Here is a 54,798-nt window from a genome sequence, read left to right as displayed (position 1 = left end):
GTTTGCCCCGAACGCAATCATGGCGGCAGACCGTAGTGGGAGACTGGCATGAGCGATAATATACGGCTCGCGCTAATGCGGCAGGCGCTCGCGCTTTATGACGCGACCGACGACGGAGCGACCGTTGCCGCCTGTCATCTGCAGGCCGCGGTCGATGCGGAGCAGGGTCTGCGGCCTATGCAACCGGGCGAGGACATCGATCCTGAAATACCGGAGCAATTACGTAACTGGTTATCGTGAAGGGGAGGGGGAGCGAATTTCTGAGCGCGTGAGGCGCTCGGGAGATCGCTCATGCCCTACGATGTCGCCTTCCGCCACCAGCAGGCGCTCGACCCGAGCGCGCTGGTCACGATTGGAGCAAGCCTTCACGCCATCACCCGCGCGATCGACGACTGCCGCAACGCCGGCATCGCCTTCGAGACCGATCCCGCGGTCATCCTGCTCGCCCGCCATCTCGCAAGCGTCACCGCGCGGCAGTCCGAAGACGCGCTCCTCAAGCGGCGCTGCATGGACCGTATCGCCGAGCTGCGACAGCACCCGGCGCTGCTGACGCTCGCGGTGCGCGGCGTCGCGCACGATGCGGCCGCCAAGGATCGCTTCCACAGCGACGGACGCAAGGCGCTGCGCCGGCTCGCCGAAACGCTGGGGCTCGACCCCGCGCACTACGACCTTCGCTCGAACCGCAGCCACGCCTCCCGGTCCGGCGAGATCACCCTCCACGGCGAGGAGCTGTGGATGCAGCTATCGCTCCACGGCACCATGGCCGACCGCGAGGTCATCTACCGCCGCGTCAGCGGTCGTCACGATCACCTCGGGGAGCGCGACTGCTACGCCTCGATCCGCGACCTGCTCGCGCCCGAGCGGTTCGCCGTGCGGCTGCGCAAGGAATTGCGGCTCACACCGCCGGTCGCCGAGCCGGTCAGCCTGTTCGGCTGATCGATCACCCGTCCACACACGCGAAAGGACCGCCATCATGGGCTGGCTAAGCATGCCGCTGTCGTCGATGTTCCCGCACACAGGCCCCAAAGCCTATCTCGACGCGCAATTCACCTACGACAACCGCGATGCCGACGGGAAGGGCAAGGCGCTGCGCGTCATCGCCTCTTCCTGCCTGCGCAACAAGGTCTGGTACGCGGCCGTGGTGCCGTCGACCGACGGCACCGACGAACCCGCCTTCGCGGCCGTCTGCCTGGTCAGCTGGAATCCGCGGGCCAAGGACGGATTCGTGTTCGCCTACAAGGATATGACCGAACACGCCGGGCCTTGCGAGGCCGAATGCCCCGAGCGCATCCTCTCGCTGCTCGGCGATACCGACGATCCCGGTGCGCTCGACTGGCGCCGACGCTGCCTCGAGCGGCTCGCGACCCCGGTACGCCCGCTCGAACACGGCATGCACATCCGCTTGCCGAGCAAGGTCACCTTCGTTGACGGCTATGAGGGAGACGAGTTCATCGTCCACAAGCGCGGCCGCAAGATCTCGCTCGCGATCCCCGGCAACAGCTACCCGAAATATCGGATCGGTAACCTTCGCAAATGGGCGTGGACACTCGTGCCGCCCAAGCCCGAAACTCGCGTCCACAAGACGGTGTTCGGTTGATCGCCGACATCCCCCACGTCAGGATCATCGCCATGTCCGCCCCGTATCCGCCCGTCACACCCAGCCCGAAGCGGTCGCAGCTCTGCAGCCGAGCCCATGCCCAGCGCGTCGCCATGCGGATGTTCGATGCCGGCGCACGCCAGGTCTCGATCGTGCGCACCGGCGATCCGCTGCAACCCTTCCGCGTCCTCCCGGTCATCGTCGACGGGCCGAACGTCGAAGTCGAATTGCGCTACGCATGAGGGGCGCCCTGCTCCTCGGCATCGCCGCGCTCGCCGCCTGCGGGGCAGGGGAACCCCAAGGCCGCGACGGGGCGACGATCACCGGCGAGGGGCGGGCGATCGACGGCGACACGGTCTCGGTCGATTTCCGCCTGTCGGGGGCCGACGCCTTCGAGCGCAAGCAGATGTGCTCGAAGGACGGTGCCTGCTATCCGTGCGGCCAGTTCGCGCAGGATTCCGCCTCGCGTATCCTCAAGAGCAGTGTCGCCACGATCCGCATGACCGGCGCGAGCAGCTACGGCCGTCCGATCGCCATCGTCACGGTCGACGGCTACGACCTGGGCGAGCAACTGATCCTGCAGGGTCTGGCGGTGCCGGCGACGCAATATCTGCGCGGCGATCCGCAGCGCGCCGCGCGCTATGTCGCTGCGGCCGAACAGGCGCGATCAGCGGGCCGCGGCGCCTATGCGGGAGAATTCATCGATCCGGCGCGCTGGCGGCGCGGGGAACGGCTCGCGTGCGAGGCGCGTTACTGATATCCCCCCCTGGAAGAGGCGGTCCGGCATGCTCCCTTGCCGAACCGCCTTTTCTTTTTGTCGTCAGCCCTTGAGCTTCGGACCGGGGCCACGATCGTCGGAATCGTAATCGGGTCCCGGGTCATGCGACCAGGACGCGCCGATCGCGAACGCGGGGTCGAAGCGGCCCAACGGACCATCCGGCTCGGCCGCGACATACGGATTGACCAGCGGCTTCACCGGCAGCTTGTTGCGATAGATGTGCCCGGCGATGCGACCGCGCGCCTCCAGCAGCTTCTCCAGCCAGACGAGATCGTCGAGCATGGTCACGACGCCCTTGCCGGCGACGCAATAATAGAGGCACCGCTGGAAATCGTCGCACGCGGTGCTGAGGATCGTGGTCAGCTTGACCTTGCCCTCGTTCTCGCCCTCGTGGATCCATTCGAGCGATTCCCGCAACTCGCGCGCCGAGAGATACGCATCCTCCGGATTGCTGCCGATGCACGCCCCCGCGAGCATGCGCCGGGTAACGCGAATATCCAGATCGACCGACAATTCGGTGAGCACCGCATCGAGGTCGAACTCTCCGATAAATTCCGAACGCTTCATGGCCAGCTCCTTTGTTCATTGAACGTAACGTGAACAAAGGCGACAAGGCAAGCATTATGGAGTAGCTTCACCACCATGTGGCTCGTCCCACGCGATACCCGGGGTCTTACCCTGCGCTCGCCCGTACCCGACGTGGTGCGCGAGGCGCTGGTGCGCTGGTACACAGGCGAAGGCGAGGACAGCGATCACCGCGCCTCGGTCATCATGGTGGTCAAGGCACGCGATCATCACCAGTGGATAGCCTGCGACTGCCTGGGGGAGGGGACGGACCCGCCGCTACTCTCGCCGGCCTATCTCTCCGAAGCCGAAACCTATTACCTGCGCCGGCTCACCAGCATCCGCCAGCGTCGCCCCGAACATGACGTCGACTGCCCGTTCTTCCGGGAGCAGGCGCCGCCCCGCATCCGCGAGAAGGCGACCACCACCCCGCGCACGATCAACGAGCCCGACGGGCTGTTCTCGGCGCACCGGCTCGCCCCCGAGAAGCTGGCGCAGCTCCCTGATGACAGCGAACCCGACGATCGCACCCGCGGCGTCGCGATCCCGCGCCTCGCGCGCCTGCTGTGGCAGTTGATGGAAATGGCGCAGGTCAACGTCGTCGAACCACTCGAGGTCGGCGAGCCGCGCACGACATCGATGGCGAGCGAGTTCGCGGCGATGCGCGCCGCGGCCGAGCGGGTCCAGATCGCACCGGGCATCCCGCTCGCGCGCCATCTCTACACCCATATCGACCCCTATGAACGCGGCGTCGTGTTCGCGAAACTGCGCGAGGCGGCGAAGAAATGGCCGAGCGAGCACGCCCCGCAGGCCTTCCTCCTCCTGTATGCGATCGACGTCTCCGGCTCGACCATCACGCTTGCCGAAGGGCGCGAGCTGATCGTCAAGAACCGCATCCGCCACATCGGCGTCCACCAGCGCCACATCGGACCGCCGTATCTGGTCCTGGCCGTCGTCGGCGAGCACAACCCGCGCGAGGGCTATGCGTGCCTGCGCGCCTATGCGCAGCCGATCGCGCGCCCCGCCAATTTCGTCGCGATCCACAATCTCGCCGAACGCAAGACGATCGTCGGCCTGCTCGATCTCCAGTACCGGCTTCGCCGGCGCGGCATCGGCGTCGGGTTCAAGCGGCTCCTGTTCGATATCGCGACGTCGATCGGCGAGATGCGTCCAGACCTCCTTCTCGACCTGCGTGATTTCACCACCGGCGAGGTGATCGAGGCGGCGCTCGAGGTCGTCACCGGCGACGACGCCGATGCGCTCGGGCTGAAGCTGCGCCAGGTCGAGAAACTTCGCGAGATCGCCCCCGTCGTGACGATCCATGCCGAGGATCTCGAAGGCGACAGTCTCGAAACCGCCGTGCTTGACCAGCTGCACATCGGATGACGTCGTTGGCAGGAATTTAATCCAGGGCCACCATTCTCGCATCATGGCATCGACCACCCAAGCCAGAAACCAGCGGCGGATCCTGCGCTGGGCGCAGTCGTCGCTGTGCGCCGGATGCGGGATGCCCCTGCCGAGCCCGCGGCGCCTCGCCCGCCATCATCCCGATTACCCGACGTTCGACCATGTCACGCTGCGCAGCGCGGGTGGACGGCGATCGCTGTCGAACGGCCTGCTGAAGCATCTGCGCTGCAATCAGGCGCGCGGCGCGAGGCCGTCCACGGGGTGCGATGCGATCTGGATGACCGTGGTCGCGGCACGGCTAGCCGAGCGCCCGCGCAGCCTCAAGTCGATCTTCAAAGGTGGCGCTCGAAATCCCGGATTCCCGGCGCGCAAGGAAAAGGCCGCCCCGGTTGCCCGAAGCGGCCCGATCGTGTCATCGAAGGTCGGGGGGGTCAGATATCGTCGCCGAGCGCGCCCTTGACCGATCCCTTGACGTCCTGACCGGCGCCCTTGACCTTCTGCGCCTTGCCCTCGGCTTCGAGACTGGCGTTATCGGTCGCCTTGCCGATGCTTTCCTTGACGTTGCCGGCCAGCTTGTTGCCTGCCGCCTTCAGCTTGTCGGTTGCTTCACCCATGATCGATCTCCTGTCGTGAAATATCAGGACTGAGAACACTTTGCGCGTGAGCGCGATCCGTGCGGCCAGTCACGGCTGCACCATGAACGACCCTGCCTGCCGCCATCATCCCGGTCTGCCGAGGGGGAGGAGAGAGAGAGGGAATCTGTCGAATCCATTGAGGGAGACGACAGATGACCCGGTTCCAGCCCAGCCCACGCCCTGAGACGACACCCTGGGACGCACCCGACCGCGCTGACCAGGTCCTGCCCGGCATCTGGCGCGTATCGACACCCAGTCATGGCGGATATGTCCTGTCGGACGAACGCCAGGCCGCGATGCCCGAGGCGCTGCGCCGCGACGATCCTTACTATGAGGAAGACGTCGATTACGCGCTGGTGCTCTACGCCTTCGGCAGCGAGTTTCGCCGCCTGCCCATTCCGGGCATCGCCCTGCAGGTCGAGAACGCGCGCCGTTCGGTGCGCTGCTGGCATCCCGACCGCTGGACCGCGCTGACCGGCGAGGAAGTGTCGATCCACGACAGCCACGTCGTCCGCCGCCGCGCCGCCTATCAGGTGATCATCGGCCAGTACGAGAGCGTCTCGGCGTCGGGTTCCTGGGCGGACTGGGTGCCCGAGGGCAAGGTCGGCTGCGTCTTCCGCCGTGTCGTCAGCGTCGATGCGCTCGGCTTCGCGCGCCACGAGGGCGCGCCGATCCACGGTCTCGTCGACAAGGACCGTTACGAACGCCGCCAGATGCCCGAGACGTTCGAGAGCCTCGACGCGGTCCGCGTCGAAAGCACCGCCCCGATCTCCAAACAGGTCGACGCGAGCGCGCTCGCGCACCTCCTCCCCAGCGCCTGAAAGGACCGCCACGATGAGCGTCTATCTCTATCTGTTCCACGGCCGCGCCACGCCCGACGAGGACGTCGAAGACTGGGGCTGCGAAGGCCCCGCGATCGGACCGCTCGACTATGTCCACACCACCTATGGCAGCGAGGTGAAGATCCGCGGCGCGAAGGCGGTCCTGGAAAAGTTCTTCCCGAATTCGGAAATTCATTTCCACGACGGCTACGGCGAACACGCCATTCAGCTCGCCGGCGACTGCTTGCCCTACGACGGCAAATTCTACGGTGACTGGTCGATCTGCACCGGGGATCGCTTGTGCTCGCCTGCCGCCTCCCGGGTCAAGCCGGTGTGCGACGACTGCGGCAGCGACAACGTCACCAAGGACGCCGTCGCGGCCTGGGATGAGCCCGAACAGGCCTGGGTGCTGCTCAGCACCTACGATTCCACCACCTGCCAGGACTGCGAGCGCGAAAGCGACGACATGCTCGAATGGCGGACGCTCGATGGTGCGCCCGCTCCCGATCCCGACGCTCCCGCCATCCCAGCCAACGATCCGGCGCCCCCTGATGCCGACGCCGCCTGACCCGGAGGACCACGCCATGACCTGTGTCACCCCGATTCGCGCGCCCGAGGCCGCGGACAATCGCGTACCGCTCGGCCATCATTCGACCGGCACGCTCAGCCTCGACCTCGATCGCCTGCTTGCCGGACGCCTGCTCATCCAGGGCAGCTCCGGGGCGGGCAAGAGCAGGACCTTGCGCCGGATCATCGAGGAGGCGTTCGACTATACGACGCTTGCGATCGTCGACCCCGAGGGGGAATTCGAGAACCTCGCCCGCCATATCGGCGCGACCACGATCCGCGCGGTCGAACTCACCGCCGACGGGCTGACGGCCGCGGCGACGCGCAGCCGGCGACATCGGCTGTCGATGCACATCGACCTCACCGACCTCGATCCCGACCAGCGGATCATCAAGGCAGCCGCGTTCTTTGCCGGCCTGGTCGGCGCACCGCGCGAGGACTGGGCGCATACCATGCTGGTGTGCATCGACGAGGGCCATCTGCTCGCACCGCATGTCGCCGGTTCCGCGCTCGATGCCGATGCCCGCCGGCTCGGCGTCGCCACCCTGACCGACCTGTGCGCGCGCGGCCGCAAGCGCGGTCTCGCCCCCGTCATCGCCACCCAGCGCCTCGCGAAGCTCTCCACCTCGGTCGTGTCCGAGCTGCAGAACGTGCTGGTCGGGCTCAACGTCTTCGACCGCGACATCGCGCGCGCGGCCGACCTGCTCGGCTTTCCCGCGCGTGACGCCGACCTGCTGCGCAACCTCGCCCCCGGCGATTTCTTCGCGATGGGTCCGGCGCTGTCGGCAACCCCGGTGCTGGCGCATATCGATCCCACCATCACCGAACATCTCGGCAAGACCCCGGAACTGCGTGCCGCCGCGTCCGTCGATGCCGACGAGGCGGCGAAGCTGCTCGATCTCGCGGGCCTGGCCGAGGTCGCGGACCACGGCCCCGCCATCGCCCTCAAGGGCACGCGCGCGCTCGACGCGTTCCTGCTCGATCCCGCTGCGACCGACGCGGCCGCGATCATGGACGCGCTGAAGCGCATCTCCCCCAACGCCAGCACCGCGCGCGACCTCGCACGGCACCTGTCGCTCGACGCCGAGCGCACCGACCGCGCGCTCAACCTCCTGTCGGCGATCGCCGCGGTCGACACCATGCCCAAGGGCGACGACCGCATCGCCCGCCTGCATGCACGGCTGCGCGCGCGGCTGAGCGACGTCGCCGTGGTGTCGCTGTGACCGACCTCGCGCCCGATATCGTCGAGCTGGTCGCGTGTCCGAAGCTGCCCGAGCCGTGCGGGCGCCTGCGCGAGATGCCGTTCCGGCACGATGCCTGGACCCCCGACGAGATCGCCACGGTCGAACGCATGTTCTGCGACGACGCTGCGATCGACGACATCGTCGCCGCGCTCGGTCGCGGCCGCGCCGGCGTGCGCGACAAGATCGCCAAACTGGGCCTGCGCCGCAATTCGTCGCGTCCGTGGTCGACCGACGAAGACGCATGGCTCACCCGCGAATATGGCCTTCGCCCCACGGCCGATCTCGCTGGAGATCTCGGCCGCGCCTGCACCAGCGTCTATGCCCGCGCGGGCGTGCTCGGGCTGACCGAAGGAAATCCTCCAAAATGGAGCGACTGGGAGGATGCCCAGCTGCGCGCCGGCTACGCGCAGGCGATCCCGATCGCACAGATCGCCACGCTGATCGGACGCCCGCTGTCCGGCACCGCGACCCGTGCCAACGCGCTCGGTTTGCGCCATCCCAACAAGCCCGCTGACTGGACCGAGGCCGAGGCGACGCGGGCGCTGACGCTGGCCGGGGAGGGGCTTCGTTATATCGCGATCATCGACATTCTCGCCACAGAGGGCTTTCCGCGCAGGACCAAGGCTGGCTTCGGGCCGCACCTGCGCAAGCTCGGCTATGGCCGGGGATGGGGCCGCAACTGGACCCCTGACGAAGACACACTGCTCATCCGCGCCTATGCCGACGGGGCAAGCCTGACCCCGCTCACGACCAGGCTCGGCCGCACGAAATGCTCTATCCGCTGGCGCGCCGACTATCTCGGGTTGCGCGGCACACATGCCAACCGCGACGGGTTCCGGGGCGGGCCGGTGTGGAGCGACAATGATCTGGAAAGGCTGCGCGACCTTTACGGCACGATGCCGATGGACGCCCTGGCGACGAAGATGGGTCGCACCAAGGCTTCGCTGTTCACGCGCGCGAACATCCTCGGCCTTGTCCACGGCTATCACCGGAAATGGACCGAAGAGGAGATCCGGGCGCTGCGCATCGCGCACGACTTCGGCGTCGCGCTGCCTGATGTTGCGGCAGCGATCGGCCGCAAATATCCAGCGGTCCACAAATATGCCGAAAAGCACGAGCTTCGCTTCTCGCGTCGCCCGCGCCGCGCAGCCCCCTGGACGCTCGCCGAAATTATCGCGCTCGATCCTTCGGGAACGGGCGTCACCGACCATGTTGCCATCCCCGGCACAATCGATGAGGAAAAGCCATGACGCCGCTTCGCCTCGCCCGCGATATCGCAACCGGCGCGCCGATCGACCGCGACACCCGGCGTGCCCGCCTCCTCGCGGCGCGGCGCTATGCGATCAACTCGGTCCCGCGTCGCGGTATCCTCAGCGGTCACTGGGACGCGGGCACCGTGGTCGGCGCGTTCCGCGACGGCAAGGCAGGCTGACCAGGGCTCGGCCCGATGCGCCGATGAAGGAGAGAGGGAGCGGGGAGGGAAGGCGTGACGGACGCCTGAGCCCTTTTCCAGGAGCGCACTCCCATGATTCCCGCCACCATCGCGACCGCGGTCGCCCCCGAGACGATCGCCAAGGTCACGCGCCTGTTCAACAATACCGCGTTCGACGTCATCTGCGAACTCCTCCAGAACGCGCGCCGCGCCGGTGCGACCGGCGTCGCGCTCGCGCTGAACGGCGCCGGCGCCGAGCACTTCCTGCACATCACCGATGACGGCCACGGCATCGCCGATCCGGTGAGCATCGTCACGCTCGGCCGCTCGGGCTGGTCCGACGAGACGCGCCGCGCCGAAGATCCCGCCGGCATGGGCGTGTTCAGCCTCGCAGGCCGCGACGTCATCATCCGCTCCTTCTCGAAACCCGACCGCCAGGGCTGGATGGCGCATATCCCGGCCTCGGCGTGGGAGACGAGCCGCCCGATCGCGATCGAACCCGATCCGATCATGCGCGGCACCGCGATCACCGTGCGCGTGCCCGACGAGTGGCTGAAGACGCTCGAGCGCGACGTGGCCCGCGCCGCCAAACATTATCCGGTTCCCGTGACCTGGAACGGCGCGGTCCTTCCGCAGGAGGACTGGCTGAAGGACGCGGTCCATGTCGAGGAATGGTACGGCGTGCGCATCGGCGTGTTCCAGAAACACCCCTCGCATTATTCCTCGCGCGACGGACGCCTCAACTTCCACGGGCTGACCATCCCGTGCGACCTGCCGTATGTTCAGGAAGTCGACCGGGGCGGCCACTGGATCGCGCGGGTCGACATCTTCGACGCGCCGCAAATCCAGCTCGTCCTCCCGGCGCGCAAGGAAGTGGTCGAGAACACCGGCATCGCCGCCCTGCGCGATGCGGTCCGGCTCGCGATCTACCGCGCGATCGAGGCCGCGGGGACGCACCGGCTGTCGGCGCATGACTGGCGCGAGGCGCGCTCGCTCGGTATCGCACTACCCGAAGCCGAGCCCTATCTGTTCGCATGGACCGCCTATGCGGCCGACAGCTCGCGCAACTACGAGAGCGGCGCACGCGTGACCGACACCGGCATGGTGCTGATGCCCGACTTCGATGCGCTGATCGGCCAACCCGCGCAGGCGGCGATCGCGAAGCATAATCCGTTCGGTGGTCCGCTGGTCGAGGCCCAGGACGCGTTCAAGGGCTATGGCTGGTACGATATCCTCGCCCGTGTCGAGGATATGCGGTTCCGCGTCACCCAGGGCGACCGCACCTTCATCGTCTCCGACAGCCGCGAAGCCCCCGCCGAGGCGGAAAACGGTTGGGTCGAGGCTATCACGCTCGAGGCGACGATGAGCCACGCCGGCGCATTCATCGAGGTATCGACCGACGCGGATGTCGCCTTCGCACCCGACCAATGGTCGTGCAACTCGGTCGACGAGACGTCCGTCTTCGTCCGCCGGGGCAGCGAAATCACCGCGCTCGGCGTCGCCGACATCCTCGAAAGCGCGATCTTCTATGCCAGCGACGACAGCGATGCCGACAGCTACGATACGCAGCTCGAGCGCTTCCAGGCCGATGCCGCCGAACGAATCATCGGCCTGCTCGAAGGCGACGATGCCGCGCTTGAGAACCGCATTCGCGACAAGCTGGCGGGGCATTATTTCCTCGTCCCCGAGGACCGGACGGTCACCGTCGTCATCAATCGCGACCGGCTCGACGTGACGATCACGCCCCGCGCGGTTCCCGCCGCGCCCAAGGCCGCGGCGGAGGACGCGTGACATGGCGCGCTACAACCACGCCTACACGCTCGCCTTCAGCCTCGTCTCGAACGACGACAAGGGCCACGACGTCGATGCGCGCCAGCTGAAGGCGGCGCTGCTCGCACGGATCGAGAATCTCGACGAGGAGGGTAGCTGGATCGAGTCTGCCGGTGCGCCCTATGACACCTATCTAGAACCGGAGGAGGCGCCATGACCGGCGCGCCAGTTCCGGTCGTGCCGCTGGCGCCGCCGCCACCAGTGGTGCTGGCCTACGGCATCGGCGTCGACAGCACCGCGCTGCTCTGTGGAGAATCGATAAGCGCATATGACGTTGACGGTTGCGGGCGGCGTCCGGCGACCGTCGAGAACCATTAATCTCATTCGCAGAATCGGTTCTCGATTCGCCGGCGGCTTCCGAGAATCGATAAATGATTCCACCCCCAGATTACTCGATGCTGTAGCCGAGCGCGCGATATCCGGCCTGGCGCTTGGCGGCCATGCGCGAGAGCATCGGGACCGCATCGTCGATATAGTCATAGACGAGCACGTCAGTTTTCCCCGCGTGCCGGCGATGCAGGCGCCCTACATACTGGGCGAGCGTCCCTTTCCAGGAGATCGGCATGGTCAGGAACAGCGTGTCGAGACGGTCGTCATCGAACCCTTCGCCGATGTAGCGGCCCGTTGCGAGAATAAGCCGCTCCTCGCTGTCAGGCACACGCAGTGCGGCGTCCGCTACCTTGCGTTCCGCCGCGCTCATTCCACCCCGCAACACCACGAGGTTCCGCACGAACCGGGATAACCGGCCCTGCAGATATTCGAGATGGTCCTTGCGCTCTGTCAGGATTACCGGCGACCGCTTCGCCTCCAAGGCACGCAGCACGTCATCGAAGATAAGATCGTTTCGGGCCACGTCCTGCGCCAGCGCGGCATAAACCGCCGGCATCGGCGGTCTGTCCATGATCGCGAGCGGCTGCGGCAGCCGGAATGCCGTGCGTCGTTGCCGTGTGCGATGGGCGATCCCGCGGCGGGCAGCCTGGGTTCGCGCATCCACCCGATAGCGGATCGGGCCGCACTGCATGAAGATGATCGGCTGATGCCCATCCTTGCGCGCAACCGTTGCGGACAGGCCGAGCACGAACCTGGCCTTGGCGCGCCGAGCCACAAGCTCGAAGCTCGCCGCGGACAGGTGATGGCACTCATCGACGATGAGGTGACCATAATCGCCAACCAGATCCGAGACCTCGCCGTGCCTTACGAGGCTCTGTATCAGCGCCACGTCGATCACGCCTGTAGGCTTCCGCTTGCCGCCGCCGATCGTCCCGATCAGCTTCGGATCGATATTGAGGAACGTTCGCAGCCGTTCGACCCATTGGCTGAGCAGTTCCTTGCGATGGACGAGCACGAGTGTATTGACCTGCCGCTTTGCGATGAGGTGTGCGGCTACCACCGTCTTGCCGAACGCCGTTGTCGCGGCCAGCACCCCATCATCATGCGGATCGAGCGCGTCGACCGCCTTTTGCTGGGGTTCTTCGAGATCACCCTGGAACGACAGACCGTCCGGGAGCGGAGTCCCTGCCATTCGCTGGTCGTCGATCCTGACAGTGCTTCCATGAGCAGCGATAAGCGCGACCAGTTCGTCGAGGCATCCTCGCGGCAGCCCGATATGTTTCTGGTGAAGCTCCGCGCAGGAGATGATCCTCGGCTTGCCGAACGTCGGCAGGCGCATCGCCTGCGCCCGATAGAACTCGGGATTCTGGAACGCCGCGAGCCTGACGATCTGCGCGGTTAGCGCCGCCGGCAACCCAGTCCGGTCGATGTAGACCTGATCGCCCAGCACGATATCGAGTGTCCCAGACAGCGGTTCGGCCACAGGCAACAAGGGCGGCCGCCGGGACGGTGTCATCCGCCAGGGCTCGGCGGCATGCTCGTCCTCCACCGGCATCCGCACACCCAGCACCCGCCCGCGCATTTCCGCGTCGGCCACCATGCGCGCGGCGTCGTGCGCATCCAGCTGCGACAGCGAAGACAGGAACGCCCATTGATCGGGATAGGGGCGCAACTGCTCATCCACGAACAGGCTGTTTCCCCGCCGACGGGCGTGCCCCTGCAGCGGCAGCGCGATCAGATTGCCGAACCCGCCGAGCGGCATGGTGTCCTGGCTCGGGAAGAAGCGATCATAGGAGCCGAACCCGATCTCCGGACGTCGCTCCATCGTGTCAGTCAACAGCGATGCGCCAAGAGCGCGGGCGGTTCGTGCCGGCACGGCGTCGGCGAAGAAGATCCAGACATGCCCGCCATTGCCGGAACGGGATCGCTCAAGTGCCGCAGGCACCCCTCGCAGGCGGCAGGTTTCCATCATGGCCAGCGCGTCCTCGGCCCAGCTTGCCTTGTCAAAGTCGGCTGCGAGGAACCGGCAACTCTCATCGGAAAGCAGCGGGTAAACGCCTGCCACGAAGTCGCCGGCATCCGATCGCGAGGATGCGCCGCCGCGCAGATGCTTGTCGATCACCTCGTTCGTCACGGGCAGGAAAGCCTGGTGCGCGCACTCGCCGCATTTGACCTGTGGCTTGTCGCAGAGTCCGCGTTTCCATTCGTTGCCGCAGGCGGGTGCATAGCCACCGCGCCCGGTCTTGCGATTGTCCCAGCGCAGTGGGAAGACATCCTCGCGACCGGCGAACAGCCTGCGGAACAACGCGACCTTCTTATCTGTCGGCGATGTCGCGGTCACCGGAGCGTCGGAGAACAGGGAGATCGCATCAGCTTTTCGGTGCTCGGTCGATTGTTGCGTCGCGACGGCGTCCAGCGCTGCGATCACCGCTGCCCGCTCGTCATCCAGCGCCTTGAGCCGGGCCCGCAGCCGCGCCGCTTCATCCGTGCCGGCAGATCCGTTCACATTGCTGCAGTCGTTTCGGGCAACCGATCACGGTAGACTCCGCGGATCACTTTTTCGGCGCTCTCGCGGTGATAGAAGGGCTGCAGCTTTCGGCTTCCAGCGATCGCCGGCACCAGACCGGCGCTCCGCAGATGTTGATGAACCCTCACGGCATGCGTAGCTTTGCCGGGGATGCGCGCCAACTCGGCAGCGCTGACGAAGCGCGCGCCGAACGCTTCGACCTCTGCTCGCCGTAAGGCGGGCATGATCCTGAGGGGTGTCTGTTTCCTGTCGATTGTCAGCCATCCCATTTGCTTGAGCTTTGCGACCGTCGGGATGGTCACGCCGAGGTGCCGCGCAGCTTGCGCCATGAGCATGAACATCGGATCGTCCTCATATTCGAGGCCGGTGATCACTGCGTCGGTATCGACCAGTATCTGCGCAAAGCCCCGTTCGCCGCGCAAGCGGCCCGTAGCCCTGATCTGGCCACGCAGCAGCCCGCCGATAATCGCCTCCGAAGAGCGATAACAGATGCGCACGGCCCGCAGGATCGTCTCGCTGCCTGGCGGCGGCGCTGTGACGAACGGCGCATCGCCGTGCAAAGCCATAAGGAAGCGGTCGAGATCTGCCAGACGATACTGCGCCGGGATCGACGCTCCACCAAGCGGGAAGGCGCGGGGAAGATAATGTCGCGCTATGAGCGCCTTGAACAGCCCGAGACCGACGCCGAGATAACGCCGTGCGTCCTCGGGAGAACAGGACTCGCGGAAGAAGGCCGTCAACGGCTCCTCGAGGGATTTCGGCACGACCATACCCCGGGCGTTGCTCGGCAGCGAGTCGATCAACCTCAATGCCGCAGCTACGGTCGCGACCCGTTCAGCGGATACGCCGCAGAGCTTCGCCAGACCGCCTAGCGTGGTGAGATCGCCTTCTGTTGCGGGTTGGCGGAACAACATCGTGCCTGCTGTTATCGGCACATTCTTCACCACATGATTCCTGACGACCTCCCGGATCGGGTCGAGAGTCGGATTGGTGGACAGGCCGAGCCAGTATTGCAGACGCCCATAGACACCCACAGGCGTCAGACGCTTGAGCGGACATGCCGCCAGCATCCCGTCCAGCATCTTTTCGAACTGGTTGGGGAAGTCCTCGCAGACCGCAAAGCCCGCCGCCATGGTGCGGGCACGTTCCGCCGGCTCCTGCCGGCGCCAGCTGATGATCGATCTGCCCCAGCGTGCGACCGAGCCCACCCATTGCATGATCTCGGCGGCGTCCGCGAACGCCAGGCTGTCGAGGAACGCGTGGGAGATACGGGGTCCATCACCAAGCCTGCCGACAAGATAGGCATCGCCGATCTTGCCGTCCGACGTGATCGCTTCAGTATATTCCTGCGTCAGATCGTGCCCACATGTGCAACGCGCTGGTGAGAGGTCCGAACGGCGGAACACGTGCCGACAGGCAGGACATATCGCCAGCAGCGCCCGACCGTGATGAGGACAACTCGATACCTTCGCCAGGTCCCACCAGGAGCGCCGCCACGGCCGACAGGCGACCGGCCCGTGACCCCGCTCGATATCCGATCGCATGCAGTCCGGGCAGATACGGGCGAAGTGACAACTATAGCTGATATTGCCGCTGCGGCTCACAAGCTCACCTGCAAGGACGCTCCCACCCTCGGTCTGCAGTATCGAGTTACGGAGCAATGTTTCGAGCGGGACGCCGCTGAGCCGCGCGATATCGTGAAAGCGTCGCCCACGCTCCATATCCCGAACGAAGTCGGTCCGGTCGACCAGCGGCACTTGACGCGCAAATTCCAGCTGGGTTTCACAGCCATGCCGCAGGGCAAGCCGGTTGAACAGTGCCCAGCCTGGCTCGAACGTTGCCGGCCGCACCCGCAACGCAAGTCGAGTTGCCGATGCTGTCATAATCCCTCGCGCACGAAGGGCCGCAGGGGTTGCGCGCCCCTTCCGCGCAGCTTTGTGACGCGGCTCATGTTCTTGGGCGACGGAGGTACGGCGTCGCGCAGCCAGATCTCGCGCAGGCGTTCGGCCGAACACAGGAAGGGGTTGTCGTGGTGAGCCGGGCCGCCGCTCGGAACTGACGGTACATCCTCAAGGATCGCATCGAAGTCCAGCATATCCCTGACGTCGGGCTCATAAATCGGATGCCAGCCCGCATGAACCTCTCCCAACAGGTTCAGATCGATCGACCGCTGGCTGATCGCCAGTGCCACGCTCAGCGCCTGGCTCAGATATTTGGAGACGATCCCGATCTCGCCGCCCGTCGCGACGTAGATGCGTTTTGCCATCTCGTGCTTCGCGAGGCCGGACGCATCCGGCAACCCCATCATCTTCTCCATGACGCCGAGCACGCCAGAGAACATCGTGCGGCCGCTCCGCGTCGCCCAGTCATAGGGCTTGAGGATGATCGTCGGTTGCAACCGGCGGCGCAGTTGCATCGTCTTCTCGCCCGCCACGGAGATGTCGAGCAACCGGGGAAGACCCGCGATCACGATCTGGACTTTTACCCGGTTGAGCAACGACTTGATGAACTCGGTCACTTCCGCCGTCATGTCGGGATTATTCTCGTTCACCATGTGATGCCCTTCGTCGATGAAGATCATCTCGGTGCCCGTCTCCTCGGCATAGAAGGCGATCTTCTCGATCACCTCGCTGGCGTTCCAATGGTCCCGCGCACGATAGCCGTAGGCGCCGAGGATCGCCCCCACCAGCGCCCGTCGCGTCGTCCGTTCCGGTGCTTCAACATAAACGATGCGGCGGATATCGGCATCCTCCGTCGCGCTATCGGGATAGTCGGCCATATAGTCCTCGAGCGCCGTCGTCTTGCCGGACCCAGCAGAGCCGATGATGAGCAGGGCCCGGGCCTTGAAGCGTCGGCCGTCCTCGCGCGGGCGGTATCGGCCATGTAACTCGCGGATCGCCGCCTTCGCGCCCATGTGCCGCGTATGCGGGATCACCGTGGTCTCGAACGCAAGCACGGCGTCGGGCACCGCTGGCCGTGCCGGTAACGTCGCGGCGCGACGACGATGTGTCATCGCCTCGGGTCCGACCATTGTGCAACCAGAGCCTCGATGTCCGCGTCGAGATCGATGACGGGAGGCGACGGCACCGGTGCCTGTTTCGCCGCACGTGGTGCGGTTTCTACCGCCGGTGCCGGCGTTTCTATTTCAGGCGGTCGCTCTTGGCCTTCGATCGGCGTGAAGTAGCGACCGTCGGTCTCATACCGCGCCGCCCGCGTCTTGCTGCGGACTTTACTCGCCTCACTTTGCAGATCTCCCGCCGTCTGTTCGGCAAGGCTGCGCGCCGCTTCGAGATCGGCGACCGTCACCGGCGCATTCTTCGGCAGGCTTCGCTTTGCGATCGAGCGATGGATCTTGTGCTGATATTTGGAGACGCCCCGCGATATGCACTGGTCGACACACGGGATCATCAGCCATTCGCCACGCTCGTCGTCGAGCAGCCAGACCTCACCCAGATCATAGGGATCGTAGCGTAACTCCCAGTCCTTCTCCAACCCGCCGCGGCGCGCCAGCAGGGGTTCGAGCTTCTCCCGATCAGCATAGAGTAGCCCCTCATATTGGATGCCGATGTTGGAGATGCGCCGGAAGAAGGTCTCTCCGGTCAGCCGTACAATATGGTCGAAGTCGGGAACCGGGCGCACTGGGTAAAGTGCGCTGAGTTCTCGCCAGCGCTCATAGGGCGTGCATTTCAACGTATCGTGGACGCTGTGATGATAGTCGTCGACGATCCACTTGAGGATACGACTGCGCACATCCTCGAGCGACAGCCTTGCCCGCGCCACCGGATCATAGAGATCCATGGTCCGCGACGATGTCGTGCCTTCCTCATGGCTGAACACCTGCACGCCGATGGTCTGGAACACGCGCTCGACCGCGCCCTTCAACCATGGCATTTTCACCGGCAGATTGACGATGCCGATGTCGAGCATCCTGGCGGCCGTCTGCAGCGATTGCGACCGGAACTCCTTGCCGTAGATCAGCCATTCGGGCACGCCGTGGCACGGCCAGTCATGCTCGATATCGGCGAACCCGGAGAGATCCTTCTTCCACAAGGAATGGGCAAGCGCTCTCTGGAGTGAGGCATAGGACGGCGCCTCGAAGCTCAGATGGACCCCTATGATCATGCGGGTGGCGCGATCGAGAAGCGCGGTGAGCCAGGGCCGCCCCAAGGCGCGGCCGCTCTCCGGATGCACCACCACCAGATCGATCAGACAATGATCCACCTCCACTTCTTCGAGCGGCCGTTCTGGCGGGCGCCGCCGCTCGAAGATGCCGAACTTCAGCCAGGCGGCACGCCGGCCGAAGCGACGCTCATATTCCTGTCGCTCGGTATAATTGTCGCGGATAAACACCCGGAAGGTGCGGTCGCTGACCGCAGGAACATCCTGTTCGCGGCACAGATCGACATAGCGGCGATAGGCATAGTTCTTCCGCCGCCGCGGCATGCCCAGATACCAGACTTCGACGGCTTGCCGCATGAGCTTGTAGGTATCGGGATAATCGCCGTTCGCGCGCGCATAGCGGGGTTGGCGTGCCCCGCGCCGATGATAGTGCGGGATCAGGAGCCGGATATCGCGACCGTGCCGACTCCATATGCCATACCACGCCCGTACTGTATAAGGATTGGGCCGGGCCACTGCCTTGGTGCGGCGCGGTTCGCCGTTCCCTTTTCGCCGCTCCGCGACCATCCGGGCCGCAAGCGCGGTATCCTCGCGTTCCCATTGTTCATGATGCGCGTCGAACACGGCCTCAGCAGCAGCGGCATAGGCGCCCATAAGTGTTGGGTGCTCGCCGCGAATCGCGTCGACCATGCGTACATAGGTGTCCCTGCGCTCGGCCTCGCGGCGGATTTCTTCGGGCCAGAACTCCCAGGTTTTCTCCAGCGTCTCGGCGATGGCCTTGGGCAGGCCGTCCGCATTGCAAGGATGATGCGTCAGCCGCCGGGCACCATAGACGATGTCGATTTCATCGTCGCTCCATGTTCGCGCATCGCTGCCGCTCTGCGGTCGCATCAGATAGCCACGGCGCTTGCGCTCAATCACCAACCAGAGCGCCACCTGACCTTGATCGTCTCGGATCGAGAGCGTGTCGCCTTGCTGGAAGCGCATCGGCGTTGCGTTCATTTCGCATTCCTCCCCCGCATGAGGACGGTATCGTCATCGAGCGGTCGCTCGAGATCCATCGCAAACTCGCCGACTGCCACGAGGCCGAGCACGATGTTGACATGCACGGGGCGGCCGCCGAGCGCCTCGGCGGCTGCGCCCAGGTTCGACGGAAAGGGGAGGCGGGTGATTGTGGTGTGGATCGCGTGGAGGTTTTCTGCCGCTAGCACCGCCACCGTTGCGCGCAGGCGTCGCGCATTCGACAAGCGTGGCTGTCGCCGGATATCGGTATCGAGCCACATCTCGTGCCGGGCCCCACGCGCGGCGCACTCGGCTTCGATTGCTGGCAACCGTCCGCCCAATGTCGGGTCAGCCGCCAATCGCGTGGCCAGTTTCACCTGCCGGTAGATGACCTCGCCGCCCACCGTCTCCAGCCGGATATCGGGGGTGTAACGCCGCTGTCGGCCCGCATCCGTCCAAACGAAGGTTTCCGGTTGCACCCCGAACTGCGCAACATCGGGATCGAAGTCGAGAAGTAACAGCGCATCGCGCTCGAGCAGGCTCTCATAAGGCAGCGCATCGCCAGCCTTGATCGACTGATACCAACCCGTGCACGATCTTCGGCCTGGCCGGTCTGCCGGGTTTCGGGCGAACCGCACCGTTGCGTCAGAACGCAAACGGGCTGATTTGTCGGTCACGCCGACATTCGCTATTCTCCTTATGGGAACGACTCGAATTGCCGGATCAGTATAACTGCTTCCGCAAAGGGCGTTAATCGGTTCCGCTCAGAGCTGCTGATCGAGAAGCACGCGCGCGGCGAAGCGCCTGACCTCGTGCTGACCGCCGATACCTCGGTCGAGAAACCGGCGACCTACGAATATCTCGACGTGATCCGGCCCTGGATGCGCGACCGCGGTATCCGTTTCGAGCTGGTCAGCTATGTCCCGAAGCGATTCAAGCACTGGCCGCCCTATTACGGCATCCTCGAGATGTGCCTGACCAATGCCACGCTGCCGAGCAAGTCGCTCGGCGGGTCGAGTTGCAGCCTCAAATACAAGAAGGCGCCGCAGGACAAATTCCTGTCGACCTGGCAACCAGCGGTCGACGCTTGGGCGCGCGGGCAGCGCGTCGTTCGCCTGATCGGCTATGACGCCGGACCGCGCGACACCGCGCGCGCCAACCATGCGCTGTCGATCGACGATCCGCTGTACGACTGCGAGTACCCCTTGCGCGAATGGCGATGGGACCGGCCCGACTGCGTCGCCCGCATCCAGGCCGAGGGTCTGCCGGTGCCACCCAAATCGGCGTGCTGGCTGTGCATCGCCAACCATCCGAGCGAAATCCGCGGCCTCCCGCAATGGTGCCTGCGACTCATCGTGCTGGTCGAGGCACGCGCCGCCCCGCGACTGCACACGGTCGAGGGCCTGTGGCGCAGATCGACCCGCGCGCGCCCGGGATCGATGACCGCCTTCATCCGCGACGAGCACCTCCTGCCGGCTGACGAGATCGACCGGATCATCCGCGATGCGCCGCTCGACCTCATCCGGTTCCAGGATGTCGCGGCCGTCATCCCGCTCGGCGAGCGCCCGACGATGGGCGACTGGCTCGACCGCTTCCATGCGGCCTTTCCCGAACGAGGCCGGGGACGAAGCGACGCGCTCGCCGCCTGAAGTCCCCGCCACCATCGCTATCGACCAAACGGAGGATCATCACATGATTTCGACCGCCACCGAAACGCGCCTCGAAGCCGTGGCCAGGCTCAACGACCGTTGCCGCCAGGGGTTCGACCGCACCGCGAAGATCGTCATGACGCGCGCGTGCCTCGGCGCGCTGTCGAACGGCACGCTCGCCTCGGAAGCCGTCGCCCAGGCGCATGTCCTGCAGGCGCTGCGCCGCTACACTTTCCCCGCCGACTGTCCCGAGCGCGATCGCGGCCAGTTCGAGCTGTCAGGCGAGACGATACACTTCCGTATCGATTATTATGACGTGGCGCTGGAATGGGGATCGGAAGACCCCGCCGACGCCAGCATCACGCGCCGTGTTCTCACGCTCATGCTGCGCGAGGATCTGTGATGCGTATTGTCGGAATGGCCGACAGCTATCAGCTAGCTGGCCGCTAGACGATGACGATCGAGATCATCCTCGGCCTGCCGCATCTCGCAAACGGGCCTATCCTTCAGCGCGCGGTCGCGCTGCAAGCACCGGTGCTGATCTCGGCCAATTGTCTGTCGCGCTGGCGCAAGGCCGATGGCTGGCGCGAGTGGTCGGGATGGCGCACCGGAACGCTCGCCAACGCGCGACCGCTCGCCAGCGTCGACCTCGATTCCGCCGGTTACACCATGATGGTCCGCTATGGCGGGCTTCCCTGGAGCATCGCCGATTACATGGCGCTCGCCGCGTCATGGCCGTTCCGACGCATCTCGTCGGTCGATTACTGCTGCGAAGAGGGCGTTGCCCACGACCGCGAGGAAGTGCTCGACCGCATCGCGCGCACCACCGCCACCAACCGAGAATGCTTTGCCCGCGCCGACGACTTGGCCATCCGCGACCGGCTGATGCCCGTGCTGCAGGGCCGCGTGCCCGACGACTACGTCCGTTCACTCGACGCGATCGGCGGTCTGATCCTGCCCGGCACCGTCGTCGGCATCGGCAGCATGTGCCGGCGACCGATCCACGGTCCCGAAGGGCTGATCGCCGTCGTCGAGCGGCTGACCCGCATCCTGCCGATCGGCGTCAAGGCGCACCTCTTCGGGGTGAAAGGCGATGCCCTGCCGTACCTCACGCCGTTCGCACGCTGGATCGCCTCGATAGACAGCCAGGGATGGGGCGTAGGCGTGCGACAGCACGCGCTCAGGCATCGCATCGCCAAGACCGACGCGCTCGGCGCCGACTTCATGGAACGCTGGTATCGCACGCAATGCGCGCGAACGCTCGAAACACCGCGACACCTGCCCGAGGCCGCGGCGTCTGCTCCACCGCCACCAACCGCCGACCCCTGGGAACGCGCGATCGCGCAGGCTCGCGCCGAGATCCGCGCCCTGATCGAGAGCGGCGATCTCGATCACGATGAGATCACCACCGGATGGATCGAGACCTGGGCGGCCGAGATCTACGCCGACGCGGCCTGACGGAGGTAACCATGCTCACCGACCGCTCCCAGCGCTGGCGCGACCGGCGCAGCTTGTTCGTTGCCGGCGACAGCGTGATCGACCCGCGCCGCTACGCCGTCGATGTCGTCGCCCATGATACTGCCCGCGCATTCCTCGCCGACCATCATTACCTCCCGCGCTATCCCGCCGCCCAGCTCGCCTGCGGGCTGTTCGGTCCGGGCGACCCGGGCAGATCCACGTTGGTCGGTCTCATCGTGTTCGGCGTGCCGGCGACCGGCGCGGTCATCACCCGGCACACCGGCTATGCCGATCCCGCTCGGGGCTGCGTACTGCAACGGCTCATCTGCCTGCCCTCGGTCGCCGCGAACGGCGAAAGCTTCTTCACGTCGCGCGCCTTCCGCCTCCTGCGCCTCGCCAAGCCCCGGATCGACGCTGTCGTCAGCTTCTCCGATCCCGCCTTCGGCCATTGCGGCGTCGTCTATGCCGCGCTGTCGGGCGCCTATCGCGGCCGCACGAGGCCGCGGACGGTGCTGCGCATCGCCGGCGAGACGATCTCGGAGAGAACGCTGTCGAAGATCCGCAACCTCGAATCCGGCCATGCCGGGGCGATCGACCAGCTGGTGCGGCTCGGTGCGCCGAGGCCGGAGGCGCACGAACACCCCGCCGACTGGCTCGCGCGGCTCCGTGCCGACAATCTGCTCCGCCCGCACCGGCAAAGCCCGCTATTCACCTATTGCTTCGAGCTGACGCGCGACGCCCGGCGCACCGCGCGCGATCTGCCCCGGCTTGCCTATCCGCGCCGGAGCGACGCGATCCGCGAAATCCTCGCGGCATGATCCCCGCGCCAGCGGCGCGAGGGAAGGGGAGCGGGAGCGGGCGGCATGTCACCGACATGCCGGAAGGAGCACCGCCCGTGGATATCCATCTCGCCATCGCCAGCGTCCAGGCCGACGCTGCCCGCATCGCGCGCTACACCGATCGACGCGACCGTTTCCTCGATGCGCTGGACTGGTCCGCGCTCGACGAACAGACCGCGCGCGAGGCCGCGATGCTCGACGATCTGCTCGCCGGCGATCTCGCCGACGCCGCGCTCTACATCCTCTGGCTGGAAGAACGCCTCGCCAGCGGCGAAACCGATGTTCCAGGCGTTCTTCGCTTCTACCCGCACCCGCGCCCCTGGCACGGCGAGTGGATCTCGCTGCACTGACCCTGAAAGGATCGCCATGAGCCGCCACCAGTTTCCCGGTATCGAACCCGGCACCAGCGTCAGCATCGGGTGGGACCGCCCGCTTGGCACCTTCTTCGTCCAGGTGCTGCGCCCGCACCCGCATCTCACGGGTGAGGACGAAACCGTCGCATGGCATGGCGCGCACCCCGGCGAGCTGACCACAGCGGCCGCCGCGGTCACCATCGCCTCACGCTGGGCCGATCTTCCCGCCGATCTCGCGATCACGCTCGAGACCGACCGGCTGATGACCCTCGGCCAGTCCGATGGCGAGGCGCAGATCGCCATCAAGCGCCGCTTCTTCGGCGACTGAGTACCCGACAAGAAAGGGGAGGGGGATGGGGCGCGTCGATCAATGACGATCGACGGAGAGCCCCATGCCATATTTTATCGATCTCGGTGCCGGTCCCGCCGAGGAGGATTGCGCGCAACTCGGCCAGTCGCCCAACTTCGACAGCCTCAACCGCCTCGAAATCGCGGTCTACAAGTCCGCGCTGATCGCACGCTACGGCCCGCCGCCCCCGGGATGCCGCCTCGCCGGCCTGTCCAACCGACACGATTTCGGTCGCTATGTCGAACTCGTCCTCCATATCGAGAACGAGCTCGACGAGGCCGTCGCCGACTATGCGACACGCGTCGAGGAGGGACTCGCCACCTGGCGCGAGGCGGGCTTCACCGCGCCGGTCGAGTATAACGGCGAGACGCCCACCATCGTCCATGCCGATCCGGCCGATGCCGTCATCAGCGCGCTGCTGATTACCCGGCCCGGGCCGAACGGTCTTTTCCCGATCCCGGATTTCGCGGTCCTGCACGGCAATCTCACGCAGGCTTACCCCGCCGAGGCCGCGGCCGCCAACGCGCGTCTCGCCGAGGCCGCGGACGCCTGAGCGCGACCGCACAGAGCGATTTCCCATCATTTCGGAGCATTCCCATGGCGAACACCTACACCAAGGCCGCGTTCACGCTGACCATGAGCCACGCCGACGCGGCGTTGCTAACCATTGCCGAACAGGCAGTCGATATCCTCGACACCAACGGCGACGATGCCGACCTCGCCCACGAATATGACGCGCTCGATCCCGCGTTTCACGCCGTGTTCCCGGCGAAGGGGCCGATGAAGTTCGAAAGCTTCCTCGAGATATTCGACGATTGGCATTTCCCTTATCTCGACTGCGCGATCGACATCGACTGGAAAGGCGAAGACGGGAACGCGCGCGTATTCTTCAGCGGCGATCAATTCGGCGTCGAACAGGTCGCCCAGCTCATCTTCCGCGCTTGCAAGTCCGCGCTCCCCTGCGGGTTCGCATGGATCTCCGACTGCGACCGGCTGCGCCCCGGCGAGTTCGGAAGCGGCTGCGTCATCATTACCGACGCGGGGCTGACGTTCCACAGCACCCAGGACATCCTCGATCGCGCCGCGCGCAGCGCCGCAGCCGATCCCGACACCCATGGTCACGAGGGTCGCTTCGGTTTCGTGCTCGCCTCGCGCGACCAGGACGGCCACGCCGTCTTCTGGAACAACGACGACGGCTTCGGGGCACTCGCCAGCGCGACCGTGTTCTCGAAAGCCGAGGCCCGCGCACACGATCCGGTCATCGCCAACGACGAACCCGAGTGGCTGGCGCTGCCAGCGCCGCTCGCGGCCTGAACGGCCATGTTCATCGACATCGGACGCGGCCTGGTCGCCGGCCTTCCGGCCCTCGCCCTGCCGCCCGCCATCCTCGACGCGGTCGAACGCGGCGCATGGATCGTCTTCAACCTCTCGGGCGGCAAGGACAGCTCGGCCGCGATGTTCGCGGTCAACCTGATCCTCGATGCGCTCGGCCATCCGCGCGAGCGGCGTATCGCCATTCACGCCGACCTCGGCCGTGCCGAATGGGACGAAACGCCCGCGACGGTCGAGGATCTCGCGGCCCACGCCGGCGTCCCGCTGACGATCGTCCGGCGCAACGCCGGCGACCTGTTCGACCGCTGGGCCACGCGCTTTGCCAACGGCAAGGCGCGCTACGAGGCACTCGAAACCTATAATCTGATCGGTCCCTGGTCATCCTCGGCGCTGCGCTTCTGCACCTCAGAGATGAAGGCCCATGTCATCGGGCCGCACCTCGCCAGACTGCTGCGCGGCCAGACTATCATCAACGTGCTGGGACTGCGCCGCGACGAGAGCATCGCTCGGTCACGCACACCCGAATGGAAAGCAGACGCGCGCTACGCCGCTGCCGGCAATCCGCACGGCACCGCGATGATGCTGTGGAACCCGATCGCGCACTGGACGACACCACAGGTCTTCGCCGCGCACGATACGCTCGGCATCCCGCTGCACGTCGCCTACACCTGTTACCAGTCGTCACGACTGTCGTGCCGCTTTTGCGTCCTTCAATCGCTCGGCGACGCCCAGGCATCGGCTTCGGCACCGGCGAACCGTCCCGCGCTGCTCCACCTGGTCGGCCTCGAGGCGACCTCAACCTTCTCGTTCCAGCCCGCACGCTGGCTCGCCGACGTCGCACCGCGTCACATACCGGGTAATTTGAGGAACCGGATTTCCCTCGCCAAGGCCGATGCCGCCGAGCGGCGACGGCTCGAAGCCGCGATGCCGCCCGACCTGCGCTACGTCAAAGGCTGGCCGCCGCGCATTCCCACCATCGAGGAGGCCGGCATCATCGCCGCGTCCCGCGCACCGATCCTCTCGCGGCACGGTCTCGCCGATCTCTATCCCAATGCCGGCGCGGTGCGAGACCGCTTTTCCGACCTGATCGCGCTGAAGCGTGCCGCCTGATCCAGAGCAAGGAGCTTTCATCATGCCCGATATCACCGATCTCCCCGTCATGACGCGCGCCGACGCGATCGCCGCGGGCTTCGCCGGCTACAACGACGTGCCGCACAAACCAATCGACGTGCCCGACGGCGCGTTCACGATCACGGCGAAGACCAGCGAGGGTCGCCGCGTCACCTTCTGCTTTCTCGAATCCACTTATGGTGGCCCGCCCCGCTTCATCGACATCCAGTTCCACGACCGCGGCACCACGATCCCCAACGCCGATAACGGGGTATCACCCACCTTCAACGCGTTCGCGATCACGCGTGGCGGCAAGTTCGTCGCCGACAGTCGACCGCTCGACGAAGAGATCAAGCCCTCGATCCTCGTGCTGATGCTCGACAAGGCCGGGGAAGAACCCGCGCGATCCGCGACCAACCCGGCGCCGATGTCGGACATTGACCTCGCTGCGCTGCTGACACGCGCGGCCGAAGTCGTGGCTGCGCCCGACAGCCGGATCGCGTCGCATCGCAACACGCTTGCCGGCCAGCTCATCGCCGAGGCCGCGATCAGGCGGGCGCGCCCGTCATGACCACCCCCTCGCGCAGCGACGGGATGCACGTCGCCCATACCGCAACGGGCTGGGTCGTGTTCGACAACAGCTTGTCACACCCCTCTCGCCTCTCGGGCGCCTATCCGTCGCGCGCCGCGGCGACCGCCCGCAAGCGGGCGCTCGCGCGTGCGCTGCGCCACCAGCGTCCCGACGAAGCACCGGACGTCTGAGGAAGGGGAAGGGGGACCGGCTGTTATGAACCGGGAGGATCATCCGACCCGGTGACAACCGGAGCTGACCCCATGCGCAGCATCCTCGCCTTCTACGAAATCGACCGTGCCTGGGGCGGCCCCGAGGAAGGGGGATGGTGGTACGACACCGGCACCTTCGTCCGCGTGATCGCCCTCCATTACCACGACGAGGCCGCGGTCGCGGCGATGCGCCGCGCCAACCGGCTGCTCGAGCGCCTGCAGCGGCATCGCCCGCCGGTGGATTCGGCTGCCTACACCGGCGGACGCTTCCGCGCCTTCAGCTTCTCCGGCCTCCCGCCCACGCGGTTTCCCGCACGTCGCCCGGAATATTCCTGACCCAGCAGAAAGGGACCAGCCCATGTATCGCGTCCATTATTTCGACACCAGCGAAGCCGCGCATGACGCCTGTCTCGATGACGGTCCCTGCATCGAGGAAGGCGACGTTCTCGCCATCCTGTCGGAGGGCGTCATCGGTCTCGCCTCGACCGATCCGATCGCCGTCACCCTCGACCCCGGCGCACTGCGCATCGTCCGCCCGATGGCGATGGACGTGCTGCTAGCAGAACTCGTCCACGGCGCCTCCCAGATCCGCCGCGCGGTCGCGACCGCCCTCCTGCACCATTTGCCCGTGCAGCCCCATTTCCTCGCCTTCGTCGCGCCGGCGCTGCCCTATCCCTATCCGCAGACCGTCGTCGCGCTCTCGTTCGACGATATCATGCTGACGATCGATGCGATCCACCACCGTATCACGGCGCTCGAACGCCGGTTGGGGACACTCGAATCCGACAGCGCGCACGCCTTCTTCCTGCAACGCTCGATCGATCATCTGTCGGCCGCCCGGAAGCGCCTCATGCGACATCCGCGACCGCCTCGCTGAACGGCACGGCATCGCCTCGCGACGATGCCGGCACCGGCTGCGCCGGAAGGAGAGAGGGACCGGATCGGCATCCTGGACATGGGGTCCGGGCATTTTGCCGAAAGGTCACGATCATGTGCATCGATCCCAACGCCGAGCCCGTCGCCTTCGCGCTCGACACCAAACTCTGCCACCTCCTGCCCACGCTGACCGAGCCGCACCGCGAAGCCATCGCCCAGGATCTCGCGCGCACCGCCATCTTCATGGCGACCGCAATGGCGGCCGACATGGCGCAGGACGCGGTGAACGGCCTCGTGCCGATCCCGAAGATGCCGACGCTCGGCAAGCCGCCCGCACCCGCGCTGGTCCCACAGGCGCAAACGCCGCGCGATACCGTGCTGCTGACCCCCGCGGTCGCGCCCGTCGTCACGATCAAGGCCAAAACGACCGACGTCACCGTCGCCGGCTTCGACCAGCGTCAAGGCTACACGTTCGGGATCGACAACAAGTCCGACCGGCTGATCGACATCCGCCACGCCGGCAAATGCTGGTGCATCGATCCGAGCGACGAGGCGACCGACGTCGTCAGCCGCGCGATCGGCGCGCTCGCCGCGGCGCACGCCGATATCGGCACCGCGCTCACCGACCAGCTCGCCCACTGAGCACCGACATCGTCCGCCTGCCGCACGATCCACCGTCCGCGTGAAGACGCGGTCGGTGAGGGGCGCTCATCGCGCCCTGCCCGGCCGAAGGGCCGGGGAGGGGAGGAGGATTGAAGATCGGTGTCGAGGACATGGGGTCCAGCACGACATCACAGGAGACACGTCATGAACATCGGTCAGATCAAGCAGAACGACGCGGGCATTTTCATGGGCCGCATTTCCACCCTCGCCGTCGCGATGACGATCGCGCTCAAGCCGGTCCAGTCGTCCAACCCGCGCGCGCCGCGCTACGAGATCCACGCGCTCACCCCGGGCCGGACGTGGGTGCAGGTCGGGGCGTTCTTCGAACTCACCTCGAACAACACCGGCGAGGCGTTCCTGAACGGCCGCATCGACGATCCGTCGCTCGCCGCGCCGCTGCAGGTCTCGGCCTTCCGCCAGGACGACGGCTCGTACAACGTCGTGTGGCAGCGCGCCCAGAAGCGCCGCGATGTCGGTGCCGCGCTCGGCGTCAAGGCGGATGACGATCTGTCGCCGCCGTTCGGCGCCGATGGCGGCCCGGTCGGCAACGGCCCCGATCACGATGCGGGCACCACCGACAACGGCCTGGGCGAAACCACCGCCCCGGTCGAGGAGCCGGTCGGCAAGGGCCGCGGTCGCCGCCAGCGCGTCGCCGAGGACGCCTGATCCACCCCCGGTGCCGTGCACTCCCTCACGGCACCGCATGGCGCACGGGCGCGCCCCCTTTCGCTCCCGCACGCCGAAACTCGGGGCAACGCCGGCACACGGCGTCGCCCTTTTTTTGCTTCATGGGCTCCAGTCCCGATTCAACACCGTATCGGATCGATAATTTAGCTATTCCTTCGCTTTATCGCCGTATAAGCACAGGATATCGCAGTTCGAACCTGGGCCACGCTCAAGGGAAGGGGGTGATGAATGGATAGCCGGGCGAATGGTGATGACACCGCTCGCGGGACCGGCACGTCCACTTCATCACGAGGTCCCGACATGGCCGACCGCGTCTCCGTCTCCATTACGATCGGGGGGAAACTTCCCGCCGATCGACTGCCCGAACTGTACAAACTCGCCGATTTCTACGGCCTCTCGACCGAATGGGGGGGAGAACCGCTTGAATCCGTTACATCCGGCGAACCCCTGCGCCTCCATGCTCACGAGGTCCAGAACGGCAATATCGAGGATATCGAGGACTTCTGCTGCACCAACGACCTTCCGTTCAGGACGTGGTCGGGAGGCTCGCCCGGGTCGTTCTCGCCCGAGGTTCGGGTCTGGCCAGGTCATGGTCCGCGCGCGATATTCTCGGCCGACGACAACGAAAGCGTCGTGCTGACGCTTCAGGAATACAATGCTCTAGGTGACCTCGCCGCGATCGGTGAGCACTTCCGGTTGGGTGGCTTCAAACCGCCTGCGCTCTCCATCGTCCCGGGAAAGCCTGAGACCGATAGCTAACAGCGCCATCGGCACATCCTCCTGACCTAGCCCGATCCGCGTCCCGCACGCACCACCGTCCGCGTGAAGAACGCGGTCGGTGAGGGGCGCTCATCGCGCCCTGCCCGGCCGAAGGGCCGGGGAGGGGAGGAGGATTGAAGATCGGTGTCGAGGACATGGGGTCCAGCACGACATCAGGAGACACGTCATGAACATCGGTCAGATCAAGCAGAACGACGCGGGCATCTTCATGGGCCGCATTTCCACCCTCGCGGTCGCGATGACGATCGCGCTGAAGCCGGTCCAGTCGTCCAATCCGCGCGCCCCGCGCTACGAGATCCATGCGCTCACCCCGGGCCGGACGTGGGTGCAGGTCGGCGCGTTCTTTGAACTCACCTCCAACAACACCGGCGAGGCGTTCCTCAACGGCCGCATCGACGATCCGTCGCTCGCCGCGCCGCTCCAGGTCTCGGCCTTCCGCCAGGACGACGGCTCGTACAACGTCGTGTGGCAGCGCGCCCAGAAGCGCCGCGACGTCGGTGCCGCGCTCGGGGTCAAGGCGGACGATGGCGAACCCGCGCTGCCTTTCACCGCCGATGGCCGTGACGTGGCGACCTCGGGCGCAGGCGATGACACCGGAGACGGGCTGGGTGCCAGCACCGCGCCGGTCGACGAGAGGGTCTGACCGGCATCGGGCGGCGCTGACGCGTCGCCCGTATCGCCACCTCGACGGGGATCGCTTCATCGCCGAAGCGGTCCCTGTTGCCGTTAGTGCCTGTTGCAGCCGCGCGGTCCGTGGTGTACGGATTGTCTTCCGTTTTACGGAAGATACGGATTCCCATGTAACAGAAAGATGGCCGTTACAACATTGGCAGGACCAGATGAGGGTCCCATCCTGGAGGGACGCAGGGCTTAATCGATCCCCGGCCGCGTAACGAAAGATGAGGGAAACCATGACCCCTACAATCGAAAAGGCCAGATCGACCGACGTGTCGAAGCGGTTCGGCTTCTATTACGACGAGGCGATGACGCATCCGATCGCAATCGAGCGCAACGGCGCTGCCCGCGTGGTCATGCTACCCGCCTCCGAGTTCGAACGCTTGTCCCGCCTCGATCACCTCGCGCTCTCGCCGCAGGAGTTGAGCGATGAAGCCATCCACGCCATCAGGACCGCGACGCCCAGCGCCGGGTCCGTCCAGAACGATCAGTACGTCGATTGAACCGCAAGCCGGTGACCTGATCTGGTATTTCTACCTCTGGCGGCATGAACATAACCGGGGCGACGAGGACGGCTCGAAACTCCGCCCCTGCATGGTGGTTGGCAGCTATCGCTCAGCCGGAAGGCTCCGTGTCCTGATGGTGCCACTGACGACGCGCGATTATTCACCGGCTGCATCCATCCCTCTGCCGCCGCGATTCATTGAGGCCTTCGGCCTCGATGACCGATCACGCATCGTGTGGGACGACGTGAACGATTTCGCATGGGTCGGACCCGACGTTCGCGCCGGTAACGACGGTAGCACCATCATCGCCGAGGTGCCGAGCCGCATCGTACAACGTGTCGCGGCGCTGATCGTCGAGCATCGGATCACCCCCACCCGGCGAACCGAGTAGGCGATCGATCCTCGCCAACCCGAAGGGCGGCGCCCGCAGACACAGCCCGGTTCGCTGGCCGAGTGGAAAGATCATCACGATCGGCGATGATCCCGCAGCCGGGCGGCGCGTAAAGCCGTCGCTGTTCTGCCAGCGGGTATCGGCAGGCGTTTGCCCCCTATGGCGATGAGGACGCCCAGGTCCGATGCGGTTGCCGGCGATCGCCCTGGCGAGGGTCGGCCGTCGGGCGACCTTGCGGCATCCGGTCTCCTTGCCGGTGCGTCGTCGCCCGGGCGCGGCCGTCCTTGTCGAGCTTCGGAGCGGCACCACGTCGGTCAGCGAGCGACGCTGGCGGCACGCCTGCCTTCGCGCCGGGTCGTTCGGGGGTACGGGTCAGGCGACCGACATGAGCGGTTCACGAGGTTTGTCCATGGCAATGCCTGCGGGAACCTTGGGCTGATCGACGGCCCATCCGCCGTTTCGTGTCACCTGCGCCGCGCCCCGGGGCCTCGCAACCCCTTTGGCAGGGCCGTGTTGCCGCGCTTCGCGCGGCTGCCCGCACCACCCCTGCAAAAGGGGTTCCCCTCCGGTCGACCAGGCCCGCCGCCTGCGCGCCGGCCCAGCTCGCCCTCCGGTGCGACGCCCCGAACCGCGACGCCCTTCAGGTGACACCGGCGGACGGACCGCCGACCAACCCAAGGAGGCAATGCCATGAACAACGTGAACCTCGTCGGCCGCCTGACCCGCACCCCCGAACTGCGCGAAGTCAATCGCGCCACCAGCGTCGCGACCATCTTCGTGGCGACCGATCGCCCGAAGCTCAACAAGGACGGCCACACCTACAAAGGCGACGACGGCTTCACCGTCAAGGAGACCGAATACCACAAGGTCACCTGCTTCAACGGCCTCGCCAAGGCGATCGCCGGCAACCGCAAGAAGGGCGACCTCATCGCCATCGAGGGACGCCTGCACTACACCCGCTGGCAGGACAGCGACGGCAACGACCGCTACGGCTGCGAGATCATCGCCGATCGCGCCGAGTTCTACTGACCGGCCAGCGAACCGGGCGGCGCCTGCGGGCGTCGCCCTTCGCGCATGCTTCTTCATCGCCAGCTCGGACGCTTCGGCCACGTTGCTTCGCACCGCGGCCTTGCGCCCGCGCGCGCTCACCTGAAAGGTCCGGCACCATGACCGTCCAGCGCGACATGTTCGACGGCGACCCGTTCGCGCCCGAGCCGATACCTACGGCACCGGACCCGGTCGCTCGGGTCGACGAGCCGGCACCCGCCGGCGGCGACCACGACGGCAATGCCGTCGCGCTCGCCCCGCTGGCGGTGCCGTGCGGCTTCCGCAACCGTCGCAATGAACCCTGCCGGCGTCTCGCCGAGCGACCCATCCTGATGAACGGCCAGCCCTTCGTCCATCGTGGTCACCAGCTGCTCCAGTGTCCGCGTTCCTGCTGGCTAGACGATGACAGCGCGGTCGAGCCGGACATTGCTGACCGGATCGGTGAAGATATCCGGTTCGCAACCGAACCGGATATCCAGACCGACCCGCACGGCGAGGACCCCGATGCCAACCGCGATCCAGACGACCCGGGAATCCAGGAGATGCCGGATTACGATGCCGGGGATGACGGTGGCGAGTATGAATGGGACTGATCCTGCTGATCCTGCTGTGCTGGCTGTGGGACGGCCGTAGAGGGGCAGGGCGGGGCGTCCCGCCTTGTGGGCGGGACCGGGCTCTATTCGGCCCTGGCGGGCCTCACGGAGCCCCCTGGCGGGGTCTCCGTAGGGTAGACGCGAGACGCCTCTTTCGAGGACGCCCCAGCGCCTCCCCCCGAACCGTGCTTGCACCTTTCAATGCACACGGCTCTCCATTCCGCTCGGCATCCGGCCGCCATGATGAGCGACATGGCATTTCCGACACAGGACGATGGTCCTGCGCCGTCGCGCCGATCGCACCCACGGCGTTAGTTGGTCACGCCGTTTGTCTTTGAGGCGATGGGGATGATGCATCTCGAACGGACCAGCGGTCCCGCCACATGCTTCGCATTCCTCGGCATTGAGGCGGGTGACCAGATCGTTCGGACTCTGCGCGATGCGCGAGCCGACCGTGATGGTATCGACGATGGGATTGTCCCACGCCTTCACGACCAGATGCTTCAGTTTCCATACCTTATGGACGCGCGACGCGCCACGGACCACGGTTGTCACGCCATGATCCGTCCCCATTTTCAGATAATCCTCGGCCTGCCGTCTCGTCGAGCCTCGCCGGCAGGCCACAGTCGCCAAGAGGCTCCTGAGAACCACCAGTTCGAGCTTGTCGAGCGACGCTTTCACGCCATCGGCGATCGCATAGTAACTCGCGAAGCCGCGGAACTCCGAGTTATAGGCGACGATGATCTCCGCCACACTGGATTCCATGAGTTGCGGACGCACCCGGCCGTTCCTCATGTCGAGGTTGCCAAGCTTCTTGCGCCTGCAGAACGCATAGACCCGCTCCCGTGGCACCCACAGCTTGATATTCCCCCGCGTTGGCCGACGAAGGACGCGTCGCGTCCCACCGCCGACCTTCGGACGCCCCGCCATTGTTCCGGCAGAGCGCAACGTGAAGGCGCATACATGGAAGCCGAGGAACGGCGATCCCTTCGACGCATCGCGAACCCCGGTCTTTTCCGGTGACACCGCCAGATTAAGCCGATCAGCAAGGAAGCGCTGTATATCGGCCATGATCCGGACGGCATCCGCCTTGCTGCCGATCACACCGACAAGGAAGTCGTCGGCGTAGCGGCAATAGCGCAGGCGGCGGAAGTCAGGGTCCATAGGATCGACGGACGATAATTTATGTCGATCCTGCTTGACGGCTTCGATCCGCGCCAACCGGACGCGCACCTCAGACCTGTCCGCACCATCGGCGCGGATTGCATCGATCTCCTTGCGGAGTACGGCGATCTGGCGGGAGTGAGCAACATAAGCGGGGTTGGCCCGCCGTTTGACGCCCTTGTCGAAGCCCGCCCGCATCTCCTCCATGAACAGATCGAGTTCATGAAGATAGATGTTGGCGAGCAGGGGCGAGATGACCCCGCCCTGTGGCGTGCCGCTGTAGGTCCGCTCGAACTTCCAGTCGTCCACGCACCCTGCCTTGAGCATTGTCCCGATCAGATCGATGAACAGAGGATCATCGATCCTGCGAGCCAAGAGGCCGAGCAGGATGTCATGGTCGATGTTGTCGAAGAACCCGCGAACATCCACTTCGATCAGCCATTTCACGCCCGTCCAGGTGTTGCGGATCTCTTCGAGAGCCGTGTGGCAGGAGCGACCCGCGCGGAACCCATGACTGTGTTGCGAGAACACAGGCTCATAGATTGCCGCGAGGATCATTCTCGCCGCCTCCTGAACGATGCGATCATCCGCCGTTGGGATGCCCAATGGGCGCATTTTACCATTGCCCTTGGGGATATAGACCCGCCGCACCGGACGAGGGCGGTAACGGCTTTCCGTCACGCTTTGGACCAGACGATCCAGCCTCGCCAGCGTCATGCCGTCGAAGGTCTGGCCGTCTACTCCCGGCGTCATGGCACCCCGATTCCGGGACACCCTGTCATAAGCCCGCTCATACAAGCAGCGGGACCGCATGAGGCGGTGGAGACCATTGATCCGCTTGCCCGCCCGCGACAGGGCCGGAAGCTTCTCGATCCGTCTCAGGATAGTAGCGGTCTGCATCAGCAGTCCCTTTCCGTTGATCCATCAAGTTACACAGAACTGCCGTCCTTCACCCGGAAGCAGCGGATTTCGACGAGGATCGCTCCCGCTTATACCACTGTTCCGTCCGCCTCTCGGCGGCTGTCCCGGCCATTACGCCGGGCGTTCGACTACTATGACGGCTCCGTCGCCATGCAGGTCCGGACAAGCCGTCCTGTTTAGGCGATCCCGCAGTTGCGCGGGCGAGGAGTCGCGGCGCGTTTAGGTGCCCCGTTCGTTTCCTTGATCCCCTTACCGGGGCCACGCCGTGCGGACTGGCAGCGATTCGCAGGGCCGTGCTCCTCGCTCCGCTCGGGACGGTGTGTCAGCCGCGTTCACCGTCACCCACCTGATGGTCGTTGGAAACTGGGATTCAGACAATCCAGTCTTCACCATGCGCACCTTGCCTGCTGGTCAACCGCCGGGCTGCGGCGCCCGGCTTCGATCCATACCCCGACATGCTATGGTCCCGTTTCCCTTTCGGAATCTCAGCCGGTTCATCACCGGCACCGGTAAGTCGGTCAGGCATGAGCTATGCCAATAAGCTCAGTTCATTCGAACACTCCTTTCTTCTCCGCGCCACAACGGCGCACGCCCTGCGGGTGACGATCCCTATGCCGGCGCCGGGCGTCCTGCGCGCGGGCGGCGGCAGCTGGCTCGCCCTCCCGGGCTCACTGGCGCTGCCTTTGCGGCGCTGCGCCGTGCCGGCGCATCACCGCCGCCCGTGCTCGGTCCGACCCGGCGTGCCCACCACAACATAATATTTTCTCTCTCTGTGATGAGGAAGTCTGGCATGCGGGGTTGGCGGGCCGTCAAGGACGCGCGGTCCCCCCAATTTTCACGCACCCTTCCGTCTCCGCTTCGCTCCGCCTCCAGGGCACGAGAAAATCGGCTCCCCCGCGCGCGAGCGTTAACCGGGGTCCGCGACCCTGCGGGCCGCGGCTTCCCGGTTAACGTCCCTGACCGCCCTGACCGCCGCATGCCGGATGAGATTCCTCACCGAGAGAAGGTGAGATTTTCAACTCATGGAGGCTATCATGACCAAGTACAGCAACTTCAACGACATGGGCCGCGCGATCAACGAGCGCCGCGCCGACGAGCACACCACCGAGACCTATCAGGGGGCGTTCATCGAGGCGAGCGAGATGGCGAAGCTTTCCATCGTCAGCGAAGCCGAGAAGCTGGACATGCCCGACCCGGAGCAGGCCGCACACGCCGTCGAGCAGATGCTGGCGACGATGTTCGACGTGTTCCGCGACACTCGCATGGAGGAGTTCGCCGCCGACCTCGCATGGGGCTTCGTCAACAGCTTCCACATGGTGGCCAAGCGCATCGAGGGCCGTGAGGATGACGCCGCCAAGAAACTTGGCGACCTGGTGCGCAGCTACGACCCCTCGGAGATCTACGCGGTGGAGCTCGAAGAGACCCAGCTGCTCTGCCAGACCCTCGAGAATTGCGCCGAGGCGATGCGCTGCATGCGGGACCACGCCGGGAACGTGTATCGCGTCGAGACCGGACGGCCCTTCTCGACCGTCCGCGGCAGCAGGGTGTCGTCCAAGCTGACCGCCTCGATGATCGACGGTGCCGACTATCTGGCGGCACGCGCGGCAAAGCGTCGGGACGAGCACAACCCGAGCGGCCCGATTGTCGCCTTCTCGGGCGGCATGGAATGGCACGACCACGAGCAGCTCTTCGAACGCCTCGACCAGATCAAGCGTCGCATCCCGTCGATGGTCCTGATGACCACCGCCATGAACAAGGGTGCCGACGCCATCGCAGCGTCGTGGGCGGCCTCGCGCGAGGTCAAGCTGGTGCGCATGTTCCTCGACAAGCGCCACGGCAACCGGGGCGGGTTCCTCCGCAACGACCGCATCGCCTCGCTGCGTCCCGTCGAAGCGATCGTCTGCGAAGGATCGGGCGTCCAGATCGACTTCGCTCGCAAGTTGCGTACCGCCGGCGTACCGCTCCACGTCTTCCGCAAGGACGGACAGGCACCGGTGCAGCCGAGCCAGCGCAGCCGCCGCGCCTGACGCACCCACGGAAGGGCTCCGGGCAACCGGAGTCCTTCCCCTTTTTTACGTCGCCCTGGGCGGCGCTCCGGGGCATCGAGCCCCATCGCGCCGCGTGGGACTGACCTATCGGTCGATCACGCCACGTTGCCCGCTCGGCACGGCTCGCTCGCGGCAGGGCAATGCCGTCGCATTGCCACTGCCAGCTACGCCTCGCCGGTGCCGGGGTCGATACCGACACCCGTCGCATCGCCTCGCTCGCTTTGCGGTCATCGCTGAATGCGATGACCAGCGCGCTACGCCTCGGCCGATACGACTGGCGATCGTCGTTGAACACCAATCGGCACGCCTCGCTTGCTTCACGGCGATCCCTTCGGATCGCCGGTTCGCTACGCATCGCCGTGCCGATCGCGTTGGCTTATCGACCGCGCCGTCTCGCTCGCATCGCGGCCACGCCTGCGCGTGTCACGCTCGCTACGCATCGACCGGCGCGGTTCAACCGGCGTCACGCTTGCGGCATCAGCACGGCTCGCTGGCGGGCGCGGCGATGCCGTCGCATCGCCTGCACTGCCGCTGCGCATCGCGCCGTGCCGATCGCACCCATTGATCGGCCACGCCGTCTCGCTCGCATCGCGGCCACGCCTGCGCATGTCGCGCTCGCTACGCATCGACCGGCGCGTCTCACCCGGCATGTCGCTTGCCGCATCGGCACGGCTCGCTGGCGGGCGCGGCGATGCCGTCGCATCGCCTGCGCTGCCGCTGCGCATCGCACCGTGCCGATGCCATCGCGCAGGAGCTGACCGGCACGGCTCGCTCGCTTCACGGCGATCCCTTCGGATCGCCGGTTCGCTACGCCTCGCTCGTGCCGATCGCACCCGCTTATCGACCGCGCCCGTCTCGCTCGCATCGCGGCCACGCCTGCGCGTGTCGCGCTCGCTACGCATCGACCGGCGCAGTCCGACCGAAGCCCGGCTCGCTCGCGGTGCCGCAATGCCTGCGCATTGCGAGCACCAGCTACGCATCGCTCGGGCACCCGGTCCTGCGGACCGACCCATGACCCCGTGATCGGCCATGCCGATCCTGACGGATCGGAAGGGGAGGGGAACCGGAGATGATGGTTCCAATGGGAGACAGACCATGTCGATCACCTTCTTCCTCAGCGTCGATCGCAAAGCCGACGCCGCGCCCGCCGTCATCACCGCCCGCCAGCTTGCCGCGTTCCGCGCCTTCGCCCGCGAACGTGGCCAGCTGCTCGAAGACGAGGATGATGACCCGCTCGTGTCGTGCTCGTTCGAAGCTCGCGTCTGCCCCTGGTCGCTCGCGTCGATCTGCGCGATCTTCGATCACGATGTGGGTGTCATCGCCGTGGTCGAGGAAGCCCAGTTCCGTGGCCTCAACGTGCGCTTCTGGCACGATGACGCGACCCGCACGATCACGATGCGCGTCGCCAGCACCCCGGACGGCGCAGCGGAGATCAATCTCGCGAACGGCAACGCCTTCCACGTCCTCGACGCGCTACGACTTTCGGACGATAATTGCGGCAGCATGCCCATCGGGCAACTACGCGAAACACTCGGCCAGCCCTATGTTCGCCGCGACCTTGGTCGCCTCGATGGTCGTTACCTCGAACGCTTCGACACCCTCGCTGCTCAGGCCGACACCAGTGAAGGGATACGCATGGTCTGGGGATAGCCTCCCTCCAGTCGCCATCGCGTCGGGGAGCATCGGGCTTCGCCTCGATGCTCCCCATTCTTATGCCTGAATGGACCGAAGCTTCGCCAACTCGGCCCAAGCATTGAAAAGGGGAGCGCCTAACGGCAGCTCCCCTTCTATTTGCATGATGGGCTTGAGCCCGCTTTCGCGCTGACCCGCTTACGCGGTCAGGCGCTTCACGGTCTCGGCGATCCCGAGTTTCTTGATCGCTCCAATGATCGCGCTGAACTGGGCAGGATCGGCCTTCATCAACCCCGACCGTTCCACCTCCTTCAGCAGCTCCGAACGCTCACGATCGGCCAGTTGCTTGCGGCGTTCGTTGAGCCGCTGTTCGTCCGCCTCAAGCTGTGCCCGTTCCTGCTCGATACTCCGTGCCATATGACCTGCCTTTTCTGATCGTGGATCGGCCTCCATTTCCCACGATGCCAGCACCGCTCCACCGGCACAATAGCGACACTCATAATCGCTCGCTGGTCCGGCTTTACCGGACCAGCATGAGGCGACGGACACTGACCTTCGGCCAGGTCCGTCGTCGGGCGGGATTGCTCCGCCCAATACCCTTCGGTCCAGTCCGGTGGTCGCCTGCCTGCGGCGCTTACTCTCCCGGAACCCAGTCCAATGATCGGACATCCAGCCATGATGCCACCACCACCGCGACAGTCCCTAAGGATTTGCACACCGAACGCGGCACGCCGCAGGTTAAGTGTCTGTAATTGCCGGTGTTTGCAGGGGCAAACATGTTTGCCCCTGCAAACGCCTTGGTGGTTCTCCCCTAAGCGCTTGAGAACGCGCGAAAATCCCTGTTTGCAGGGTGAATGCGTTTTCACTCTATACCTCGGGACCAGGCTGTAGTATTTTCCACTCTCCGAAAACCCCACCAGCCACTTTCAAGTGGGTGGTGAATGTCTAACTCGACGATAGCTTTCAGACTTTCGTCTGAAGAGATTGCGGCACTTGATCGTGTAGCCGCGAAACGGTCGTGCTCCCGGTCTGAGGCCGCGCGCACTGCGCTTATGTTCGGTATCCGTTTCGCTGAGGCCGAGCATACTTTCAACATCACCCGTGCGGTCCTCGTTCTCGAGTACATGCAGGCGGCGATCGACGTGATTATCACACGCGATCACGGCGACGTCGTACCCCAGCTTCGCGAAGCCGCGAAGGAGCGCCTGGCGACGTTCCATGCGTAGCGGCGACATCCGGTTCAACGGTCAGGCGGCGACCGTAAAGCACCATTCCGCGCGGGGGCGGATCACCCGCAACTCGGGCAATTTCACCCGCGGTTCGCAGCTTCTCGCCAGTCAGTACAAGATGACCTGGGCGGGCCTCCAGGTGCCCATCTGGATATGGCTGGGGACGTTCATCGTCCTGTTCAATATCTTCGTCTGGCTGGGCCTCGCCGAGCATGAATTCCAGCTCGACCTGATGAAGCTCTATTCCGCCATCTGGACGTGGGTCGGCGGGGACAAATTCCACCTCATCAACCTGACCTTGCCAAACGGCATCGTGACCAAGGTTCCGATCGGCTACGTCCCCTACGAACCCCATGTCGTTCATGCCTGGGCGAAGACGGTCAAGATCTTCCTGACGACACTCGTCATGTCGGCCTTCATCGCAGCACCGATCATCATGTGGTTCATCATGTGGGCAAACAAGCGCGGCAGCGACATGCTCCAGGAACGCCACAACCGCGGCGCCCTGTTGGTCGAGCGTGACGTGCTCGTCAAAACTGTCAGCGGCCACAACCGACGCAAGTTCCGCACCGAGTGCGCCGAACACGATCCGCCGTACGTCCCCGAACTCGTCGCCAAGGCTCCGATCCTCGATCGGATCGACCGGGGCATCCACGTTCCATACACGATCGCCGGCATCCCCTATCCGTGGCGGCTCGAACAGAGCCATACCATGCTCATCGGCACCACCGGCACCGGCAAGACGACCCAGCTGCGCAGCCACGTCTCGCAGCTTCGCGCGCGCGGTCATCGCGCGGTCATCTTTGACCTGACCGGCGTGTTCGTGGAGACGTTCTACAACCCAGAAACCGACGTCATTCTCAACCCTATGGACGAGCGTTGCGCGCCGTGGACGCTGTTCGACGAATGCCGCAACTATGCCGACTTCGTTTCGGCCGCATCGGCCCTCATTCCCTCGCATCCCGACGACAAGGAACCGTTCTGGCAGAACGCCGCGCGGATGCTCTTCATCGAGATGTGCCTGAAGCTTCAAGAGATGGGTGAGGCGAACAACGCCGCGATCGCGCACCACCTGATGCAGGCCGATCTGAAGTCGATCAACGCCAAGCTCGATGACACCATCGCCGCCCCGCTGACGACCGAGAAAGCCGCCCGCATGGCGGAATCGATCCGCTCGGTTCTGAACGTCAACGGACAGGCGCTACGCTTCATGCCGGACCCTGTCCCGGGCGGCCCGCCCGCCTTCTCGATCCGCGACTGGATCGCGACCGACAATCGCGACGGCTCGATCATGTTCATCACCGGCTCGTACAACGACCTCGAGATGACCCGCGGTCTGTTCACGCTGTGGATCGATCTGGCCGTCAACAACCTCATGCGCCTGCCCAAGACCCGTGACCTGCGGACCTGGTATCTGTTTGACGAAGTCCATGCGCTTCACGCGCTTCCTGGTATCGAGCATGGCCTCCAGTCGGCCCGCAACTTCGGCGGTGCGTTCGTCCTTGGGATCCACTCGTTCGACAAGCTGGTCGCGACCTATGGCTTGCAGAACGCGACCGCGCTCACCGGACTTGCGCGCACCAAGCTGATCCTCGCCACCGCCGATCGAACCACAGCCGAAAAGTGCTCCGAGTTCATCGGCAGCCGCGAGGTCCGCCAGATGGATGAGGCCTACAGCTACGGCTACAACAACACCCGCGACGCCTCGACCCTCACGCCTCGCACGGCGATCGAGCCGCTGGTCATCCCCGACGACATCAACAACCTGCCGTCGCTCCACGGCTTCGTGAAGTTTCCCGATGGATTTCCCGCTGCGCGGATCGAACTCAAATACCGCTCCTATGCCGAGGTCGCGCCGGGGGCGGTGCCCCGCAAGAACTTCAAGCCTACCGAATACGTCTCGCCGGAAGACCGGCGTCGTCAGAACACCCGGAACAATGGCGCGGATGAGGGGGGTGAGGGTGGCCGCGAGCATACCCCCACACGGCCTGTGGGGGGCGTGGAGGCGAAGGAAAGGCAAGAGCCGGACCTGACCGCCTCGCAGCCCGAGAAGCCGCGTAGCGAGGCTGAAAAGGCGGCTGCGGCGATGGAGGTCACCGGGTCGCTGCCGGTGGTGATCGATCAGATAACCGGCAAGGGCGTCGCCAGCAGCCCGACCGGCGTCGATGCCGTCCGCGCGTCGGATGCCGCAACGAGGGTCGGGGGCGAACCTTCCAAGCCTGTGACGGGAGGTTCATCCAGTCTGGATGCCCAACTCGGCGGCATGGGCATGTCCCTGATCGAGAACCGTGCGGGTCCGCAGAGCGGGGTGGATCCGACGCGCGGCGAGGCGTCACGCCATGCCCCGGAAAGCCGGTCCGATCGCGGTGATGCCGATCGCCACGAGGACCAGGCGACCCGCGAATTGCGCGATGGGTTTGCGACGCAGCGCGACCCCGATCACCACCATCGTCATCACGGCCCGGATCATTCGCCGGAGATCGATGACGACATGGACATGGGGATGTAGCCGATGCTGTCGATCGCTTCCGTCAAGTCCGCCTCCGGCGCGGCGCAGTATTTCGCCAAGGACGATTACTACACCGCCGAGCATTCGTCCGAGGCGACCGCCTGGGGCGGGGTGGGCGCGGCCGACCTTGGCCTCAAGGGCGAGGTGACCAAGGAAGACTTCGAGAAGATCCTCAACGGCGAGATGCCCGATGGCGAAAAGGTCGGGCAGGTCGAGGGTCGCAGGCTCGGTGTCGACCTGACCTTCTCGATGCCGAAGTCCGCCAGCGTAATGGCCTATGTCGCTGGCGACACCCGTGTCCTCACCGCGCATATGAACGCCGTAAAGGCGACGATGGGATGGGTCGAGAAGACCTTCGCCGAAGGCCGCACCTACGATCAGTCCAGGTCAGGGGATGCGGTGCGAACCGGCAACCTCGTCTATGCGCTGTTCCAGCACGACACGAGTCGCGCGCTCGATCCACAGGGCCACATCCATGTCCTGATCGCCAACATGACCAAGATGGCGAACGGGGCATGGCAGGCGCTCCACAACCAGCAGCTGTGGAAGAACAACACGACCATCGGCGCGGCCTACCACGCGCAGTTTCGCGCCGAGCTGGCAAAGATCGGCTACGAAACAAGCGTCACCGGCAAGCACGGCCAGTTCGAGATCGCCGGCGTGCCTAAGGAGGTGATCGACACCTTCAGCCAGCGGCGCGCCGATATCCTGGCGAAAGCCGGCGAGCTCGGTGTCACCTCCGCCGAGGCGTTGCGCAAGGTGACCAACAATACCCGCGACGCCAAGCTGAACGTCGAGGATCGCGATGCCCTGCGCCAGGAATGGCGTGACCGGGCGGCCGCGCTCGGATTCGACGGCAAGGCACTGGTCGATGCCGCGCGCGAGCGTGCTGGCGCCAGCGGCCTCGATGCCCAGCCACGACCGATGGAGCGCCTCGGTGACGTCCTGGCCAATCTCCGCGAAAGCCTGGGCGAGTTATTCCGACCCGCCGATCCGCTCGTCGCCAGCGGCCTCGACCGGCTGCGCATCGCGCCGGTGGATCTGCGCGCCCAGCACGCCGTCGCCTCCGCGATCCGCATCCATGCCCAACGCGAAGCCGCGTTCGCGGTGCCGGACATCACCAGGACCGCGCTCGACCTCGGGCTGAAGGGTGTCACCGCCGCGCATGTCGACGCGCGCGTCTCCGAGCTCATCCGCAACGAGAAGCTGATTCCGGGCAAGGATGACCGGATCGACAGCGTCGTCACCCATGTCACGACGCCCGAGGCGCTCGCGACGGAGCGCGGCATCCTTGCAGAGATCGAGCGCGGCAAGGGGGAGGGGCGGGTGATCGTCTCCGCCGACACCGTTATCGAGCGGATCAACGCCGCATCGGGCGACAAGGAACTCAATGCAGGGCAGATGGCGGCCGCGACGATGGCGCTCACTTCCGCCGATCGCATCGTCGCGGTCCAGGGCGTCTCGGGCGCCGGCAAGTCGACCATGCTGGCGAGCGTCGCGCGCAATGTCGAGCAGGAAGGCGGCAAGGTGGTCGGTCTCGCGCTCATGAAGGCGACCGCCGATCGTCTCGGCGCCGAAGCCGGCATCGAGAGCCGCACCGTGTCCTCGTTCGTCCACAGCTATGCCCGCCACGCGCTCGCTGGGAAGGGCGCGGGCTATGACGGCGCGCGAGACGCGCTCGCCGGCACCACGCTCATCCTCGACGAAGCCTCGATGGTCGGCTCGGAGCAGATGAAGCACCTGGTCGGCATCGCCAATGCGCTCGGCGTCGATCGCTTCCTGATGATCGGCGATCGCCAGCAGATCACCGCGGTCGACGCCGGCAAGGCGTTCGCGCTCGCGCAGGCCGGCGGGATCACGCTGGCGCGGATGGACGAGAATCTGCGCCAGCGCACCGAGCAGCTGCGCACCGTCGCCGCGCTGACCAACCGCGGCGAGGTGCGCGAGGCGATGGCGATGCTCGGCGACAAGGTCACCGCCAACCCCGAGCATGTGAAGGCCGCGGCCGAACACTGGCTGGGCCTAACCCCCGAACAGCGCGAGACCACCGCGATGTTCTCGTCGGGCCGCGTCGCGCGCGCAGAGCTCAACGTGCGCATCCAGGACGGCCTCGCCGCGGAGGGCACGTTGAAAGGGGACGGCGTCGTCACCCCGGTCCTCGACAAGGTCAACGTCACGCGCGAGGAACTCCGCTACGCGCATACCTATAAGCCCGGCCAGGTGATCGACCTGCGCCATGCCATGCGCGAGCTCGGCCTCAGCCCCGGCACCTATGACGTGCTCGGCGTCGACGCGAAGGGGCGCGTTCAGGTCCAGATCGGCAACCGGGTACGGACCTTCGATCCGCAGAAGATATCGCCGGTCGACAAGACCGACGCGATGCAGCTCGCCCAGCGCGAGCAGATCAAGCTGCATGAGGGCGACAAGATCCGCTGGACCCAGAACGACAAGGACCGCGGCCTCAACAACAACGATATCGCCCGCGTCGTCTCGGCCGACCCGTCGGGGATCAAGGTGGAGGCGAGCGACGGCACCCTCCACGAGCTGAAGGCGGGCGATCCGATGATGGAGCGGATCAGCCTCGCCTACGCGCTCAACATGCACGCGGCGCAGGGCATCACCACCGACACCGCGATCGCGGTGATGAGCCACAGGGAATCGAACCTCTCCAACCAGCGGCTGTTCAACGTCACCGTCACGCGCGTCCGCGACGACATCCAGCTGTTCACCGACGACCGCGAGAAGCTGACCGCCGCGATCGAGCGCAACGAGGGCAACAAGACCTCGGCGCTCGAGACCACCGGCGCGCTGTCGATCGACCCCGATCGCGGCGCTGCCGGCGCAGCCACGAAAGCCGGCGCGGGCGAGACGTTCAACCCTTCGCTGCCGCCCGACCTCGATCGCGGACCGGAGAAAGTCGGAGGCGAGCCGAGCGCAGATACAGCCCGCCCCTCGACCGGCGGCAAGATCGACATCCGTACCGATCCCTCGCTCGACCTCTCCCGGTTCAGCGTCCCGGTCGAGCCCAAAGGGCCTGAACTTCCCTACCCCGAAAAGGACATCGGACTGGAGCTATGAGCATGACCACATCACCACCGACCTGGGACCAGGTGATCGCCACCAAGCACTGGCACGCCTGCGACCTCGACACTCATACGCTCACGCAATGCAGCCAGCTCGCGCGGCGCGACGATGCGCTCGACTGGGGCGGCGAAACGCTTGCGATGGCCGCGATTTTCGGCCTGACCTACGTCTTACTCCTGCCGCTCACCCGCGCGCTGCGTGCCCTCCGGGTCCGGTCCGAGCCAGCACGATGAGCCTCGCCGACCGCGACTATATGCACGGGCCTCCCCGCATCGGTCGGACCTCGCGGCTCGACACGCCGCCCTGCGACGCGATCGAGGGAACGGCCGAGTATGGCCATCAGGCCCGCAGGAAGCCCGTGGAGCCACGGTCAACCGCACCACGCATGATCGTCCCGCTGACGCGCCGGTTGCGTCAGGCGGGACTCCTGGCGGCCGCGGTGGCGGCTTTCACCTTCGCCTGGGCGGTCGGATGCGGAATCGTCAGCGCGTCGCTTCACACCGATGGTGGAATTTTCGTTCCGCCCGCAACCCAAGGTACGCCCGGTGGACGGTAGTTTCCCTTTTCGCTTCCGGCGCCAACCCGAGCCGACGCACGCGACCCTCACGATCGCCGAAACCGCGGATCTGACGGAAGCGGCGCTTGAAGCGGTCCGCGCCGGTGACGGGGGCCGGCTCGCGGTATTCGGCGATGGCGACGCGATCGCCGAACTCGCCGACCAGGTCCGCGACCAGCTGATCGACCCCGCGCGCGGCAACTGGGACTTCTTCGCAGACCATCCGAGCGACTATGCACGCTCGTCCGCGATCGAAGCGTTCCTTCCCGACGATCCTGACGTTTGCTCGGGCTACACCTGCGCTTCGCGCTATGTGCTGCTCCGCGCGATCCAGCATGCCGGCGATGAACCTGGTGCGACCCTTTCGGCCGTCCGCGATCTGATACGGGATCTCCCGCCGGAAGCCGTCGCAGAGGCGGCGGGACACGATTCTGGAAACGGTCACGCCCTGCGTTGGGGAATGACCGTGCTGGCCGGCGTGCGACGAGCGACCCACGCTTTCGCCGACCACGACCGGCTGATGCCCAGGATCTCCATCGCGCGCTGGCTGGCAGGATCGGCGTCGACCATCCTGTTCGTACGACGCGAACCTGGACTGACTTCGAGCGAGGTTGTCGCCGTCGAGGCCTCGCTGCGCGATCACGCGATGCTGTCCAGAATGGACGTGTTTCCCCTGGCTCTCCCCTCGCAGTCGATGGAGGTGGTCGATGGGCATCGATGATCGCGACTATATGCGCGATCGCTACCGCAAGCGGCAGGGGCTCGATCCCGGTGCGACGCAATGGAACGATCGCAAGGCACGGGTCGAGCTGAACCGCTTCGGGTTCAGGAAATCGGTGCCGCTGGGGAGCGCGAGCTGGATATCTGGCGGATCGAAAGGGTCGTGGTTCGAAGCCAGGAACAGGGGCCACGATTATCAGCGCGGTCGATGGCGGCCCCGCCCGCGCTTCACGCCGGCCCCTTACTGGCAGGCGCTGGGCGTCGGTGTTGCCATCGCACTGGTCCTTGCGGCCTGGGCCGGGCAGGGCCAGATCAAGCGCGCAACCTCCAGCCTGTTCGCGTCAATCGTGGGGACGAACACCGGTTTTCCGGAATCGGGAACGGTCGCCGTCTCCTCCAGCGTCGACCTGCGAACCGTCAGAAGCCACCTGACCATTCAGGGTGCGGCAGACAATAGCATCGTCCAGCTGCTCGATCCGGCGACGGCGAAGAACCGGCTGTCGGTCTATGTCCGCGCCTTCGAGCGTGTCACCGTGCCAGCCCCGCTCGGCCAATATCGCGTCCGCTTCATCCACGGCCGCGAATGGGCAGATTCTCGGACCTTCTTCGGCAAGGGCACGCTGCACGACGAGGTTGCCGGCGTGATGCTGTTCACGCGACGGGTCGGGCACACGCTCGATCTTCGTCTGGGGGCCGACAGCAATCTCGTGGTCCGGCGCATCGCCGCCAAACCGGCCTCGATCCAGTGACACTGTCCTTCATCCACGCGCGGGGATTTCGCATCGCACCGCCAGGACCGGCCCCCGCGCGCCGGCACGGCGATCAACCGGGACAGGAGACATGAGCAACTGGGATTTCGAGGAAATGGGCGAGTTCGGCTCGGATGCCGACGCAGACCGCTGGGCGAAGCGCAACAACATCGCCCCGCAGGATGTCCGCATTCGCCGCAAGGGGGACGGGGTTGAGCTGGAGGTCCGGCGCTCGGCGCTGGGCGACAGCAGCGCCCGCCACGATGACCGTCGCGACGGCCGACGCAACGGTTTCTTCTGAAAACGGCCAGGGAAGGAGTACACACGATGAAACTGAAGATGATCGCCGCGCTGGGGCTTGCCGCCCTCTCCGTGGCCTTGCCGTCGGCCGCCAGCGCGCAGTCGTCGGCGCCGGTCCTGCTCGCGATGGCGAGCTTCGCCGGAAGTCATGCCGGCACCGATGCCGCGCGCGAGGTCGAGGCGAAGAAGGCGCGCTATCGCGCGCACGCGCTTCACAACGGCAAATGCAAGGACTGCGCGGACTGTCCCGACTGCAAGGACTGTGACGAAGCCGCGAAGAAAGTTGCGGCGGACGAGGAGCGTGCCGGGATCTGCGATCCCGCAGCGCATGCGAAGAAGGCGGGCGCCGGTGCTTGATCGCACCCGCATGCTCGTCGTGACGGCCGCGCTCGCGGCCGTCACACCTTCAATGGCCCACGCCCAGAAGCTGGGGCAGGGCGGCACCGGCGTCGACGAGACGACCGCCGTGCCGCAATGCCAGGTGCCGCTCGGCGTTGCCGCGCTGGTTGAGGAGAAGGCCGCCAACCCGGCCGATGGCCTGTCGCCGCAACTGCAGGCGCTCATGCGCATGGCGGAGATGCAGAACGGCGGTTCGACCGCGCGCGTCGACGCGCTGCCACTGGTCAAGCTGATGATCGCGCGATCCAATTGCTTCCGCGTCGCCGATCGCGGCGAGGCGTTCAGCGCGCTCGAACGCGAACGCGCGATCAATGGCGGGACTGCCACAACCCGGCCTGTCACCAAGGCGGATTATCTGATCGAGGTGAAGGTGGTCTATTCCGACGCCAAGTCGCGTGAGAGCGGGGGCGGGGTCGGCGGTGTGTTCGGCGGGGCGGTCGGGCTCAAGTCGAAGACACTCGAAAGCCAGGTGCTGATGACGCTGGTCGACGTGAACACCGGCATCCAGGAAGCGGTCGCCAGCGGGTCGGCGCGCAAGAAGGATATCGGCGTCGTGGGCGGTGGGCTGTTGCTCGGCCTTGGCGTGGGTGCGCTCGGTGGAAGCTACGCCTCGACCGACATCGGCAAGATCACCACGCTGGCGACGCTCGATGCGTTCCGCAAGCTGATCGAGGATGCACGGCCACGGCTCGAGGCGAGGCTGGTGCCGGCCAAGCCGCCCGCAATGGTGCCTCCCGCCTCCGCGCCGCTACCGGCGCAGGCGGTTCAACCGCTGCCGCAGCCAAATCCGGGAACGCCGAAACGATGATCCGCAAGAAATCGACCCGCGCGGCCGAGATCGCATTTGCCGACGAAGTGATGGCGTCCGACGAGTTCGCGGCTCTCCCCGAGCGCGTGCGATCGACGGTGCGGAACCATCGCCAGGGGATGCGGGGCGAGCGCGAGACCGCCTATATGCTCGATCACCAATTCGGGCCTGACAACGACCGCAACCTGCTTATCCACGATCTGCGCCTGCCGGACGGGCAGGGCGGGTTCGCGCAGTTCGATCATATCCTGCTGTCGCGGGCGTCGCGCACCGCCTCGATCTTCGAATCCAAGAACTACTCTGGCCGGATCTCGAAGAACGAGCATGGCGAATGGATGGTCTGGTATCGCTCGCAACGTCAGCCGCAGAACATCCCCAATCCGGTCGAACAGGCCAAACGACAACGCAAGGTGCTGCAGGCGTGGCTGAAGCGAAAAGGGCATGACAGGGCGTTCGCGGAGGTCGGCGTATTCGTGTCCGTTCCGCCCACCGCGATGATCGACCGTTCCAAAATCGGCAGCGACGAGCCGATCTACAAATGCGACAACCTTTACAAAGCCTGGGTGCCGTTCGGCGGGTCATCGCCCCTGGGACGAATGTTTTCGACCGGCGTCACCGCCGCGCAGATGGTCGAGATCGCCGACCAGCTCATCGCCGACCATGTCCAGGAGGGCGATATCTATACCCGCCTCGGCATCGTTCCTGACAGCACGGACGCCGCCGATACGTCTCATACCGGCGACCCGTCTGGGCCGATCAACATGCCCATCGTCCAGGCCGCGTCTGTGCCGGAATTGCCGCCGTACGTCGAGGCAGAGCCTGTCACTGTTCATCCGGCGCAAAGTCCCTCCACATCGGTAGCGGTTGAATGCACCGTTTTGGAGGTATCGCCCCCTGCCAAGGCGGTTCCCGTCAAGGCGGGCGCACCTATCGAGGTATGCGCCGGGATCGTCGAGCGGACACTGCCAGATGGCCGCATCGCATTCAGGGCCGCGCGCGACGATGAGATCGGCAGGGAGGTTCTTTCCGCGTTGTGCAAGGGCAAGGCGATCTGGAACCCGAGATTCTCCAACTGGATCTGCGTGCCCGACGTCGCCGACGTGATCCGGGCTGCACTTCCCGATGCGATCAGGGTCGGCCACGTCGCATGAATATGATCAGCCTGCCCCGGCCCGAATGCCCGTATTGCCATGAGGCGATGCGCCGCTGGCCGCTGGGGCAGCACATGCTGGTCTGTGACACCTGCCGCCGTCCGATCGTGCGCTACCTCGCTGCGCCCTCGCGTCGGATCTTTCGGCTGCGCCCGCTCTACAGCGTCATCAACGCCATCGCGCTGTTCATTCTGGTCGCGACCTTTCTCGCCATCGTGATCGCCCGCGCCGACATCCGGCATATCATGCTGGCCGTCGCGATCCCCATCGCGATGTTCGGCGCGAGCGATATCGGCGATGGCTGGCTGTCCTGGCGTACCTCGCTCGATCGAGGGTGGAACCACCTTCGCAAGGGTCGCAAGGCGCGGCTGATCGGGCTGGCACGCGCAGCGTTCGGCATCGCCGGCTGTGCTGTCGCCATCTTCGGGCTACTTGCCTACGGCGACATGACCACTCCACGAAAACCGCTTGCCCATCAGGCTGGTCGGCCATGATTCCCTTCTGCCTGATCCTGGGCGACAGCACCGCGGTCGGCACGGCGCAGGCATTGGCAGCACAGGGCATACGCTGCGAGGTTCATGCGCGCGTGGGTGCCGGTTCGGCCGAGATCGAGCGGCGGGTGAGGGGCGCTTCGGCCGCCACCGTCGCCCTCATCGCACTCGGGTCGAACGATGCCGCCAGTCCGGCGCTCCCAACCAACCTTCTTGCGCTCAGGCGGCGAACCACCGCCGTCAAGGTGGCCTGGCTTGCCCCCTACGACCTGCGCGCGTCATCCATTGTCACGTCGATCGCGGCACGTTTCGGCGACACCGTCATCCCGCTGCGGGCGCAACCGAGCCGGGATGGCATCCATCCGGTCAGCTATCGCCCCGTCGCCAAGTCGCTGCGGTGGGGGGCGGTCGCCCCCTTCAGAGCCGGCGTAGCGCCGGCGCCGATCGCGCGCGCGACCGTGCTGGTGATGAGCAGCCCACTCGGGTCGTGATCGCCATCTTCATGCCGCGAGCATCGGTCGCCGGAACCGAACGGCTCGACTCAATCCCGCTGGAACAAATCCGGCCCATATGACAGGCTGAACGTCATGGACCATCGCATCACCCACACCTGCGGCCATGAGCAAACCCATTTCATTGCCGGGTTCGCGTCGCAGCAGGAGCGCAAGGCCACCTGGCTGCGCACGACGGTCTGCGGCGCGTGCTACCGCAAGCAGCGCCAGGAAGAGAACGAGCGCGACGCCGCGGCCTCGCAACAAGCCGTTGCCCATCTGTCGCTGGCGCCGCTCAACGGCTCGGAACGACAGGTCAGCTGGGCAACGACCATTCGCGCGAAACGGATCGCCTTGCTGCGCAAGGATCAACCTCTCGATAGCGTCGAAACCGGCGCGGCGCTGCTCGGCATCGCGGACGCCAAATGGTGGATCGACAACCGCGACGCGACCGACGCGCAGTTGCTCGCCTCGGCAGGGGTGGCTCAGGCTCCCGGCTGAACCGGCGTCGTCACCGCATTCTTCAGCGGCGCGGGCTTCTTGCCGTCAGGCAGCGTCCTGCGGAGGTGCTCGTGGACGATCGCAGCCGAGAAGGGCTTCGGGATGAACGTCGCCTTCTCGGGCATGTCACCCGGATTGGGACGGATATTGCCGCTGGCGATCACGATCTCGATCCAGGGCCAGTGCTGTGCGACATGACGCGCCAGCGCAAAGCCGTTGATCGATCCCGGCATCTCGACATCGGAGAACAGCAGGATGGTGTTGTCGGCCTGCTCCTCCAGCAGCACGATCGCGGTATCGCCGTCCATCGCCTCATGACAGCGAAAGCCGGCGTCCTCCAGGATCAGCGTCATGTCCATCAGGATGATCGGGACGTCATCGACCGCGAGCGCGAAAGGTACGGTCGAAGTGTTCATCACCTCTACAACCGCCTGTATCTGTAGGCGCTTGCAATCGTAACTGGCGCAGTAGATGTCGATCATCGCGGACATCATCCTGGCCAACTCGCGTGTGGTCGGCGCATTTTCCCACCGGCTCATCGTTGGTTGGCTGGCCAGCCCCGCGCCCGATCCCGGCAGCTTGCCCAGCGCCAGGCGGAAGCCCGGATCGTCACGCAGAGCGTCGAGATCATCGGCGTCCTCGTAGCCGCACGCGATCGCGAACACGCGGGCACGCAGTATGTCATCAAGGCGATGGATCACCCGCGCAGGATCGCGCGGATCGGCAATGCAAGCCGCAAGCCGCCGGCAAAGCCCCATCGCGCGCTCGGCCTGTGCCAGCAGCAGAACACCGCCATCCGAGGTGAGCCGACCTCCGTCGAACGCGGCTGTGATCTTCTTGCGCCCGATCGCTGGAAACGAAAATCCCGGCGCGCTATCATCGCTCCCGGCGGGTGTGGTCCGTGGCATAAATTGCCTCGCTGCAGGAATGGCCTAGACACCCATTTTCCTACATCAAAGCAATCGCTTAAACCACTCCCGCCAACCCTTCTGACCGAACCCGATGAATAAGCCGGGCTAGGAAAGCGGCGCGGGGGCTTTTCAGCTCGGGCTTGCCCATGTCGTGCCACCACGACACCCATTCGTCATAAAGCGCATACACGTCATAGCCTGGCGCGGCCGTCTTGGCGTCGTGCATGGTTTCCGGGTCGATATAGGGCGCATCGTCGCCGGCGTTGGCGAGCGGATCGGGCTTGGACTTGAGGCCCGAGCGGTTGCGGAACAGGATCACGTCATCATTCATCGTCACCGCATAGTCGGGGAAATGGCCGTGGTCCGCGTCATGCTCGCAGACCTTCTTGACCAAGGCCCGGAACACCCGGAGCGGGCTGTTCGAGCCGCATTTCTTTTGCAGCAGCTCCAGGCCGATCTTCCATTCGTCCTTCACGCCGCAATGCTTGCGGGCCAGCTCATACATGCGCCGCTCGAACGGCTTGCGGAGCCGGAAATAGTCGCGGTGAAGCGTCAGAACATTCTTGCTGATGACCGAGCGATAAACCCAATCCGACAGGGTGATTTCCAGATCGAGCATACGGCCGTCGAACGTCTTGCGTGTGATTCTGGCTTCTTCGATCAGCCCGAAAATCCGCGTTTCCTCGACACCGCCCGTCTGGATATTGGTCCGCACCGTGGTCCCGCGCAGGCGGGTGAGGGCGTCGGCCATCAGCCGATAGCCTTCGCCGCTGGTTTGCCGGTTGGTGGCGACGAGCATGTCATAGGCTTGCAGGCGCACCGTGCGGCTAGGTTGCTGGCCCTGATTCATCTTCGCGACGAGCTGCGAAATACAGTAGATCAATATGTCCTTGTCGTGGATCGTCGCCAGCCCCTTGCCCGAGGGGATAATCTCGATAACGTTGCCGTTATGCTCATAGCGCCGCATCCGGTTGTCGGGCTTGGTCGAGAGCGAGAAAACCGGATGCTCCATCGAGGCCATGTCGTCCTTGGGGATGGCGTCGAGAACATCGCAGATGAACAGGTCTTGGTTAGGGTGCCGCACCGGCAGCAGCGGCGTGCGATCGTCGCCGTCCACGGCCATGGACGGCGCGGCGATCGGCGCGTCAAACAGGGAAGGGGCGGAGTCTATCGTCATTTCACTAACGCCACAGCTACTATCGTCATTTCACATACGCAAGCGGATTATCGTCATTTCAGATTCACCCCCGCGCTATCGTCATTCCGATTACGCTTGGAGGGGGCGGGCCTATCGTCAGAGTGGATTCACCCTATCGTCACTCTGGATTCGCTTTTTCGTCAGAGCGGATTCACCGCGCGTCACAAAAACGCCAATTAATACATTATTTTCAACGCACTATAAAACCGCCCAAATCCCGTAACACGACTCTAAACCCATATATTAACACTAGGGCGAGGCTGTGGATAACTTTAGGCCGCCCCGCTTGATGCGACGTTGAAAGGAAGAAAAGCACCGCCTCTTGGGGCTCCGCCCCGCCGGCTCGCGGCCTTCGGCCGCCCCGGATCGCTATGCGATCCTCCCACCCGGCATCCCCAAAATGAGCCGGCTTCGCCGGCACGCTTTTGTTAATTTGGGGTGTGGTGTAACCGTCACACCCCTATCGCCAGCGCATCATTGAACCCAGCCGCCGAAAATGGCTTTCCAGAAAAGCCAAGCGGATATGTGGGCGTTCTGATCGAGAGGGTAGAGGAGGCGGAAACGTCCCCACAGGGGGCGATTTCCGGCCCGCCCGGCCTCATTCCGGGCGTAGGTCAGGGTTTTCGGCGTCGGAACCGCCTATGGCGCTCTACGGGCTTCCCAGGGCCGCCCGATTTTTCCGGCGCGAGATCCACGCACCGTTTAAACGGCCTCACGCCTTGTCGAAGCGGCCCGCGAACTCGCGATCGGCATAGTATTTGAGCTTGGCGGCGACGATCGGCCGTTGCCCCGCGAGGAACAGGAGCTGGTAATCCTCGCGCAGCGTGCGGACTTCATCGGGGGTGAGCAGCGGGCGAGCGACATGCTGCGCGCCGAACGATATGCCGGTTTCGTCGCTGTCGATCGCGCGGCTCATGGTCTCGAACACGACCGTCTCCTGGCCGAGCAGATCGGAGACGAGCTTGGCACTGTCGTGATCGTTGACCCCGAAT

General features: G+C 65.6%; 65 protein-coding genes and 2 pseudogenes. 53 read left to right on the top strand and 14 right to left on the bottom strand.

Going from position 1 to position 54,798, the window contains the following annotated elements; genetic code table 11:
• The first annotated feature begins 48 nt into the window (after positions 1–48).
• Genes LUA85_RS20985 through LUA85_RS20965 form a run of 5 tightly spaced genes read left to right on the top strand, consistent with a single transcriptional unit; the run spans position 49 to position 2,354 of the window.
• Positions 49–240: a hypothetical protein gene (locus LUA85_RS20985; RefSeq protein ID WP_024310640.1), complete on the top strand. Its 192-nt coding sequence runs from the start codon at positions 49–51 to the stop codon at positions 238–240.
• A 51-nt stretch (positions 241–291) separates the two neighbouring features.
• On the top strand, positions 292–936 hold the full coding sequence (locus tag LUA85_RS20980) for a hypothetical protein (protein ID WP_010408914.1): 645 nt from the start codon (positions 292–294) through the stop codon (positions 934–936).
• Between the two features lie 37 nt (positions 937–973).
• Positions 974–1,597 carry a hypothetical protein gene (locus tag LUA85_RS20975; RefSeq protein ID WP_010408917.1) on the top strand — a complete coding sequence of 208 codons (624 nt, stop codon included), beginning with the start codon at positions 974–976 and terminating at the stop codon, positions 1,595–1,597.
• Positions 1,594–1,839 (top strand): hypothetical protein, encoded by a 246-nt coding sequence (locus LUA85_RS20970; RefSeq protein ID WP_079247040.1) that lies wholly within the window; start codon positions 1,594–1,596, stop codon positions 1,837–1,839. The genes LUA85_RS20975 and LUA85_RS20970 overlap by 4 nt, the downstream gene beginning before the upstream one ends.
• Complete coding sequence (locus LUA85_RS20965; RefSeq protein ID WP_113668078.1) at positions 1,836–2,354, top strand: thermonuclease family protein; 519 nt, start codon at positions 1,836–1,838, stop codon at positions 2,352–2,354. The genes LUA85_RS20970 and LUA85_RS20965 overlap by 4 nt, the downstream gene beginning before the upstream one ends.
• A gap of 63 nt (positions 2,355–2,417) precedes the next feature.
• On the opposite strand, the gene LUA85_RS20960 is transcribed toward LUA85_RS20965, so the two are convergent.
• Positions 2,418–2,942: a hypothetical protein gene (locus tag LUA85_RS20960; protein WP_016510268.1), complete on the bottom strand. Its 525-nt coding sequence runs from the start codon at positions 2,940–2,942 to the stop codon at positions 2,418–2,420.
• Between the two features lie 75 nt (positions 2,943–3,017).
• On the opposite strand from LUA85_RS20960, the gene LUA85_RS20955 reads away from it, so the two are divergent.
• On the top strand, positions 3,018–4,325 hold the full coding sequence (locus LUA85_RS20955; RefSeq protein WP_062126483.1) for a hypothetical protein: 1,308 nt from the start codon (positions 3,018–3,020) through the stop codon (positions 4,323–4,325).
• Between the two features lie 43 nt (positions 4,326–4,368).
• On the top strand, positions 4,369–4,806 hold the full coding sequence (locus tag LUA85_RS20950; RefSeq protein ID WP_062126486.1) for an HNH endonuclease: 438 nt from the start codon (positions 4,369–4,371) through the stop codon (positions 4,804–4,806).
• On the opposite strand, the gene LUA85_RS20945 is transcribed toward LUA85_RS20950, so the two are convergent.
• Positions 4,778–4,960, bottom strand: coding sequence for a CsbD family protein (locus LUA85_RS20945; protein ID WP_016510257.1), 183 nt, complete (start codon positions 4,958–4,960; stop codon positions 4,778–4,780). The two genes, LUA85_RS20950 and LUA85_RS20945, sit on opposite strands and share 29 nt — an antisense overlap.
• 173 nt (positions 4,961–5,133) lie before the next feature.
• Here LUA85_RS20945 and LUA85_RS20940 point away from each other — a divergent pair, with 173 nt between their 5' ends.
• The 8 genes from LUA85_RS20940 (at position 5,134) to LUA85_RS20905 (ending at position 11,193) form a co-directional block, all read left to right on the top strand.
• Positions 5,134–5,802: a hypothetical protein gene (locus LUA85_RS20940; RefSeq protein ID WP_035386547.1), complete on the top strand. Its 669-nt coding sequence runs from the start codon at positions 5,134–5,136 to the stop codon at positions 5,800–5,802.
• 13 nt (positions 5,803–5,815) lie between these two features.
• Positions 5,816–6,370 carry a hypothetical protein gene (locus tag LUA85_RS20935; RefSeq protein ID WP_062126489.1) on the top strand — a complete coding sequence of 185 codons (555 nt, stop codon included), beginning with the start codon at positions 5,816–5,818 and terminating at the stop codon, positions 6,368–6,370.
• A gap of 16 nt (positions 6,371–6,386) precedes the next feature.
• Complete coding sequence (locus LUA85_RS20930; protein WP_010408937.1) at positions 6,387–7,592, top strand: helicase HerA domain-containing protein; 1,206 nt, start codon at positions 6,387–6,389, stop codon at positions 7,590–7,592.
• Positions 7,589–8,863, top strand: coding sequence for a hypothetical protein (locus LUA85_RS20925; protein ID WP_024310654.1), 1,275 nt, complete (start codon positions 7,589–7,591; stop codon positions 8,861–8,863). The genes LUA85_RS20930 and LUA85_RS20925 overlap by 4 nt, the downstream gene beginning before the upstream one ends.
• On the top strand, positions 8,860–9,045 hold the full coding sequence (locus LUA85_RS20920; RefSeq protein ID WP_024310655.1) for a hypothetical protein: 186 nt from the start codon (positions 8,860–8,862) through the stop codon (positions 9,043–9,045). The genes LUA85_RS20925 and LUA85_RS20920 overlap by 4 nt, the downstream gene beginning before the upstream one ends.
• Positions 9,046–9,138: 93 nt before the next feature.
• Positions 9,139–10,836 (top strand): ATP-binding protein, encoded by a 1,698-nt coding sequence (locus LUA85_RS20915; RefSeq protein WP_062126492.1) that lies wholly within the window; start codon positions 9,139–9,141, stop codon positions 10,834–10,836.
• 1 nt (position 10,837) lies between these two features.
• Positions 10,838–11,032 (top strand): hypothetical protein, encoded by a 195-nt coding sequence (locus tag LUA85_RS20910; RefSeq protein ID WP_062126497.1) that lies wholly within the window; start codon positions 10,838–10,840, stop codon positions 11,030–11,032.
• Complete coding sequence (locus LUA85_RS20905) at positions 11,029–11,193, top strand: hypothetical protein (RefSeq protein ID WP_231472242.1); 165 nt, start codon at positions 11,029–11,031, stop codon at positions 11,191–11,193. Before LUA85_RS20910 ends, LUA85_RS20905 begins: the two co-directional genes overlap by 4 nt.
• 70 nt (positions 11,194–11,263) lie before the next feature.
• Here the strand turns inward: LUA85_RS20905 and LUA85_RS20900 are convergent, their stop codons facing one another.
• From LUA85_RS20900 to LUA85_RS20880, 6 genes and pseudogenes are all read right to left on the bottom strand, one after another.
• Positions 11,264–13,711 (bottom strand): DEAD/DEAH box helicase family protein, encoded by a 2,448-nt coding sequence (locus tag LUA85_RS20900; protein WP_231472241.1) that lies wholly within the window; start codon positions 13,709–13,711, stop codon positions 11,264–11,266.
• Positions 13,708–15,138, bottom strand: coding sequence for a hypothetical protein (locus LUA85_RS20895; RefSeq protein ID WP_231472240.1), 1,431 nt, complete (start codon positions 15,136–15,138; stop codon positions 13,708–13,710). Before LUA85_RS20895 ends, LUA85_RS20900 begins: the two co-directional genes overlap by 4 nt.
• A 39-nt stretch (positions 15,139–15,177) precedes the next feature.
• Positions 15,178–15,615: pseudogene (locus tag LUA85_RS21775) on the bottom strand (TniQ family protein); the annotation flags it as partial.
• Positions 15,612–16,763 carry a TniB family NTP-binding protein gene (locus tag LUA85_RS20890; RefSeq protein WP_033964132.1) on the bottom strand — a complete coding sequence of 384 codons (1,152 nt, stop codon included), beginning with the start codon at positions 16,761–16,763 and terminating at the stop codon, positions 15,612–15,614. The pseudogene LUA85_RS21775 and the gene LUA85_RS20890, both read right to left, overlap by 4 nt.
• Positions 16,742–18,853, bottom strand: coding sequence for a Mu transposase C-terminal domain-containing protein (locus tag LUA85_RS20885; protein WP_231472239.1), 2,112 nt, complete (start codon positions 18,851–18,853; stop codon positions 16,742–16,744). The genes LUA85_RS20890 and LUA85_RS20885 overlap by 22 nt, the downstream gene beginning before the upstream one ends.
• A complete protein-coding gene (locus LUA85_RS20880) occupies positions 18,850–19,491 on the bottom strand; it encodes a hypothetical protein (protein WP_231472238.1) in 642 nt (213 codons plus the stop codon). The genes LUA85_RS20885 and LUA85_RS20880 overlap by 4 nt, the downstream gene beginning before the upstream one ends.
• Positions 19,492–19,575: 84 nt before the next feature.
• Here LUA85_RS20880 and LUA85_RS20875 point away from each other — a divergent pair, with 84 nt between their 5' ends.
• The 21 genes from LUA85_RS20875 (at position 19,576) to LUA85_RS20775 (ending at position 32,944) form a co-directional block, all read left to right on the top strand.
• A complete protein-coding gene (locus tag LUA85_RS20875; RefSeq protein WP_231472266.1) occupies positions 19,576–20,502 on the top strand; it encodes a hypothetical protein in 927 nt (308 codons plus the stop codon).
• A gap of 43 nt (positions 20,503–20,545) precedes the next feature.
• A complete protein-coding gene (locus tag LUA85_RS20870; protein WP_062126565.1) occupies positions 20,546–20,905 on the top strand; it encodes a DUF3768 domain-containing protein in 360 nt (119 codons plus the stop codon).
• Positions 20,906–20,955: 50 nt separating this feature from the next.
• Positions 20,956–21,960 (top strand): hypothetical protein, encoded by a 1,005-nt coding sequence (locus LUA85_RS20865; RefSeq protein WP_066278431.1) that lies wholly within the window; start codon positions 20,956–20,958, stop codon positions 21,958–21,960.
• 11 nt (positions 21,961–21,971) lie between these two features.
• Positions 21,972–22,778, top strand: coding sequence for a hypothetical protein (locus LUA85_RS20860; protein ID WP_062126506.1), 807 nt, complete (start codon positions 21,972–21,974; stop codon positions 22,776–22,778).
• A 77-nt stretch (positions 22,779–22,855) separates the two neighbouring features.
• Positions 22,856–23,149, top strand: coding sequence for a hypothetical protein (locus tag LUA85_RS20855; protein ID WP_010409087.1), 294 nt, complete (start codon positions 22,856–22,858; stop codon positions 23,147–23,149).
• A 16-nt stretch (positions 23,150–23,165) separates the two neighbouring features.
• On the top strand, positions 23,166–23,480 hold the full coding sequence (locus tag LUA85_RS20850; RefSeq protein ID WP_010409090.1) for a hypothetical protein: 315 nt from the start codon (positions 23,166–23,168) through the stop codon (positions 23,478–23,480).
• A gap of 64 nt (positions 23,481–23,544) precedes the next feature.
• On the top strand, positions 23,545–24,054 hold the full coding sequence (locus tag LUA85_RS20845; RefSeq protein WP_010409093.1) for a hypothetical protein: 510 nt from the start codon (positions 23,545–23,547) through the stop codon (positions 24,052–24,054).
• A 44-nt stretch (positions 24,055–24,098) separates the two neighbouring features.
• Positions 24,099–24,815 (top strand): hypothetical protein, encoded by a 717-nt coding sequence (locus LUA85_RS20840; RefSeq protein WP_062126508.1) that lies wholly within the window; start codon positions 24,099–24,101, stop codon positions 24,813–24,815.
• Positions 24,816–24,821: 6 nt separating this feature from the next.
• On the top strand, positions 24,822–25,943 hold the full coding sequence (locus LUA85_RS20835) for a phosphoadenosine phosphosulfate reductase family protein (protein WP_010409098.1): 1,122 nt from the start codon (positions 24,822–24,824) through the stop codon (positions 25,941–25,943).
• A gap of 22 nt (positions 25,944–25,965) precedes the next feature.
• The gene (locus tag LUA85_RS20830) at positions 25,966–26,514 is read left to right on the top strand and encodes a hypothetical protein (protein ID WP_035386550.1); all 549 of its coding nucleotides are present in this window, start codon (positions 25,966–25,968) and stop codon (positions 26,512–26,514) included.
• Entirely contained in the window at positions 26,511–26,705 is a 195-nt protein-coding gene (locus tag LUA85_RS20825; RefSeq protein WP_010409103.1) for a hypothetical protein, read from the top strand. Before LUA85_RS20830 ends, LUA85_RS20825 begins: the two co-directional genes overlap by 4 nt.
• A gap of 72 nt (positions 26,706–26,777) precedes the next feature.
• The gene (locus tag LUA85_RS20820) at positions 26,778–27,062 is read left to right on the top strand and encodes a hypothetical protein (protein ID WP_066675310.1); all 285 of its coding nucleotides are present in this window, start codon (positions 26,778–26,780) and stop codon (positions 27,060–27,062) included.
• 22 nt (positions 27,063–27,084) lie between these two features.
• Positions 27,085–27,603 carry a hypothetical protein gene (locus LUA85_RS20815; RefSeq protein ID WP_010409110.1) on the top strand — a complete coding sequence of 173 codons (519 nt, stop codon included), beginning with the start codon at positions 27,085–27,087 and terminating at the stop codon, positions 27,601–27,603.
• Between the two features lie 113 nt (positions 27,604–27,716).
• Complete coding sequence (locus LUA85_RS20810) at positions 27,717–28,244, top strand: hypothetical protein (RefSeq protein WP_033967159.1); 528 nt, start codon at positions 27,717–27,719, stop codon at positions 28,242–28,244.
• A gap of 165 nt (positions 28,245–28,409) precedes the next feature.
• Entirely contained in the window at positions 28,410–28,931 is a 522-nt protein-coding gene (locus LUA85_RS20805; protein WP_033967161.1) for a DUF736 domain-containing protein, read from the top strand.
• A gap of 321 nt (positions 28,932–29,252) precedes the next feature.
• On the top strand, positions 29,253–29,711 hold the full coding sequence (locus tag LUA85_RS20800) for a hypothetical protein (RefSeq protein ID WP_052192542.1): 459 nt from the start codon (positions 29,253–29,255) through the stop codon (positions 29,709–29,711).
• Positions 29,712–29,898: 187 nt separating this feature from the next.
• Entirely contained in the window at positions 29,899–30,375 is a 477-nt protein-coding gene (locus tag LUA85_RS20795) for a DUF736 domain-containing protein (RefSeq protein ID WP_024310589.1), read from the top strand.
• Between the two features lie 268 nt (positions 30,376–30,643).
• Positions 30,644–30,910, top strand: coding sequence for a type II toxin-antitoxin system Phd/YefM family antitoxin (locus tag LUA85_RS20790; protein ID WP_010409116.1), 267 nt, complete (start codon positions 30,644–30,646; stop codon positions 30,908–30,910).
• A gap of 136 nt (positions 30,911–31,046) precedes the next feature.
• Complete coding sequence (locus LUA85_RS20785; protein ID WP_062126514.1) at positions 31,047–31,304, top strand: hypothetical protein; 258 nt, start codon at positions 31,047–31,049, stop codon at positions 31,302–31,304.
• A 690-nt stretch (positions 31,305–31,994) separates the two neighbouring features.
• On the top strand, positions 31,995–32,333 hold the full coding sequence (locus LUA85_RS20780; protein WP_010409121.1) for a single-stranded DNA-binding protein: 339 nt from the start codon (positions 31,995–31,997) through the stop codon (positions 32,331–32,333).
• A 137-nt stretch (positions 32,334–32,470) separates the two neighbouring features.
• Positions 32,471–32,944 (top strand): hypothetical protein, encoded by a 474-nt coding sequence (locus tag LUA85_RS20775; protein ID WP_231472237.1) that lies wholly within the window; start codon positions 32,471–32,473, stop codon positions 32,942–32,944.
• A gap of 198 nt (positions 32,945–33,142) precedes the next feature.
• Here LUA85_RS20775 and LUA85_RS20770 read toward each other — a convergent pair whose 3' ends face one another.
• Positions 33,143–34,861, bottom strand: a complete 1,719-nt coding sequence (locus LUA85_RS20770) for a reverse transcriptase/maturase family protein (RefSeq protein ID WP_231471946.1) — start codon at positions 34,859–34,861, stop codon at positions 33,143–33,145.
• Positions 34,862–36,063: 1,202 nt separating this feature from the next.
• Between LUA85_RS20770 and LUA85_RS20765 the strand changes: the two genes are divergently transcribed.
• The 3 genes from LUA85_RS20765 (at position 36,064) to LUA85_RS20755 (ending at position 38,727) form a co-directional block, all read left to right on the top strand.
• The gene (locus tag LUA85_RS20765) at positions 36,064–37,056 is read left to right on the top strand and encodes an SLOG family protein (protein WP_037494485.1); all 993 of its coding nucleotides are present in this window, start codon (positions 36,064–36,066) and stop codon (positions 37,054–37,056) included.
• Positions 37,057–37,389: 333 nt separating this feature from the next.
• Positions 37,390–38,100 (top strand): hypothetical protein, encoded by a 711-nt coding sequence (locus LUA85_RS20760; protein ID WP_231472236.1) that lies wholly within the window; start codon positions 37,390–37,392, stop codon positions 38,098–38,100.
• A 72-nt stretch (positions 38,101–38,172) separates the two neighbouring features.
• Entirely contained in the window at positions 38,173–38,727 is a 555-nt protein-coding gene (locus tag LUA85_RS20755) for a hypothetical protein (RefSeq protein ID WP_010409130.1), read from the top strand.
• Positions 38,728–38,907: 180 nt separating this feature from the next.
• Here LUA85_RS20755 and LUA85_RS20750 read toward each other — a convergent pair whose 3' ends face one another.
• The gene (locus LUA85_RS20750; protein WP_010409132.1) at positions 38,908–39,126 is read right to left on the bottom strand and encodes a hypothetical protein; all 219 of its coding nucleotides are present in this window, start codon (positions 39,124–39,126) and stop codon (positions 38,908–38,910) included.
• 635 nt (positions 39,127–39,761) lie between these two features.
• Between LUA85_RS20750 and LUA85_RS20745 the strand changes: the two genes are divergently transcribed.
• From LUA85_RS20745 to LUA85_RS20680, 14 genes are all read left to right on the top strand, one after another.
• On the top strand, positions 39,762–39,935 hold the full coding sequence (locus LUA85_RS20745; protein ID WP_154651477.1) for a hypothetical protein: 174 nt from the start codon (positions 39,762–39,764) through the stop codon (positions 39,933–39,935).
• The gene (locus LUA85_RS20740; protein ID WP_033967470.1) at positions 39,928–42,447 is read left to right on the top strand and encodes a type IV secretion system DNA-binding domain-containing protein; all 2,520 of its coding nucleotides are present in this window, start codon (positions 39,928–39,930) and stop codon (positions 42,445–42,447) included. The genes LUA85_RS20745 and LUA85_RS20740 overlap by 8 nt, the downstream gene beginning before the upstream one ends.
• A gap of 3 nt (positions 42,448–42,450) precedes the next feature.
• Complete coding sequence (gene mobF / locus LUA85_RS20735; RefSeq protein WP_231472235.1) at positions 42,451–45,525, top strand: MobF family relaxase; 3,075 nt, start codon at positions 42,451–42,453, stop codon at positions 45,523–45,525.
• On the top strand, positions 45,522–45,764 hold the full coding sequence (locus LUA85_RS20730; protein ID WP_010409139.1) for a hypothetical protein: 243 nt from the start codon (positions 45,522–45,524) through the stop codon (positions 45,762–45,764). The genes mobF and LUA85_RS20730 overlap by 4 nt, the downstream gene beginning before the upstream one ends.
• A gap of 20 nt (positions 45,765–45,784) precedes the next feature.
• Entirely contained in the window at positions 45,785–46,087 is a 303-nt protein-coding gene (locus LUA85_RS20725) for a hypothetical protein (protein WP_231472234.1), read from the top strand.
• Positions 46,077–46,808, top strand: coding sequence for a hypothetical protein (locus tag LUA85_RS20720; RefSeq protein WP_010409143.1), 732 nt, complete (start codon positions 46,077–46,079; stop codon positions 46,806–46,808). Before LUA85_RS20725 ends, LUA85_RS20720 begins: the two co-directional genes overlap by 11 nt.
• On the top strand, positions 46,795–47,556 hold the full coding sequence (locus LUA85_RS20715) for a hypothetical protein (RefSeq protein ID WP_010409145.1): 762 nt from the start codon (positions 46,795–46,797) through the stop codon (positions 47,554–47,556). The genes LUA85_RS20720 and LUA85_RS20715 overlap by 14 nt, the downstream gene beginning before the upstream one ends.
• A 91-nt stretch (positions 47,557–47,647) precedes the next feature.
• Positions 47,648–47,857 carry a hypothetical protein gene (locus tag LUA85_RS20710; RefSeq protein ID WP_010409146.1) on the top strand — a complete coding sequence of 70 codons (210 nt, stop codon included), beginning with the start codon at positions 47,648–47,650 and terminating at the stop codon, positions 47,855–47,857.
• Between the two features lie 26 nt (positions 47,858–47,883).
• Positions 47,884–48,213 carry a hypothetical protein gene (locus LUA85_RS20705; protein ID WP_010409148.1) on the top strand — a complete coding sequence of 110 codons (330 nt, stop codon included), beginning with the start codon at positions 47,884–47,886 and terminating at the stop codon, positions 48,211–48,213.
• Entirely contained in the window at positions 48,206–49,063 is an 858-nt protein-coding gene (locus LUA85_RS20700; RefSeq protein ID WP_010409149.1) for a CsgG/HfaB family protein, read from the top strand. Before LUA85_RS20705 ends, LUA85_RS20700 begins: the two co-directional genes overlap by 8 nt.
• The gene (locus tag LUA85_RS20695; protein ID WP_010409151.1) at positions 49,060–50,214 is read left to right on the top strand and encodes a nuclease-related domain-containing protein; all 1,155 of its coding nucleotides are present in this window, start codon (positions 49,060–49,062) and stop codon (positions 50,212–50,214) included. The genes LUA85_RS20700 and LUA85_RS20695 overlap by 4 nt, the downstream gene beginning before the upstream one ends.
• Entirely contained in the window at positions 50,211–50,708 is a 498-nt protein-coding gene (locus LUA85_RS20690) for a hypothetical protein (RefSeq protein ID WP_010409153.1), read from the top strand. Before LUA85_RS20695 ends, LUA85_RS20690 begins: the two co-directional genes overlap by 4 nt.
• Positions 50,705–51,196, top strand: a complete 492-nt coding sequence (locus tag LUA85_RS20685; protein WP_010409155.1) for a hypothetical protein — start codon at positions 50,705–50,707, stop codon at positions 51,194–51,196. Before LUA85_RS20690 ends, LUA85_RS20685 begins: the two co-directional genes overlap by 4 nt.
• 96 nt (positions 51,197–51,292) lie before the next feature.
• On the top strand, positions 51,293–51,697 hold the full coding sequence (locus LUA85_RS20680; RefSeq protein ID WP_010409157.1) for a hypothetical protein: 405 nt from the start codon (positions 51,293–51,295) through the stop codon (positions 51,695–51,697).
• Here LUA85_RS20680 and LUA85_RS20675 read toward each other — a convergent pair.
• The 4 genes and pseudogenes from LUA85_RS20675 to LUA85_RS20660 form a co-directional block, all read right to left on the bottom strand.
• Complete coding sequence (locus LUA85_RS20675; RefSeq protein WP_010409159.1) at positions 51,682–52,113, bottom strand: response regulator; 432 nt, start codon at positions 52,111–52,113, stop codon at positions 51,682–51,684. The two genes, LUA85_RS20680 and LUA85_RS20675, sit on opposite strands and share 16 nt — an antisense overlap.
• 39 nt (positions 52,114–52,152) lie before the next feature.
• Positions 52,153–52,605, bottom strand: a pseudogene (locus LUA85_RS20670) (transposase); the annotation flags it as partial.
• Positions 52,606–52,663: 58 nt separating this feature from the next.
• Complete coding sequence (locus LUA85_RS20665) at positions 52,664–53,785, bottom strand: replication initiator protein A (protein ID WP_231472233.1); 1,122 nt, start codon at positions 53,783–53,785, stop codon at positions 52,664–52,666.
• 733 nt (positions 53,786–54,518) lie between these two features.
• On the bottom strand, positions 54,519–54,798 hold a 280-nt coding region (locus LUA85_RS20660), incomplete at its 5' end, for a type IV secretory system conjugative DNA transfer family protein (RefSeq protein WP_231472232.1).

The organism is Novosphingobium sp. CECT 9465 (assembly GCF_920987055.1).
In the GTDB taxonomy this organism is placed as follows: domain Bacteria; phylum Pseudomonadota; class Alphaproteobacteria; order Sphingomonadales; family Sphingomonadaceae; genus Novosphingobium.
Note: the sequence above shows the minus strand (reverse complement) of the source record. Positions and strands in the feature narration are given on the sequence as shown.

Bases quoted from the DNA above. Each gene is read 5' to 3' on its own strand.
- LUA85_RS20985 (WP_024310640.1), top strand. From the start codon at position 49: ATGAGCGATAATATACGGCTCGCGCTAATGCGGCAGGCGCTCGCGCTT.
- LUA85_RS20980 (WP_010408914.1), top strand. From the start codon at position 292: ATGCCCTACGATGTCGCCTTCCGCCACCAGCAGGCGCTCGACCCGAGC.
- LUA85_RS20975 (WP_010408917.1), top strand. From the start codon at position 974: ATGGGCTGGCTAAGCATGCCGCTGTCGTCGATGTTCCCGCACACAGGC.
- LUA85_RS20965 (WP_113668078.1), top strand. From the start codon at position 1,836: ATGAGGGGCGCCCTGCTCCTCGGCATCGCCGCGCTCGCCGCCTGCGGG.
- LUA85_RS20960 (WP_016510268.1), bottom strand. From the start codon at position 2,942: ATGAAGCGTTCGGAATTTATCGGAGAGTTCGACCTCGATGCGGTGCTC.
- LUA85_RS20955 (WP_062126483.1), top strand. From the start codon at position 3,018: ATGTGGCTCGTCCCACGCGATACCCGGGGTCTTACCCTGCGCTCGCCC.
- LUA85_RS20950 (WP_062126486.1), top strand. From the start codon at position 4,369: ATGGCATCGACCACCCAAGCCAGAAACCAGCGGCGGATCCTGCGCTGG.
- LUA85_RS20945 (WP_016510257.1), bottom strand. From the start codon at position 4,960: ATGGGTGAAGCAACCGACAAGCTGAAGGCGGCAGGCAACAAGCTGGCC.
- LUA85_RS20940 (WP_035386547.1), top strand. From the start codon at position 5,134: ATGACCCGGTTCCAGCCCAGCCCACGCCCTGAGACGACACCCTGGGAC.
- LUA85_RS20935 (WP_062126489.1), top strand. From the start codon at position 5,816: ATGAGCGTCTATCTCTATCTGTTCCACGGCCGCGCCACGCCCGACGAG.
- LUA85_RS20930 (WP_010408937.1), top strand. From the start codon at position 6,387: ATGACCTGTGTCACCCCGATTCGCGCGCCCGAGGCCGCGGACAATCGC.
- LUA85_RS20920 (WP_024310655.1), top strand. From the start codon at position 8,860: ATGACGCCGCTTCGCCTCGCCCGCGATATCGCAACCGGCGCGCCGATC.
- LUA85_RS20915 (WP_062126492.1), top strand. From the start codon at position 9,139: ATGATTCCCGCCACCATCGCGACCGCGGTCGCCCCCGAGACGATCGCC.
- LUA85_RS20910 (WP_062126497.1), top strand. From the start codon at position 10,838: ATGGCGCGCTACAACCACGCCTACACGCTCGCCTTCAGCCTCGTCTCG.
- LUA85_RS20905 (WP_231472242.1), top strand. From the start codon at position 11,029: ATGACCGGCGCGCCAGTTCCGGTCGTGCCGCTGGCGCCGCCGCCACCA.
- LUA85_RS20890 (WP_033964132.1), bottom strand. From the start codon at position 16,763: ATGGTCGGACCCGAGGCGATGACACATCGTCGTCGCGCCGCGACGTTA.
- LUA85_RS20885 (WP_231472239.1), bottom strand. From the start codon at position 18,853: ATGAACGCAACGCCGATGCGCTTCCAGCAAGGCGACACGCTCTCGATC.
- LUA85_RS20870 (WP_062126565.1), top strand. From the start codon at position 20,546: ATGATTTCGACCGCCACCGAAACGCGCCTCGAAGCCGTGGCCAGGCTC.
- LUA85_RS20865 (WP_066278431.1), top strand. From the start codon at position 20,956: ATGACGATCGAGATCATCCTCGGCCTGCCGCATCTCGCAAACGGGCCT.
- LUA85_RS20860 (WP_062126506.1), top strand. From the start codon at position 21,972: ATGCTCACCGACCGCTCCCAGCGCTGGCGCGACCGGCGCAGCTTGTTC.
- LUA85_RS20850 (WP_010409090.1), top strand. From the start codon at position 23,166: ATGAGCCGCCACCAGTTTCCCGGTATCGAACCCGGCACCAGCGTCAGC.
- LUA85_RS20845 (WP_010409093.1), top strand. From the start codon at position 23,545: ATGCCATATTTTATCGATCTCGGTGCCGGTCCCGCCGAGGAGGATTGC.
- LUA85_RS20840 (WP_062126508.1), top strand. From the start codon at position 24,099: ATGGCGAACACCTACACCAAGGCCGCGTTCACGCTGACCATGAGCCAC.
- LUA85_RS20835 (WP_010409098.1), top strand. From the start codon at position 24,822: ATGTTCATCGACATCGGACGCGGCCTGGTCGCCGGCCTTCCGGCCCTC.
- LUA85_RS20830 (WP_035386550.1), top strand. From the start codon at position 25,966: ATGCCCGATATCACCGATCTCCCCGTCATGACGCGCGCCGACGCGATC.
- LUA85_RS20825 (WP_010409103.1), top strand. From the start codon at position 26,511: ATGACCACCCCCTCGCGCAGCGACGGGATGCACGTCGCCCATACCGCA.
- LUA85_RS20820 (WP_066675310.1), top strand. From the start codon at position 26,778: ATGCGCAGCATCCTCGCCTTCTACGAAATCGACCGTGCCTGGGGCGGC.
- LUA85_RS20815 (WP_010409110.1), top strand. From the start codon at position 27,085: ATGTATCGCGTCCATTATTTCGACACCAGCGAAGCCGCGCATGACGCC.
- LUA85_RS20810 (WP_033967159.1), top strand. From the start codon at position 27,717: ATGTGCATCGATCCCAACGCCGAGCCCGTCGCCTTCGCGCTCGACACC.
- LUA85_RS20805 (WP_033967161.1), top strand. From the start codon at position 28,410: ATGAACATCGGTCAGATCAAGCAGAACGACGCGGGCATTTTCATGGGC.
- LUA85_RS20800 (WP_052192542.1), top strand. From the start codon at position 29,253: ATGGCCGACCGCGTCTCCGTCTCCATTACGATCGGGGGGAAACTTCCC.
- LUA85_RS20795 (WP_024310589.1), top strand. From the start codon at position 29,899: ATGAACATCGGTCAGATCAAGCAGAACGACGCGGGCATCTTCATGGGC.
- LUA85_RS20790 (WP_010409116.1), top strand. From the start codon at position 30,644: ATGACCCCTACAATCGAAAAGGCCAGATCGACCGACGTGTCGAAGCGG.
- LUA85_RS20785 (WP_062126514.1), top strand. From the start codon at position 31,047: ATGGTGCCACTGACGACGCGCGATTATTCACCGGCTGCATCCATCCCT.
- LUA85_RS20780 (WP_010409121.1), top strand. From the start codon at position 31,995: ATGAACAACGTGAACCTCGTCGGCCGCCTGACCCGCACCCCCGAACTG.
- LUA85_RS20775 (WP_231472237.1), top strand. From the start codon at position 32,471: ATGACCGTCCAGCGCGACATGTTCGACGGCGACCCGTTCGCGCCCGAG.
- LUA85_RS20770 (WP_231471946.1), bottom strand. From the start codon at position 34,861: ATGACGCCGGGAGTAGACGGCCAGACCTTCGACGGCATGACGCTGGCG.
- LUA85_RS20765 (WP_037494485.1), top strand. From the start codon at position 36,064: ATGACCAAGTACAGCAACTTCAACGACATGGGCCGCGCGATCAACGAG.
- LUA85_RS20755 (WP_010409130.1), top strand. From the start codon at position 38,173: ATGTCGATCACCTTCTTCCTCAGCGTCGATCGCAAAGCCGACGCCGCG.
- LUA85_RS20750 (WP_010409132.1), bottom strand. From the start codon at position 39,126: ATGGCACGGAGTATCGAGCAGGAACGGGCACAGCTTGAGGCGGACGAA.
- LUA85_RS20745 (WP_154651477.1), top strand. From the start codon at position 39,762: ATGTTCGGTATCCGTTTCGCTGAGGCCGAGCATACTTTCAACATCACC.
- LUA85_RS20740 (WP_033967470.1), top strand. From the start codon at position 39,928: ATGCGTAGCGGCGACATCCGGTTCAACGGTCAGGCGGCGACCGTAAAG.
- mobF (WP_231472235.1), top strand. From the start codon at position 42,451: ATGCTGTCGATCGCTTCCGTCAAGTCCGCCTCCGGCGCGGCGCAGTAT.
- LUA85_RS20730 (WP_010409139.1), top strand. From the start codon at position 45,522: ATGAGCATGACCACATCACCACCGACCTGGGACCAGGTGATCGCCACC.
- LUA85_RS20725 (WP_231472234.1), top strand. From the start codon at position 45,785: ATGCACGGGCCTCCCCGCATCGGTCGGACCTCGCGGCTCGACACGCCG.
- LUA85_RS20715 (WP_010409145.1), top strand. From the start codon at position 46,795: ATGGGCATCGATGATCGCGACTATATGCGCGATCGCTACCGCAAGCGG.
- LUA85_RS20710 (WP_010409146.1), top strand. From the start codon at position 47,648: ATGAGCAACTGGGATTTCGAGGAAATGGGCGAGTTCGGCTCGGATGCC.
- LUA85_RS20705 (WP_010409148.1), top strand. From the start codon at position 47,884: ATGAAACTGAAGATGATCGCCGCGCTGGGGCTTGCCGCCCTCTCCGTG.
- LUA85_RS20695 (WP_010409151.1), top strand. From the start codon at position 49,060: ATGATCCGCAAGAAATCGACCCGCGCGGCCGAGATCGCATTTGCCGAC.
- LUA85_RS20690 (WP_010409153.1), top strand. From the start codon at position 50,211: ATGAATATGATCAGCCTGCCCCGGCCCGAATGCCCGTATTGCCATGAG.
- LUA85_RS20685 (WP_010409155.1), top strand. From the start codon at position 50,705: ATGATTCCCTTCTGCCTGATCCTGGGCGACAGCACCGCGGTCGGCACG.
- LUA85_RS20680 (WP_010409157.1), top strand. From the start codon at position 51,293: ATGGACCATCGCATCACCCACACCTGCGGCCATGAGCAAACCCATTTC.
- LUA85_RS20675 (WP_010409159.1), bottom strand. From the start codon at position 52,113: ATGAACACTTCGACCGTACCTTTCGCGCTCGCGGTCGATGACGTCCCG.
- LUA85_RS20665 (WP_231472233.1), bottom strand. From the start codon at position 53,785: ATGACGATAGACTCCGCCCCTTCCCTGTTTGACGCGCCGATCGCCGCG.